This window comes from Sinorhizobium sp. CB7 (genome assembly GCF_041357635.1).
Taxonomy (GTDB): domain Bacteria; phylum Pseudomonadota; class Alphaproteobacteria; order Rhizobiales; family Rhizobiaceae; genus Rhizobium.
On record NZ_JAULLL010000023.1, the window covers coordinates 54627 to 106452 of the forward strand.

Annotated in this window: 61 protein-coding genes and 1 pseudogene (1 of these 62 running past the window's edge); 20 read left to right on the plus strand and 42 right to left on the minus strand. The window is 60.5% G+C overall.

The features are described 5' to 3' along the window. The 4 genes from AAE029_RS31145 to AAE029_RS31160 all read right to left on the minus strand — a co-directional run. Positions 1-12 carry the 5' portion of a hypothetical protein gene (locus tag AAE029_RS31145; protein ID WP_371076794.1) on the minus strand. Its footprint begins 303 nt before the window's first position, so the window shows 12 of its 315 coding nt (coding positions 1-12); it begins with the start codon at positions 10-12; its stop codon lies off the left edge, out of view. After that, the gene (locus tag AAE029_RS31150) at positions 5-1369 is read right to left on the minus strand and encodes a hypothetical protein (protein WP_371076795.1); all 1365 of its coding nucleotides are present in this window, start codon (positions 1367-1369) and stop codon (positions 5-7) included. Before AAE029_RS31150 ends, AAE029_RS31145 begins: the two co-directional genes overlap by 8 nt. An 84-nt stretch (positions 1370-1453) precedes the next feature. Continuing rightward, complete coding sequence (locus tag AAE029_RS31155; RefSeq protein WP_371076796.1) at positions 1454-1669, minus strand: hypothetical protein; 216 nt, start codon at positions 1667-1669, stop codon at positions 1454-1456. Further along, positions 1647-1793, minus strand: a complete 147-nt coding sequence (locus AAE029_RS31160) for a hypothetical protein (RefSeq protein ID WP_371076797.1) — start codon at positions 1791-1793, stop codon at positions 1647-1649. Before AAE029_RS31160 ends, AAE029_RS31155 begins: the two co-directional genes overlap by 23 nt. 240 nt (positions 1794-2033) lie before the next feature. On the opposite strand from AAE029_RS31160, the gene AAE029_RS31165 reads away from it, so the two are divergent. Next, positions 2034-2690 (plus strand): hypothetical protein, encoded by a 657-nt coding sequence (locus AAE029_RS31165; RefSeq protein ID WP_371076798.1) that lies wholly within the window; start codon positions 2034-2036, stop codon positions 2688-2690. On the opposite strand, the gene AAE029_RS31170 is transcribed toward AAE029_RS31165, so the two are convergent. The 17 genes from AAE029_RS31170 to AAE029_RS31250 form a co-directional block, all read right to left on the minus strand. Further along, on the minus strand, positions 2659-3678 hold the full coding sequence (locus tag AAE029_RS31170) for a hypothetical protein (protein WP_371076799.1): 1020 nt from the start codon (positions 3676-3678) through the stop codon (positions 2659-2661). The genes AAE029_RS31165 and AAE029_RS31170 overlap by 32 nt on opposite strands. A 20-nt stretch (positions 3679-3698) precedes the next feature. Beyond that, positions 3699-4634 (minus strand): hypothetical protein, encoded by a 936-nt coding sequence (locus AAE029_RS31175; protein WP_371076800.1) that lies wholly within the window; start codon positions 4632-4634, stop codon positions 3699-3701. Between the two features lie 13 nt (positions 4635-4647). Continuing rightward, positions 4648-5499 carry a DUF2612 domain-containing protein gene (locus AAE029_RS31180; RefSeq protein WP_371076801.1) on the minus strand — a complete coding sequence of 284 codons (852 nt, stop codon included), beginning with the start codon at positions 5497-5499 and terminating at the stop codon, positions 4648-4650. After that, on the minus strand, positions 5496-5867 hold the full coding sequence (locus AAE029_RS31185; protein WP_371076802.1) for a hypothetical protein: 372 nt from the start codon (positions 5865-5867) through the stop codon (positions 5496-5498). The genes AAE029_RS31180 and AAE029_RS31185 overlap by 4 nt, the downstream gene beginning before the upstream one ends. 12 nt (positions 5868-5879) lie before the next feature. After that, a complete protein-coding gene (locus tag AAE029_RS31190; protein ID WP_371076803.1) occupies positions 5880-6770 on the minus strand; it encodes a hypothetical protein in 891 nt (296 codons plus the stop codon). Further along, a complete protein-coding gene (locus tag AAE029_RS31195) occupies positions 6770-7135 on the minus strand; it encodes a hypothetical protein (protein ID WP_371076804.1) in 366 nt (121 codons plus the stop codon). Before AAE029_RS31195 ends, AAE029_RS31190 begins: the two co-directional genes overlap by 1 nt. Further along, positions 7132-7794 carry a Gp138 family membrane-puncturing spike protein gene (locus AAE029_RS31200; RefSeq protein WP_371076805.1) on the minus strand — a complete coding sequence of 221 codons (663 nt, stop codon included), beginning with the start codon at positions 7792-7794 and terminating at the stop codon, positions 7132-7134. Before AAE029_RS31200 ends, AAE029_RS31195 begins: the two co-directional genes overlap by 4 nt. Next, entirely contained in the window at positions 7794-8672 is an 879-nt protein-coding gene (locus AAE029_RS31205) for a hypothetical protein (protein WP_371076806.1), read from the minus strand. The genes AAE029_RS31200 and AAE029_RS31205 overlap by 1 nt, the downstream gene beginning before the upstream one ends. Further along, positions 8653-8976: a hypothetical protein gene (locus AAE029_RS31210; RefSeq protein ID WP_371076807.1), complete on the minus strand. Its 324-nt coding sequence runs from the start codon at positions 8974-8976 to the stop codon at positions 8653-8655. Before AAE029_RS31210 ends, AAE029_RS31205 begins: the two co-directional genes overlap by 20 nt. After that, positions 8973-9551, minus strand: a complete 579-nt coding sequence (locus tag AAE029_RS31215; RefSeq protein ID WP_371076808.1) for a phage baseplate protein — start codon at positions 9549-9551, stop codon at positions 8973-8975. The genes AAE029_RS31210 and AAE029_RS31215 overlap by 4 nt, the downstream gene beginning before the upstream one ends. After that, positions 9551-11125: a tape measure protein gene (locus tag AAE029_RS31220; RefSeq protein ID WP_371076809.1), complete on the minus strand. Its 1575-nt coding sequence runs from the start codon at positions 11123-11125 to the stop codon at positions 9551-9553. Before AAE029_RS31220 ends, AAE029_RS31215 begins: the two co-directional genes overlap by 1 nt. 53 nt (positions 11126-11178) lie before the next feature. After that, positions 11179-11325 (minus strand): hypothetical protein, encoded by a 147-nt coding sequence (locus AAE029_RS31225; RefSeq protein WP_371076810.1) that lies wholly within the window; start codon positions 11323-11325, stop codon positions 11179-11181. Positions 11326-11363: 38 nt separating this feature from the next. Next, positions 11364-11801, minus strand: coding sequence for a phage tail assembly chaperone (locus tag AAE029_RS31230; protein ID WP_371076811.1), 438 nt, complete (start codon positions 11799-11801; stop codon positions 11364-11366). Further along, positions 11794-12228 (minus strand): phage protein, encoded by a 435-nt coding sequence (locus AAE029_RS31235; RefSeq protein WP_371076812.1) that lies wholly within the window; start codon positions 12226-12228, stop codon positions 11794-11796. The genes AAE029_RS31230 and AAE029_RS31235 overlap by 8 nt, the downstream gene beginning before the upstream one ends. Before the next feature lie 11 nt (positions 12229-12239). Further along, positions 12240-13382 carry a DUF3383 family protein gene (locus tag AAE029_RS31240; RefSeq protein ID WP_371076813.1) on the minus strand — a complete coding sequence of 381 codons (1143 nt, stop codon included), beginning with the start codon at positions 13380-13382 and terminating at the stop codon, positions 12240-12242. Between the two features lie 48 nt (positions 13383-13430). Then, on the minus strand, positions 13431-13937 hold the full coding sequence (locus tag AAE029_RS31245; RefSeq protein ID WP_371076814.1) for a hypothetical protein: 507 nt from the start codon (positions 13935-13937) through the stop codon (positions 13431-13433). A 142-nt stretch (positions 13938-14079) separates the two neighbouring features. Next, positions 14080-14229, minus strand: a complete 150-nt coding sequence (locus tag AAE029_RS31250; protein ID WP_371076815.1) for a hypothetical protein — start codon at positions 14227-14229, stop codon at positions 14080-14082. A gap of 367 nt (positions 14230-14596) precedes the next feature. Here AAE029_RS31250 and aac(3) point away from each other — a divergent pair, with 367 nt between their 5' ends. Together aac(3) and AAE029_RS31260 are read left to right on the plus strand one after the other, a co-directional pair. Continuing rightward, positions 14597-15424, plus strand: a complete 828-nt coding sequence (gene aac(3) / locus AAE029_RS31255; protein WP_371076856.1) for an aminoglycoside 3-N-acetyltransferase — start codon at positions 14597-14599, stop codon at positions 15422-15424. A 227-nt stretch (positions 15425-15651) separates the two neighbouring features. Beyond that, a complete protein-coding gene (locus AAE029_RS31260; protein ID WP_371076816.1) occupies positions 15652-15855 on the plus strand; it encodes a BrnA antitoxin family protein in 204 nt (67 codons plus the stop codon). 310 nt (positions 15856-16165) lie between these two features. On the opposite strand, the gene AAE029_RS31265 is transcribed toward AAE029_RS31260, so the two are convergent. Beyond that, complete coding sequence (locus tag AAE029_RS31265) at positions 16166-16888, minus strand: hypothetical protein (protein ID WP_371076817.1); 723 nt, start codon at positions 16886-16888, stop codon at positions 16166-16168. A gap of 101 nt (positions 16889-16989) precedes the next feature. Between AAE029_RS31265 and AAE029_RS31270 the strand changes: the two genes are divergently transcribed. Next, positions 16990-17175, plus strand: coding sequence for a hypothetical protein (locus AAE029_RS31270; protein ID WP_371076818.1), 186 nt, complete (start codon positions 16990-16992; stop codon positions 17173-17175). A 193-nt stretch (positions 17176-17368) separates the two neighbouring features. On the opposite strand, the gene AAE029_RS31275 is transcribed toward AAE029_RS31270, so the two are convergent. Continuing rightward, positions 17369-17578 (minus strand): hypothetical protein, encoded by a 210-nt coding sequence (locus tag AAE029_RS31275; protein WP_371076819.1) that lies wholly within the window; start codon positions 17576-17578, stop codon positions 17369-17371. A gap of 216 nt (positions 17579-17794) precedes the next feature. On the opposite strand from AAE029_RS31275, the gene AAE029_RS31280 reads away from it, so the two are divergent. Then, positions 17795-18052 carry a GlsB/YeaQ/YmgE family stress response membrane protein gene (locus tag AAE029_RS31280; RefSeq protein WP_371076820.1) on the plus strand — a complete coding sequence of 86 codons (258 nt, stop codon included), beginning with the start codon at positions 17795-17797 and terminating at the stop codon, positions 18050-18052. Positions 18053-18443: 391 nt separating this feature from the next. On the opposite strand, the pseudogene AAE029_RS31285 reads toward AAE029_RS31280, so the two are convergent. Next, positions 18444-19058, minus strand: a pseudogene (locus AAE029_RS31285) (dienelactone hydrolase family protein); the annotation flags it as partial. 169 nt (positions 19059-19227) lie between these two features. Between AAE029_RS31285 and AAE029_RS31290 the strand changes: the two are divergent. Together AAE029_RS31290 and AAE029_RS31295 are read left to right on the plus strand one after the other, a co-directional pair. Beyond that, positions 19228-19815, plus strand: a complete 588-nt coding sequence (locus AAE029_RS31290; protein WP_371076821.1) for a DUF922 domain-containing Zn-dependent protease — start codon at positions 19228-19230, stop codon at positions 19813-19815. Between the two features lie 341 nt (positions 19816-20156). Then, complete coding sequence (locus tag AAE029_RS31295; protein WP_371076822.1) at positions 20157-21359, plus strand: MFS transporter; 1203 nt, start codon at positions 20157-20159, stop codon at positions 21357-21359. 293 nt (positions 21360-21652) lie between these two features. Here AAE029_RS31295 and AAE029_RS31300 read toward each other — a convergent pair whose 3' ends face one another. Then, entirely contained in the window at positions 21653-23101 is a 1449-nt protein-coding gene (locus tag AAE029_RS31300) for an ATP-binding protein (RefSeq protein ID WP_371076823.1), read from the minus strand. Then, positions 23098-23820: a response regulator gene (locus tag AAE029_RS31305; protein WP_371076824.1), complete on the minus strand. Its 723-nt coding sequence runs from the start codon at positions 23818-23820 to the stop codon at positions 23098-23100. The genes AAE029_RS31300 and AAE029_RS31305 overlap by 4 nt, the downstream gene beginning before the upstream one ends. 362 nt (positions 23821-24182) lie before the next feature. On the opposite strand from AAE029_RS31305, the gene AAE029_RS31310 reads away from it, so the two are divergent. The 5 genes from AAE029_RS31310 (at position 24183) to AAE029_RS31330 (ending at position 28051) form a co-directional block, all read left to right on the plus strand. After that, entirely contained in the window at positions 24183-24566 is a 384-nt protein-coding gene (locus AAE029_RS31310) for a cytochrome c family protein (protein WP_371076825.1), read from the plus strand. Between the two features lie 91 nt (positions 24567-24657). Continuing rightward, positions 24658-24828, plus strand: coding sequence for a hypothetical protein (locus AAE029_RS31315; protein ID WP_371076826.1), 171 nt, complete (start codon positions 24658-24660; stop codon positions 24826-24828). 96 nt (positions 24829-24924) lie between these two features. Continuing rightward, positions 24925-25395, plus strand: coding sequence for a (2Fe-2S)-binding protein (locus AAE029_RS31320; protein WP_371076827.1), 471 nt, complete (start codon positions 24925-24927; stop codon positions 25393-25395). A 10-nt stretch (positions 25396-25405) separates the two neighbouring features. After that, positions 25406-27580 carry a molybdopterin cofactor-binding domain-containing protein gene (locus AAE029_RS31325; protein WP_371076828.1) on the plus strand — a complete coding sequence of 725 codons (2175 nt, stop codon included), beginning with the start codon at positions 25406-25408 and terminating at the stop codon, positions 27578-27580. Positions 27581-27715: 135 nt separating this feature from the next. Continuing rightward, positions 27716-28051 (plus strand): hypothetical protein, encoded by a 336-nt coding sequence (locus AAE029_RS31330; protein WP_371076829.1) that lies wholly within the window; start codon positions 27716-27718, stop codon positions 28049-28051. 87 nt (positions 28052-28138) lie between these two features. On the opposite strand, the gene AAE029_RS31335 is transcribed toward AAE029_RS31330, so the two are convergent. Both AAE029_RS31335 and AAE029_RS31340 read right to left on the minus strand, forming a co-directional pair. Then, positions 28139-29068 carry a sugar ABC transporter substrate-binding protein gene (locus AAE029_RS31335; protein ID WP_371076830.1) on the minus strand — a complete coding sequence of 310 codons (930 nt, stop codon included), beginning with the start codon at positions 29066-29068 and terminating at the stop codon, positions 28139-28141. 179 nt (positions 29069-29247) lie between these two features. Beyond that, complete coding sequence (locus tag AAE029_RS31340; RefSeq protein WP_371076831.1) at positions 29248-30282, minus strand: sterol desaturase family protein; 1035 nt, start codon at positions 30280-30282, stop codon at positions 29248-29250. 146 nt (positions 30283-30428) lie between these two features. Here AAE029_RS31340 and AAE029_RS31345 point away from each other — a divergent pair, with 146 nt between their 5' ends. Continuing rightward, positions 30429-31439 (plus strand): LacI family DNA-binding transcriptional regulator, encoded by a 1011-nt coding sequence (locus tag AAE029_RS31345; RefSeq protein WP_371076832.1) that lies wholly within the window; start codon positions 30429-30431, stop codon positions 31437-31439. Between the two features lie 94 nt (positions 31440-31533). Here the strand turns inward: AAE029_RS31345 and AAE029_RS31350 are convergent, their stop codons facing one another. Together AAE029_RS31350 and AAE029_RS31355 are read right to left on the minus strand one after the other, a co-directional pair. After that, positions 31534-32757: an NAD(P)/FAD-dependent oxidoreductase gene (locus AAE029_RS31350; RefSeq protein WP_371076833.1), complete on the minus strand. Its 1224-nt coding sequence runs from the start codon at positions 32755-32757 to the stop codon at positions 31534-31536. 6 nt (positions 32758-32763) lie between these two features. After that, positions 32764-33078, minus strand: coding sequence for a MocE family 2Fe-2S type ferredoxin (locus tag AAE029_RS31355; RefSeq protein ID WP_371076834.1), 315 nt, complete (start codon positions 33076-33078; stop codon positions 32764-32766). Between the two features lie 231 nt (positions 33079-33309). Here AAE029_RS31355 and AAE029_RS31360 point away from each other — a divergent pair, with 231 nt between their 5' ends. Beyond that, positions 33310-34089 (plus strand): DUF1194 domain-containing protein, encoded by a 780-nt coding sequence (locus tag AAE029_RS31360; protein ID WP_371076835.1) that lies wholly within the window; start codon positions 33310-33312, stop codon positions 34087-34089. A 140-nt stretch (positions 34090-34229) separates the two neighbouring features. Next, positions 34230-35852: an ABC-F family ATP-binding cassette domain-containing protein gene (locus AAE029_RS31365; protein ID WP_371076836.1), complete on the plus strand. Its 1623-nt coding sequence runs from the start codon at positions 34230-34232 to the stop codon at positions 35850-35852. Positions 35853-36200: 348 nt separating this feature from the next. On the opposite strand, the gene AAE029_RS31370 is transcribed toward AAE029_RS31365, so the two are convergent. From AAE029_RS31370 to AAE029_RS31410, 9 genes are all read right to left on the minus strand, one after another. Further along, positions 36201-37826: a peptidoglycan-binding protein gene (locus AAE029_RS31370; protein WP_371076837.1), complete on the minus strand. Its 1626-nt coding sequence runs from the start codon at positions 37824-37826 to the stop codon at positions 36201-36203. A gap of 204 nt (positions 37827-38030) precedes the next feature. Continuing rightward, complete coding sequence (locus AAE029_RS31375) at positions 38031-38375, minus strand: GNAT family N-acetyltransferase (protein ID WP_371076857.1); 345 nt, start codon at positions 38373-38375, stop codon at positions 38031-38033. A 221-nt stretch (positions 38376-38596) separates the two neighbouring features. Next, on the minus strand, positions 38597-39400 hold the full coding sequence (locus AAE029_RS31380) for a transporter substrate-binding domain-containing protein (protein ID WP_371076838.1): 804 nt from the start codon (positions 39398-39400) through the stop codon (positions 38597-38599). A 28-nt stretch (positions 39401-39428) separates the two neighbouring features. Beyond that, positions 39429-40154 (minus strand): amino acid ABC transporter ATP-binding protein, encoded by a 726-nt coding sequence (locus AAE029_RS31385; RefSeq protein WP_371076839.1) that lies wholly within the window; start codon positions 40152-40154, stop codon positions 39429-39431. A gap of 19 nt (positions 40155-40173) precedes the next feature. After that, entirely contained in the window at positions 40174-40851 is a 678-nt protein-coding gene (locus AAE029_RS31390; RefSeq protein ID WP_371076840.1) for an amino acid ABC transporter permease, read from the minus strand. Between the two features lie 14 nt (positions 40852-40865). Further along, positions 40866-41543, minus strand: a complete 678-nt coding sequence (locus tag AAE029_RS31395) for an amino acid ABC transporter permease (protein ID WP_371076841.1) — start codon at positions 41541-41543, stop codon at positions 40866-40868. Then, on the minus strand, positions 41540-42463 hold the full coding sequence (locus AAE029_RS31400; protein WP_371076842.1) for an NAD(P)-dependent oxidoreductase: 924 nt from the start codon (positions 42461-42463) through the stop codon (positions 41540-41542). Before AAE029_RS31400 ends, AAE029_RS31395 begins: the two co-directional genes overlap by 4 nt. Positions 42464-42504: 41 nt before the next feature. Continuing rightward, entirely contained in the window at positions 42505-42951 is a 447-nt protein-coding gene (rpiB, locus tag AAE029_RS31405) for a ribose 5-phosphate isomerase B (protein ID WP_371076843.1), read from the minus strand. 30 nt (positions 42952-42981) lie between these two features. Next, positions 42982-43740: a FadR/GntR family transcriptional regulator gene (locus tag AAE029_RS31410; RefSeq protein WP_371076844.1), complete on the minus strand. Its 759-nt coding sequence runs from the start codon at positions 43738-43740 to the stop codon at positions 42982-42984. Positions 43741-44035: 295 nt separating this feature from the next. Here AAE029_RS31410 and AAE029_RS31415 point away from each other — a divergent pair, with 295 nt between their 5' ends. Further along, positions 44036-44446 carry a VOC family protein gene (locus tag AAE029_RS31415; protein WP_371076845.1) on the plus strand — a complete coding sequence of 137 codons (411 nt, stop codon included), beginning with the start codon at positions 44036-44038 and terminating at the stop codon, positions 44444-44446. Positions 44447-44672: 226 nt separating this feature from the next. On the opposite strand, the gene AAE029_RS31420 is transcribed toward AAE029_RS31415, so the two are convergent. Next, on the minus strand, positions 44673-44819 hold the full coding sequence (locus tag AAE029_RS31420; RefSeq protein WP_371076846.1) for a hypothetical protein: 147 nt from the start codon (positions 44817-44819) through the stop codon (positions 44673-44675). 289 nt (positions 44820-45108) lie between these two features. On the opposite strand from AAE029_RS31420, the gene AAE029_RS31425 reads away from it, so the two are divergent. Continuing rightward, a complete protein-coding gene (locus AAE029_RS31425) occupies positions 45109-45522 on the plus strand; it encodes an antitoxin Xre/MbcA/ParS toxin-binding domain-containing protein (protein ID WP_371076847.1) in 414 nt (137 codons plus the stop codon). Further along, positions 45516-46214, plus strand: a complete 699-nt coding sequence (locus AAE029_RS31430) for an RES family NAD+ phosphorylase (protein ID WP_371076848.1) — start codon at positions 45516-45518, stop codon at positions 46212-46214. Before AAE029_RS31425 ends, AAE029_RS31430 begins: the two co-directional genes overlap by 7 nt. A 23-nt stretch (positions 46215-46237) precedes the next feature. Here the strand turns inward: AAE029_RS31430 and AAE029_RS31435 are convergent, their stop codons facing one another. Continuing rightward, positions 46238-46849, minus strand: coding sequence for an O-methyltransferase (locus AAE029_RS31435; RefSeq protein ID WP_371076849.1), 612 nt, complete (start codon positions 46847-46849; stop codon positions 46238-46240). A 305-nt stretch (positions 46850-47154) separates the two neighbouring features. On the opposite strand from AAE029_RS31435, the gene AAE029_RS31440 reads away from it, so the two are divergent. Continuing rightward, positions 47155-47928 carry a siderophore-interacting protein gene (locus AAE029_RS31440; protein ID WP_371076850.1) on the plus strand — a complete coding sequence of 258 codons (774 nt, stop codon included), beginning with the start codon at positions 47155-47157 and terminating at the stop codon, positions 47926-47928. Positions 47929-48406: 478 nt separating this feature from the next. Here the strand turns inward: AAE029_RS31440 and AAE029_RS31445 are convergent, their stop codons facing one another. After that, positions 48407-49996: an ABC-F family ATP-binding cassette domain-containing protein gene (locus AAE029_RS31445; protein ID WP_371076851.1), complete on the minus strand. Its 1590-nt coding sequence runs from the start codon at positions 49994-49996 to the stop codon at positions 48407-48409. 506 nt (positions 49997-50502) lie between these two features. On the opposite strand from AAE029_RS31445, the gene ampC reads away from it, so the two are divergent. Further along, positions 50503-51663 (plus strand): class C beta-lactamase, encoded by a 1161-nt coding sequence (ampC, locus tag AAE029_RS31450; protein ID WP_371076852.1) that lies wholly within the window; start codon positions 50503-50505, stop codon positions 51661-51663. Positions 51664-51826: the final 163 nt, after the last annotated feature.

The window sequence follows — 51826 nt, forward strand, 5'->3', positions numbered from 1 at the left end:
GGCTTCACCCAATTCGCTTTGTGCAGCAGCTTCTGCCCCCCTCTTTGATCGCGCGATCGCTGCTCTTCGCGGTGTCAGCAAATATGCGCTCGTTTTCCAGTGTACGGAAAAGACGATCGGCCCTCTCTTCCCCAAAAACAGACGACAGCCGTGCACGATTCCAGTCGCCACCCTTGATCAACCGATTCAATTCGGCGATATCGTCTCCCTTAGTCCCGACTATCCGCTTTAATTCGTCAACCGTACCCTGCGACAGACGAAACGACGTGGTGCCTGGCCCGATTTGTCCGGCGTGAGGCAGGGCTCCCTCCTGAAGCTCCTTAGCCAGTTCTTGCGGTGTTGGTGCTGTGCGATCGCGATCGAGCACCGTCCGTCCTCGATCAAACGCCCTTTGCTCAGCCGCATTGAGCTCCGAACGGATCGGCGCGTTTCCGAAATTCTCGTCTATGGCTGCATTAATACGCCCGGTTGCCCCTGCCTGACGCTCGGCCAGCGCGGACTTGACAATCTGTTGAGGCCGACCGGCTATTGCCGCGAGGGCAGCTGTCTGCGCCCCCAGATTCTGTCCTAGGTCGGCGAATGTGGCGTGAGGGCCCATCTCGGCAAAGCCCTTTTCGATCAGTGCTGGATCGAGACCGTCATCCCGTACGGCACGGCGAAGGAGCGTAAAGGCCTGTGGTACCATCTCTGCGATTTTGGCCGCCTTGCTTGTCAACAACTTGTCCCCGACGTAACGGGCGATCGGTCCTGCCATCTTTCCCATTGTCGGTCCAAGTATGCCGCCAAAAGCGCCCGACCCAGCCCCATTCCAGGTAGCTGCCGGGTCGCCCCCTGATCTGACCGCCGAATCGGCTGCACCAATCAAGCCGCCGGCCGTCGATGCAATAAGGCTATCCGCCAAGAGCCCGAGGCCAGCGGCGCCAAAGGCCTCGGGAGCAAGCAGGATCGCTGGCGCTGTACCGACCACACCGCCAGCAATATTCAGTCCGGTATTTGTTCGGGGATGCTCTTTTTCAAACGCTCGATCCATTCCCTCCTGAATTGCCAGAGCGTGTCTGTATCGATCCGACCAATTTTCTTCCGGCAGGTCGCGATCCTTTTCCGGAAGGAACGGCTGGACGTAAGGCGTCAATGTTGCGTTCGTCGCAGCATCCATTTCGTTGAACAATCCGCCGATGATGGGGACGCCCGTACTCAGTGCCCGCACAACGTTATTCAGGCTTAGGCTGCCGTCAGGCATCAAAGGCTTGCCAGCCGGCACGAAACCTTGTGGCAGCGACGGAACCGTCCTGAATGGCTGTGGTGGCGGATCGATAGGATCGTCGGGACGCAACGGAAAGCTATTCATTTTTAAAATACCCTTTTTCAATTGGGTTCAAGTTTTCGCTCATCTGTGCGGCATAGTTTTCGCTCAGTGCAGAATGATCTCGAATTGATTTGGACCGATGGAAATTCAACTGCGCGCCCTCGTGTCCCTGAAGCGGTCGAACATTTGGTTGTTCGCCATGTCTATCGCTGCCGAAATGACTGGCATTGCCGTAGTCGGTTGCGGCGTCTGCGGAATGGTTGCGACTGGCACCTGCGGCGCATCGGACGTGGCAACAGCGGATACGCGGTTCGCTGCCTCCATGTTGGCACGCTCCGCCTCATCGGCTCCCCTCGCCATCATCCCCATAGGCCTCCGCCGCCTTCAGGATCGCATCCTTGAGCAGCGCGTTTGCCTTGCTCGAGGCACCTCTGGCACGCGTCCTGCCAGCGACGGGAGACGCAAATTCTACGAGCTTGCTGGTCATGGATCACCTCGGCAGATCTCGACTGACATAGGTCCAAAAAGCTTTCCGGCCGCTTAGACATGAGGGGCGGAAAAGCCTCTTCTTAAAGCTGAATCAGAACTTCCGTTTTGAGCCGCTATATGCTGGTTTTCATTGAAGAAATCTGCCGAAAATGCTAGTGTATGAGGCCTCTGGAACCTGCTTTCGAACCTTCGAATTCTTGGCTCCAAAAGGGGCGTTCAACAAGCTCAAGGACCCGATATGACGGCCCAGTCTCCCGAACGCATCATTCTCGGCGGATACCCGCACGCACTCTACGAAACACCGCTCTATCGCCTGCTTAAGTCTTTCCGCATCGAGCCCATCGACTACGTCGAAACCCTGTCCACCAGCTGCTGGCGGGGCTACTGCGGAACGTGGGAGATCATGGATGATCGGTTGTACCTCGTGCACCTCAACCTGCGGGATCGTTACGACAGCGAGAGGAAGAGCGACGAGTGGCCGATTCCCGAAGTGCTGAAGGCCCGGATCTTGCGCGCCGCCGCAAGCAGCAATTTCCCTATTTTCGCCCACTGGTTCAACGGACGTCTGCGCATCGCCATCGGGCGCGGTCTCGTCTACAGCCACCATGGCTGGTCAAGCTGGTTCGAACGCGAGCGCGTCATCCAGTTCCGGGGTGGAAAGGTCATCCGTGACCGGGAGGTGGATACGCGACGCATTCTCGAATGGTTTCTGAGACGCAATCCCGAAGTGAGCGACATCCTCAGCGGCGAAACGGATCAGGTGGACGTCGCTCCATTGGTCTGGTTCGATGAGACGGACGCCGATCCCCACGCGGATACCTGGTGGCCGCCGGATTATACCGCCTCATCCAACTCTCTCCCCATTATAAGCCCGCTGCGTCCAGGCGATTCTTGACGTCCTGGAGGGCGGCGAATACGTCAGCCATGACCTCCGGCGTGGATGGCTGCATGCTTTGATAGACGGGGGTACCACCCTCGTCCACCTGATCGGGCTGCCCTGTTACTGATTGGGGATAGTACGGCTGAAACTCGTGGGCGAAGAAACCAGCACCGTCGAGATCATCAACGATCCAGGTAAATGCCCTCGGAATGACAGACATTATCCGATCCCAAAATCCGACCAGGGGTCCACGATCGCGCTTCAACCTATGGTCGGAGGACGTGACGTAATTGGTCGCCGAGGCGTTCGGGTGAGTGATTGACCCTCGGTTGCTTGCATCGTCCGGTGTGCGGAAGAAAATCGCGTCATCAGCAACGGCATTCACATGGACGCGCAATGCCGGGCCGCCGACACGGGAAATCTTCTGTGTATCGCCAAAGACATTCTGGGCATTCAGCAGTGGGATGGTGGTGCCGGAAGTGCCCGTGTTCACGATTGCAGCCGTGCCGAGACCCAGCGTCGTCCTGGCCGCCGCCACGTCTGCCGCGGCAAGGAGCGTCGCAATGAACGAGGTGATCAGAACGTTGGCGTCCGGCATGGTAAGCGTGCGGGTCTGGCCAGCCGAAACGTTGGTAGCCTTGATCGCCACGCGCTTGCTTGGCGTCGCGGGATCGGCAAAGACGAAGGGATCATCGCGAACGGTGCGCAACGCACTGAACAGATTGTCGATCGCCGTTTGCTTGTCGGCCAGGTCATTGAGATTCTGCGTCTTCTCCAGCCGCGCCGATATCGCCGCAGTCAGTGTCGCCGCAAGATTGGCGTCGTCATTGAGAGCCACGGCAATTTCATTCAGCGTGTCGAGCGTTTCCGGCGCGCCGTCGACAAGAAGGTCGAGGATCTGGCCAACGGTGAGCTTCACCGTGATCCCATCTTTCATCGCAGGAACGACGTGTTCCCTGCTCGGCAGCACTGTCGCCTGCAGAGCCTCGATAGTTATGGCCATGCGATTTCCTTCTCTGAGCGTCAGGCGGACGCAGCGAAATTGACAGACAGAGTGACCGCGAAGTCCCACATGACGCGGGTCGAGATCTGGTACCGGTCATAATAGGGGCCCGGTGCGCCAAGTGTCGGATAGTTTACGGCTGGCCCAAAGAAACCATGATCGAAGTCTGTCCCGGGATCATTGTTCGTCATCAAAGCTATGTTATAGCCTAGCACACTGGGCTTCCTTGCCCAATTGAGGGTCTTCTGAACGGCGAATAGCGAGCCGTTCGTTCCACTCAATTCCACGTTGGTGCCGGCCACCACCTCTGTCTTATCCAGTCGGCTCTTGTTGATCAGATTGGTGATGGTTGGAACGTTGCTAGAGTTGGTAATCACGCGCGCTACGAGGATATCGTCATAAGTGCTATCGAAGCCGGAGTCGGTTTCCGCCAAGGTACCGGGATTATAGGTGCCCGAGGCGAGATCCTTGAGCTTGAATCCATCCGTCCTGTTCCAGCGCAAATGGTAGGTCTTGCTTGCGTCCGTCGGGAAATCAACCTGCGCCGTCACGTAGGGAGAGATGCCACGATGTAGGAATGACACGCCGGCCGGAAGGCGTATCTGGCCGGTTGACGGGCTGGTGACACCGAAATGACCTGTCGCAGACTGGACGTCTGGAAAGATCGGCAATCGAGCGCTCGCCTGACTGAGCAGCACGAACTGGCTCGGATCGCCGCCGCCGGTCGCCGCCGAAATCAAGGCCTGAATGGCCTGCAGGACCGTGGTGTCGTCGTTGTCGTTGCCTGCGATGCCGCCTGCATCCTGGATCGCTCTCAACTCCGCTTCGATGCGCCGGAACAGGCCGCCGAACAGCCGCCGATCGGCAGGGCCGCATGCAAATCCCTGCGCCTGTTCATCGCTAGTCGGCAGCCGGTTTTCGCCGTCCGTGGAGAACGGCGGGATGAATTTCGCCATGTCTGGATATCCTTCAGCAGGAGTAAGGTTTCAGGTCTATTTCACACATCCAGTCCGCGTGTCTGGTCAGCGGTCCGGTTATGATGAAGTCGTCATTTTCGGTCACCAACGCCACACCATCTTCAGTCGCAAGGTTGAGCCCGTCCGGTTCCCGTTTCTCACAGAAACCGCCCCACCCTTCTCCAAAGCCGAAGACGAGGAAGGTACCGAAGTGCCAACGGGTGACGATCCCCGGGGCAATGGGCAGGACGCGCGGCACGATCTGTAAAATCGCCGTCTCCGCCTCCGTCAGTTCACGAAGTGGCGCGAGGACCACCCGGCCGTGTCCGGCTTCAAGCACCGCAGCGGTGGGACCGAATATCGCTTGCAGCGCCGCCGTCAGGTCAGCAAGGCCGTAGCGCGACTGCATCTGATAGGATCGGGCTATGAGTAGCCTCCGATACATCTCATCATCGTTGATACAGATCTCGGAGGTGCCGTCCTCGCCGCAATCCTCCCACGAAGCATCCTCGCAAAAGCCGACGATCGGTCTCGTATTGCCGCCATCGCTGCAATCGAAGCCAAACACCGGCTGAACGTCACAGACGCAGTGACAGCGCGGGAAGCCCATGCGCTTGCCGACCAGCGTCAACTGGTCGCCCACGGCGCTGTTAAGGTCGAAATATCTGGGCAGATTGCCGATGGCTTCATAGACGCCGGCGATCTGCCTGAGATAGGTGTGGATCACGTGGAGCAGCTTGGGGCTTTCGCGATATTGCATGAGGACGCGATTTATGCCGCCCTCCGCAAATTCGTCTGCGAACGAGAGAGGAGCGACCTCCAATCTCGGCTCCGAAGCCAGGATGAGCCCTAAATTCCAGGTCATTTCCATGCCACAATGTTGGACGCACTCGTTCCGGTCGCTTTGATCCTGGTGGCTTCGATGGGCAGCGTCGTGCCGTCCGCCACGGTATAGGCTACGTCCTGGCCGTTTACCGTCACGACAACAGTACCGCCTGCTCCCACAAACAATCCGCGAACGCCTGTCATCCCGATATCGGTTTGGTCATCCGGATCGACCGCCATGTGTTGGGTTGCCGGTGCAACCTTTCCGATGGCGGCAATGAGATCGCTAATCAACGAGGCGGCCGCTTCGCTGAAGCCGTAGCGCGGGCTCCTTGTGCCATCCGTATTGTCCTCGGAGGCAATCCGCTGTGATGCCCCGTTGAAATCGCCTACTGTGATGAAAGACATGGGAAATCCTGCTCAGACGATGTTGATACTGACGCTGTCGGGCGAGATCCGTGCGCGCTCGATAAAAGCGATCTGGATCGGCTCGTTCTCGACCTGGGCGATGTCGTCACGGCTGCCATTGATCGAAACCACCTCCACGTTCGAGAACTGGCTCTCGATGAGCGAGCGCACCCGGTAATAGGTGACATCATCTCCGTTCAGAAGATGGACTGCATTCAGGAAGGTGGCCTTGATGGCGCTCGCCGCCGGCGGGGGGCAGCCCAACGCGTCCTTGAAGGCACGAACCGCAATCTCCAGCGTCACAGAAACGTCGATCGGTCGTAGGATCCGGAACGTACGGCAATAGCCGTCGATGACGCTCTCGATCGCGGTCGTTCCGAAGACGATCACGCCGGGCACGACATACCGACGCATCGCCTCGGCGATCTCCTCGTCGTCTCCGCCTGTCACGGCAATGCATATGGAGCCCGCCGGCATGCCGTTCTCGTCCACTGCGCCCGTATCGTTCACCCAGACATGGCTGTAAGTCACTCCGTCAATCATGGCGATCGCCCGGCTTATGTCTTGCAGGTCGATGCGCGCCTGACCCTCGTTGGTGATCGCGCGGCGGAAACTCTCCTCGGTGTCACCGGGAGCCCGGCGCATGAGGCGAAGGCTTGCCAGCGTATCGAGTCGCGTCCCCTCCGCCTGGTCCGGGTCGTAGGATTGGTAGACGTCCTCGGCATTCTCCCACTCTCTGGCCACGGCCTCCGCGAAGATACCGTTGATCTGCCCGAGTGGGCTCTGCGCCGTCTGAATGACGCCTGGGCCGAACTCGGTGATGAGCGCGGCCTCGATTTCAGCCAGGATGATCGTCAGCGGCTTTCGCACGAAGCCGGTCGGCTGAACGCCATAATTTGCCATCAGACCTGTACCTCTTCATCAAATATTGTGCCGACCTCGACGGAGCGGATGATCACCCCCCGCGTCTCGCGGTCGAAGGAAACGGAAAATGACGTGATCTCGGTCACGCCGTCGGTATCGAGGATTTCCGCCTTCACGACGGCCTCGGCCAGCGCCGGGTCGTGGGGCCTGCCGAGCATCCGGTCGAGCCACGGCACACCGGCCGTCGTATCGAGGAACCATTCGCCCTCGAAAGTCTGAAGCCGCTGGCGGACATGCTGCCCGACGGCGAGCGCGTCGCTCACCGTCGCCAGGCTGCCGTCGGCGGCAAGATAGAGATCGTTGCTCGCCTGATCGATAGCGAGGCCGAAACGAATGGAAGTCATAGTGCCATCGCCCTCACCTTGGTCGCGATCGCCATGAGGGCGTCGCGGTTGAAGAGTTGGTGTCCCGTGCCGGTGGACGAACCGTAGCGGATCAGCAGTTCGTCGCTCGCCACGAGTTCCATGAAGGTCGCGATCAGGTCGTAGAGGTTGCCCTCTGCGCCATCGATCCGGAACTTGCCGTCAGGGCTCCCCTTGATCCCGAAGGTTCCTTCGGTGTTGAAGCGGATATGCGTGTTGTCCGCATCGACGTTCGCAAGCGGCGATGAAACGCTGTCCCCGCCGACGATCGTTGCCCGCATATCCGAAAGATGGAAGCTCCGCCGGTCGGATGCCGATCCGTCGATACCGTGGTCGTAATTCTGCATGCTGCGCATCGTCGGCGCGAGCATGACCCTGGTGCCCGCCGGAATGGGAAAGGTGATCGCCGCATTCGCCGTCCGCGGCAGGTCGACCGGGACTTCGAAGAGCTGCGGCATGTCGATCGGCCGGCCATTATGAAGCGGCCGGTAGAGCGGCTGCACGGTCGCCGTCTGCGCGGCAGCGTCGAACGAGACGATCTCGCCCGGGATAGGCCCCCACATCTCCTCGCGCTCGCTCTGGGCCTGCTGGGCGACGATCTCGTTCGGCAGATTGGTGGTTTTACCGATATAGCCTGCCATTACTTCACCCCCTCGTCGACCTTGCCGCCCTTGATCGCTTCCCCGACGATGTCGGCCAGGAAATCGCCAGTCATGTTGTCGCCGTGGAACCGCACGCTGCTCACCCGATACATGCTGTCGGCCGCGTTCATCTCGAGCGTCTGGCTCTTGACCTGCATCCGGCGGTTGGGGCGGATCTCCGGATTGAGAAGTGCGGAGACCTTGACGCCGTTGTCGGTGATCGTCGGTGTCCCGACCAGACCCGTCTCGGGGGTCAGGACGACGGTTCCGCCGATAAACCCGTCGCCGGGAACGATCTCCATCGTCTCGTTCTGCAGGCTCCAATAGAATTTGTGGCCGCGCCCGAGCGTGTCGAGCTCGCGCCGGCAGGAACCGCAGACGGCATAGGGCCTGGTAAAGACCTGCGCCATGCCCTCGGGAAACTTCCATTCCCCCCGGGCAATGCCTTCCTTCGCCAGCGCGGCGAAAATATCCTCCACGACACCGACAATCGGCTGGCCCTTGGGATAGGATTTCGAGATCGTCGCGCGCCGCAGCGCCTTGTCGCCATCGCCACAGGTTATCTTCGTGATGATGTCGGAGTTCTGGCGCCGGTGCTCGACGTCGCGGATCGCGCCTTTGAAGATGATCCCGACATTTCCCCCGCCCTCCGGCGGCAGATAACCTGCCTTCAGTGTAACCGCGTCGAACTCGCGCCCCATCGAATTGCGATGGCTCTCGTTGAGGTTCCAGATTTCGATCGTGCCCGTGTTCGCCGTCCCGGAAATGGACTTGCTGATATCGAAGCCGATCTTGATCTGATGTGTGCTGATCCCGCCGGGATTGAGGGTCAGCCCGCCGGAGAATTCGGCCGTGACCTTACGCAGATATTGCCGCATCGAATTCCTCGTTGCTCGACTGGAACAGCCGCACCGTTCCCGCCGGCAGCGCCGCGCGGTTCGGGGTGGCGCCACGCGTCACGGCGGCAGCGAAGACCGCGCCGATGCCGAAGTCGAACGGCGCCAGAAGGTCGACGCCCGTCACGATGCGCCGGCCATGCAGGACCGGCAGGTCGTCGATCGAAAGATCGAAACTCCATCGATCCGTCGTCGGATTGTAGCGAAGCCGAAGCGTGATCCGCCGGCCATCGATGACGGTGCCGAATTGCTGATCGGCCTGGTCGGTGATGGAGAAGATGTTCAACGCGAGCCTCCCTTTGCGGATTTCACGGCTGCGGCGTCGGACGGAGATGCCGTCGTGACCCCGCTGTCGCCACGCTGGTTCGTGCCACTCACGCGATCGGCGGTAACGGAATCCTTCGCCCGTTCCGGCGCGGGTGCCGCTGCGCGCGTGCTGTTCTTTCCGCCGGCCGCACCCCGCTGTCCCATGGCATCTCCTTCCGGATCCGCGGCATAGGCGGTATCGACGATGATGGCTTCCGTGAGATCGACTTTGCAGCTGAGAATGTAGGCGTTCCCTGCCTTCCGATCGGTGGAGATGCTCTTGATCAGCATGTTACGGTAGATCGAAAGCCCCGTGACCAGCGTGAAGGGCACACGGCTTTCCTGAAATGCCACCAGTGCGGCGTAGGTTACGGCCGCTCCCCGGTCGGCTATGTCAAGCACAACGGACTTCGGTTGCACGACCGCATGATCGGTGATCTTGGCACCGCTCTCGATCGCAATCGAGGTGACCTCGAGAGTGGACATGTGATTTTCGGAAACCACACAATCGATCGGTATCGGACCGATCGCGCTTGAAAAGGCAATGACGGACATCAGAGCACAGGCTCCATTTCACCACGGGTTATTTGAGGAGCGCCGGCAGCAGCCTGGCCAACCGCATTTCCGACAGCCGCACCCACGGCTGGGCCTGCGTTCTCGACCCCGTTCACCGTTACGCCGCCGACATTGACTGTCGTTGACAGATTCCGGATATCCTGCCGGCTATCGTTGATGACCGCATTCCCGGGCGCGCTGCCGTTAATCCTGGCCAGATTGCCCTCGGCGTTCTGCATTTGGAACTTCCAGTCAAGTGCATCCTCCGTGAAGCCTTCCGTGCTGTTCACCGGCCCGGTCGGTCCCCCGCCGGTGTTCTGAGGAATAATGACGGATTCCGCAGGTCCTGGTTCACGAAGCCAGTTCAGCGGATTGAACTCCGAAAGCTTTTTCGTCGCGCTTGCGATGAAATCGTCGATGATCCCTCGGGCGGCTTCGAACGCCGCCTGGAAGGCACTCTTGATGCCCGTAACGATCTTGTCGGGTAAGCTCGCGACCCACTCGGTCAAGGCGTCGCGCATCTGGCCGAGCCAGCCGACGAAATCGCCTATAACGCTTTCGCCGCCGCGCAGATACTTCAGGAAATCGTCGATCGCCAGTCCGACGGCGATTAACAGAGCCTGAACTGGAAACAGGCCGATGACCAGGCCGAGCGCTATCGCCCCTACGATCTCCCAGGAACCGGCGTTCCGGTCCAGCATGTCCGTGATCTGCTGAATATCCTTGATCAGGCTGTCGGCGGCGGTTCCAACGAAACCACTGATGGTCGTCAGCGCCGAGGATATGCCCGAGGCCCACCGGTCGAGCGTTCCGCTTTCGGCCAACTGTCCGATGTAGTCGAGCAGGCGACCGAGCTGCTTCTCGGCTACATCGAAAAATCCGGCATCGCCCACTTTGACAAGGAAGCCAGTCCAGGCCTCTCCGAGATTGGAGACCATAGCGTTCCATGTCTGCGACTGTCGCGCCATCGCTCCGCTGTAACGGTCGCCGAGAAAGCCCTGCAGGAATCCGGCGATATCCGCGCTGTTCTTCTGGACCGTCCTCGAAAGCGTCTCGCCATTCTTCGTCCATGTGAAGGTCACTGCATCGCCGGCAGCCTCAGCGGTGATGCCGAAGTCCCTCAGCCGTTCCAAATGGCCGGCCGTTGCATCACCAACCGCTTCGACGCCCTGCATCAGAGTCTTTCCCGTGGCGCTCGTCGCATTGCCAATCGCTTCGAGGGATCCGCTTGCGGGATCGATGCCATAGTATCTAAGGCGGGCGAAAGCATCCGCCACCTCACCCACCTCATAGGGAGTCTTCTGGGCGAAAGCGGATACCCAGTCGAGCGCCTTGCGCGCCTTCTGTGCACTGCCTTCCGTTGCCTCCAACGCAATCTGGTATTTATCGAACTCCGCCGAGGCGCTGATCACGGACTTGCCGAAGTTCAGAACGCTAGTCGCGGTTTTGGCGGTCAGATCGGAGAAGCCGGCGATACGCTTGGCGATATCCTCGATCGATTGCCGAAATCGCTTAAGCTCGTCCTCGCCCCTGGTTTCATAGCCGAGGACGGCGATCAGTTCGTCAACGATCATAGATTGAAATCCTCACGCGGAAGAGCCACAATTCCGGGCACGGCGAGCGTTGATCACCCCTTGATCGCCACCTCCGCCATCGCCCCCTTCAGATCCAGCGCCTCATGCGCGTCCATCACGTCGGACAGTGTTACCCAGGTCCTTAGATCGGCCATCGTATAGAGCGGCGGATCGGCCAGGATCGGCCGCCAGAGCCACATGTTGAGGTTCGGCGCGATCCTGCCGATTTCCCGTGCGGTCAGGCCCTTGCCGCCGCCGCGCGGGCTCCATTGGCCAGGGCGCCGGAGAAAAAATCCCCGAACTGCTCCTTGAGAACGAACAGGACGACGGGGATGATGTCGCCGAGTCTGCCCGAGAAATCGCCGTCGAAATCGACGAAGTCGTAATGCCCAGAAGGACGCTTGATCTTCGCCAGCTCGCAAATGTCCTTCACTAGGGCTGCGAACTCCTCCGGCGCGACCGCGCCGAAGATGTCGGTGATGGCGGAAAGGGCCTCGGCGTCAGCTTTGGCCTTCTCTTCGATGGTGGCGTCCACCCGCCGCGAGGCCAGGATTCCCGGCAGCTTCGCCGCCAATGGACCGGCGGCGCGCATCAGACGGGCCTGCATGACGATCGCCCTGGTGGCGAGCATCGGCTCGACCCGGTATTCGATGCCGTTGATTTTCTTCTCAGCCATTCGGGATCTCCGGATTCCAGTCGGCGGTCCAGAGGACCCACACCCGCTCGGTTGCCGTCTTGCTTTTGCTGTCCTTCGGACGGGTCAGGATGAAGCACCGATCGGCAGAGCCACCCTCGCCTGAGCCGGCGTCGATGAGGGAGAACGGAAATCCCGCGGCAGTCGACCCGAGCGACTGCTGCCGCTTGAACTTCTGTGTCAGAAGACGGTGCGTCGGGCTCGTATGCATCAGCTTGATGGTAATCTTCGCGGACCGGTCGGCCGAAACGGAGAAGATGCCTGAGCCGTCGACCCCGATCGTGCCGCTACCCGCGTCGGCGCCCGGCTCGACGAGCAGAACGTCGTCGCCGTCCCACAGACCCTGAACCTGCTGACCGTCGACCGTGGCCGAGATACTGGTGAAACTATATGCCGAAGATGTAGCCATGGGTCAGCTCCTCAGAACGTCATGACGTAGTTGATCATGGTGTAGTGCACGGCGCCCGCGTAGCGGAAACGAACCGAGATGGCCGGTCCGATGCGCGCCTTGCGCTGACTCTCCGGCACGTCGAAGACGGAAGGGACGATAATCTCGACGGCAGGCGCGTATTCGCCCGTCGTTGGGTCCACATCCTGCGCCACCAGCCCGGCGCGCGTCGCCTGCTGCATCACCGTGCGGGCAGCCCCCGCCAGCATCTGCATGCCCTGATCGGTAAAGGGGATACGGGCATTGTTCAGCAGGATGCCGAGCGCTTCCTCTTCCGTGCGGGCGATGATCCAGTCCGTCGTATGGATCTCGTCGAGGAAGACATTGGCCGTCAACGTCGAGCCCTCGACCGTGAAATTCCGGCTGCCGATGTCGATATAGGTATTGGCCATGTGGCCGACGGTTTCGGACTGGCCGACGCCGGGCGTGAAGCCGGTCACTGCCGTGACGGCAGCCGAGCCGATATTGACCGTCTCGATGCCTTTCAGGTTCTTGAACTTGGCCGTGTAAGCCGTGTTGGCATCGTCGAAATTGCGCGTCGACATGTAGGCGGCAAGTGCGACCGCCGAGTACATCGTCGCATTCGGATGGTAGAAGACGCCGGTTCGCTCGAACTCGCCTTTATTGCGGGCCGCGATCGACGTGATGTCCTCGGGATCCTGCGTTTCGACGGCGTTGCTGTCGAGGATCGCAAGCTTCGGCTTGGCCTCGACCCAGGCAATGAGCCCATCTGTGTAGGCCTGGTCACGGAGCGCCGAGTCGATCGTCAGGAAATACCAATTCTGGTCGGCATCATAGAGCGCGTCCAGTTCGGCCTGAAGCTCGGTGGCCGTCGGCGTCCCGTCGATGGCAACAAAGCCGACCTTGATCTGCAGCGGGCGCGGGTTCTGCGAGAAGGCAGACAGGGCGGCCTTGTAGACGTCAGTCGTGGCCGCCCAGTCCTCGGCGACTTCCTCGATCGAGCCATAGAGCTTGGTGCGATGGGCCGCATCCACTTCGCCGGTCTTGGCGACCGTCGAGAGAATGAGCACCGTGCCGAAGCCGCGCCGGCTCGGGAAGGCATCGTTGCGGGACAAGGTCACGTTGACCACCCGATTATAGGGCAGAATTGCCATTCTGCGGTCCTTTCATGATGAAGCCCGAACCGGGCGTTGGTGATTGGGTTATTGAATTCGGACGATGTCGAAGTCGGCCTGATCGATGACGTCGATGATGAAGCCGTCCCTGGTCAGACCTCGCAGCTTCACATCCATCTGGGCCTGCGGCTTCCACTGGCCGTCGACCAGAGCGGTCGCGTCCTTGATCAGCGAGACCTCATGAACCACAAGGTTTGGAAACATCGGCTCCGTGATCTGCGAGAGTTTTGCCGCCGAGAAGATCGGCCGCAGCATATCGCTCGGCTGCGGCCCTTGCGCATTGAGTGAAAACTGCCATTCCTGCTCGATGACCGGCGCCGCGCTGATCCGGTTCTTGCCTTCCGAATTCGGCTCCCCGGTATCCGTGTATTCGATGGTCTGCGCCTGCTCGCGAACCGGCGCCATGCTGGTCAGGGTCACGGTGATGTAGGGCGGTACGGGAGCCGGGTCCGGCTGATAGGACTTGATCACCACAAACTTGGTCACGATCGCGACCCAGCTTACGACGGCGCTGTGGATTTCATCGTTTGTCATCTGGTCCTCCTGGCCGCCGCTATCGGGTTGCAGCCGCCGTTGCCGGCAGCGAAGTGAAAGAGGCGGATTTGGTTCTGGACATCGCAGGCGCCAGCGATGGAGGCGAACCACGCTTCGACCACGCTGCTGGGGCCGGATCGCCTTATCCCTTGCGCTTGTCGTCAAGCTTCGGCGGGTTCTTGAGGGTGTCGCGAATAACGGAGGGGACAGCTTTTACGATGGCCTTGATGCCACCATTCCTGCGCGCCTCGGCGATCATCTGCCGGCGCTTTTCACAAGGGCCACATGCCATGGGGTTGTCCGATGTAGTGTGTGGGCCGCGTCGGGCGCAGGAGGATCGAGCACCGCTATTCAGCCGCGCCTACCCGATCCTTCCGTTCGTTTCCTGACGTCGAAAACAGAAAACCCCGCACAACGGCGGGGCGAACAGTGGCGATATAAGTTCTTTGCCATCTACGCAAATCACCACATTAATCTCTATATACCTCCCCACTTACAGGAAGAAAAGAGCCCATTTTGTCCAAAAACCAGTGCTCTTCACAGCCGCTAATTTCTATGCCTATCGCCTGTAGGGGTTGTCGTAAAAAGCCTGTATCGCGATATTGCACAATTGCAGCGATCGAAGTTCGAGACCTTGGAAGCATCGAACCATGACGAACATGGGTTTTCCCCGTCGGACACGAGCCTCCCTGCGGCAGGATCTATGCCGTCTGGGAGTGCGCGCCGGCGATGCGGTTATGGTTCACGCGGCCATGAGCAAGGTCGGACCTCTGCTGAATGGTCCCGATGCCTTGATCGGCGCACTACTCGATGTGTTAAGCCCTGAGGGCACGATCCTTGCTTACACCGACTGGGACGCGGCCTATGACGAGCTGCTGGACTCCAATGGTCGCGTGCCGGAGGAATGGCGCGCACATATACCGCCCTTCGACCCCCGCGCCTCTCGTGCGACCCGGGATAACGGCATACTTGCCGAATTCATCCGCACGACGCCAGGCGCCAGGCGAAGCGGCAATCCCGGCGCATCCATGGCGGCAATCGGCGCGCTTTCCAGTTGGTTCACGGACGATCACCCGCTCGACTACGGCTATGGCGAGGGCTCGCCGCTCGCCAAGCTGGTCGAGGCTGGCGGCAAGGTCCTGATGATCGGAGCGCCCCTTGATACCATGACGCTTCTCCATCACGCCGAGCACCTGGCCCGCATTCCGAACAAGCGCCTGCGGCGCTACGAGGTGCCGTTTGCCACGGAGAATGGGACGATCTGGCGGATGATCGAGGAATTCGACACATCAGATCCTGTGGTCGGCGGGCTTGCCTATGACTATTTCGCCGACATCGTTCGCGCCTTCATTGCCGAAGGTTCCGCAGCGCAAGGGCCGGTCGGCAAGGCTCCCTCATTGCTGGTCGACGCCACGTCGATCTGTGCCTTCGCGGTGGAGTGGATCGAATGGAATGCTGGTGTAAATGGATCCTCGACCCATCCTTGATCGGCCACATCATCGACCGCTTGGCGGGTTAGACCATATCCTGCTTTCGAGTGAATTCGCTTCGGTGAAGAAAGATGCTATGGAATTAAAGAGTTAGAGAATCGTGCTGGCTGCGGTTTTGCAATCGCAGCGCAACGCGGACCATTTTTGGTAATTACCCAATTGGGTAATTGACGCATCCTGACGTTGCATACCTAATCGTCACGCCAATCTGAGGGAGGGAGCAGATGGATTCGGCAAGCAAAAAATGCGCGTCGATGACCAAGACCATCAAGCACAAGCGGCGTTATAGAAGTCCCACAGGCGAGCCAAAGACGATGATTTCCATCAGGCTCGATAATGACATCGTCGAAGCCTTCAGGGCGAAGGGTTACGGATGGCAATCGGCGATCAACAATATTCTGCGCAAGGCATCCGGCCTCTCGTCCTGAGGCCAGCCTGCTGTATCTTCGCATAGTCCTGAGCGCAAGCCGGCATCGGCTTGCGCTCCTCCGCAAACCCGAAATGAAAAAACCGCCCGATGGCGGCTTGGATTTCAGGCTAAAGCGTTGACCTGCGTCTCGCGCAAATCGCCACATTAACTTTTGTATACCCTGGCTCTTACAGGAAGGCAATGGGCGGTTTCTGGTGGTTTTTCATAGGGTTCGGTTCGAAAAACGCCGCCTTCATTAGCTCCGCGCTTCCAATCCGAATGGGTTAATTGCGACCTCGCCGGGTCGGCAATACCATCACCGGGGAATGTCAGCCTCTTACTTGATTCGCGCTATTGTCCCGATGAAAGAAAACGCAACCTTCCTTGCCGGCCTGCTCGTCCCGATCGCCCTGATTTTCGCGTTCGTCGATCTGGCGACTGACAGCAGTGTGCGTGTCGTGATGATAGCGGCGCTCGTCGGCTTCGTGCTCTTTTGGCTCAGTCGCCACCGCCGCGAATTTGTCAAAGCCACCGGCCTTGTGGCGGCTGCCTGTCTCTTTGGTTCCATCCTCCTCATCCTGCAGGGCAGCGATCATTTCGCAGCCGCGATCGTGCTTCTTCTTCCAGGCCTGGCGCTGGCCATTCTCGGACGAAAAGCCAAGCTTGTCGGCAGCTTGAAGCCTGCGGCTGAGGAAGGATTGCCGATTGCAGTTTCCAACCCGCCGGCAAGAACGCCGCTTCAATATGATCTCTGTCCCGAATGCCACGGTGTAAAGACGGTAACGCGGCTTGCGACCAAACGATGTGAGGCCTGTGGCGGCACGGGTCTCGTCGGGCCCGATCGCTGCCCACGCGATTGCGACAGCGGCAAAAGCTGGGAGTGGGAGACCGTCGAGTGCCCCACCTGCCTCGGACATGGAAGAGTGCTGGGCTAGAGCAATTCCAGAAAAAGCGCGAAGCGGTTTTCTTTTCGGAATTTCATAAAACAAAGGGTTAGAGCGGTTCTGCGATTCCATGAAAAACTGAACGGCTTGGTTCCGTTGCGAAAGCAAATGGCGATCCTCCCGGCACGGAACCGGCCTGCGATGAAATCGACACGGATCGCTGGAACATTTCGCAGCAGCAAAAGTTGGCCTTCGAAAGGAGGCCCATCATGATCGCAGATTATCTATGGCTCTTCGCACTCACGGGAGGCGTCCTCGTACTCGGCTGCGCGATCGCGCTTGCGATCCTTACCAGCCGCAAATTGACGCCGATCGAGAAGAAAATGCAGAAGGACGCGATCGATCGCGAATACCACAGGACCAACGGCAGCAAGGGGCATGGACGGGCACCATGACAATGCTGGCGTCCCGTTCGTTCGGGCGAAGCCGGCGCGGTATTTAAGGCTCCGCGATAGGTAATACGGACCCCTTCCGGTGATCGCTCCCGGACATGCAGAAACCGCGTGGCGAATGGGGCACCGTCCTCATTGAGCCATTCGCGAGCACGAAGATGCATTGGCGCCAAGTCTGGCGTTGAGCAACAGTAACTCAGACGCGCTTTACTTGTCTATCGAAAGATAAAGCGCGTTTTTTCATCTCGCATTCAATGAATTCCAGGTATTTTGGCCCGATGCCTTTGATTAAAGCTGCCCTACTTCTGTTTATCTGCGCCAGCTGCGTGTATGTCCTGAATCCCGCCTGTACCAAAATAGAGGTAAGACGATACGGAACGTCGCTTTCATCAATTAAGTCGTTCATGCTTGTCTCCCCAACCTTAGAGAAGACTAACATACAAAGGCATCTTACTACATGACCAATTTGGGTAGTTTTATGAGTACTCCTACCCCTCTTGCTGATCTTCTCATCCTCGCGTTGATCGACCGCGCATTGAAATGCCGATCCGCAACGCTAGATGTCAAATCTTTCCGGGCATCGCATTTGCATGCTGCCGAATATCAAAATGGGAGGACTCAAATGGAAAGTGCAGGCGTCGGCTGGATTGCAGCAATCATTATCGGCGGTATAGCGGGCTGGCTCGCCGAGATGTTCATGAAGAGCAACATGGGCGTGATCATGAACATCCTCCTCGGCATCGTCGGCGCCATTGTCGCCAACGCTATTCTTTCGGTCTTCGGCGTTGTTCTCACCGGATGGCTCGGCTATCTGATCGCCGGCTTTATCGGCGCCTGCATCCTGATTGCGATTGGCAGGATGTTCCGTCGCGGGGCCTAATGCATGTCGCGCAAAAGTGTGCAGCGATTTTGCGGCAATGACATGCATGAAAACATGCGGGACATCGCCCGAACGAAGTAAACCGAGCGCAATAAAAAAGGCCGGGCAAAACCCGACCTTCTCAATGTCGCCTCGATAACCAGTGCCGGTACATCCGTGGTCAAAAGCCAGAGGCGACAGGACCAATCTTGCGAGCCACGCGAACAAGCGCTGAAAGGCGATCAGCAAAATCGATCGCAGCTTATGTAGGGACCCATTGTGTTCAAAACAAGAGGACGACTGAAAGCAGGAATCTGATGCCGACAAAATCGTTTGGAGCTTTGAGCATTCACGTCCGTCAAGGAGAAGTGCCCTTTGAGAATTGACGGAAACGGGCAGAGAGACGGACCTTTTAGAATAAAACCTCAGGTTGCATTCGAAGCGCATCGAGAAAATCGATGACGCGCTTCCAGGTGAGCTCGGCGGCGGCTGCATCGTAGTCGGGCAGCGTCGGGTCCGTATAGAGATGGCCCACCCCAGGATAGGTGAACATCTCCAGGTCTATCTCCGCCTGTACGGCTACGGATCGCCATGCGGCAACCTCATCCGCTGGCTCGAAAACGTCAGGGTCGGCAAGATGTACCTGCACATGCAGGCCTTTGCGCGCGTTCTCCGGAATTTCGGCGACGCTGTGAAGCAGCAGCATCCCGGCCGTTTGCGGTCGCTTCGGCCAAAGACTGGCTGCAACGCCGGCGCCCATGGAAAATCCGCCAAGAACCGCAGATGGCGGCAGGTCCGCAACCGCCTGTTCGGCGCGTTCGCAAAGGACAGGCCAGCCGATCTCCTTCCTTATTTCGAAGCCGTGATCGATCGAACTGGCAACCTGCCCCCCGTAGAGATCGGGAATGAACACATCATGCCCCGCCGCTCGCAGGCGCTCCGCCGCTTCCCGCTCGAGAGAATGCAGCCCGTAAACGGAATGAAACAGAACCACTGTGCCCATCGATACCCCCTGCATTTTGGCCGTTGCAAGATAACCGACTTGAAACGCCGTGGCGAGCGCGCATCAAACGAAGCTCCGAGCAAACTCTTACTCCATGCCATCTCCCTGCACCAAGGTGATACCCGTCGAACGCGAGATGCTCTACTGTCGCGCCGGACAGCATCGTCCAAAAAGGATTCGCGTGAAGACAGACTTGCGATTTTCTCTCCTGGCGGCGGTTTTCGTCTCCGTGCCGATCGCCGCTCGGGCGGAGTGGCAGGCCGTCGAAAAGGTGCAGCCTTACTCCATCACAGGCAGATCCGGAGCCGAGCTCTATGCATCGATCGGGGAGCGTGGGCCAAAGGTCAACGGCAACGGACGCGCGATTGCGCACACGACGTTCAAACTGACCTGGACGCGGAAATATGTGCCGCAAGGCAATGGCTGTATTCTCGCGTCAGCCGTGCCCAAACTGATCATCACCTATACCGTACCAAAGCCGGCAGCCGAGCTTCCGCCCGCCATCCGCAGCCATTGGGACACCTTCATCGCCGGCGTCCAGGCCCACGAGCGGGTGCACGGCGAATTCATCAAGGATATGGTGCGGGAAATCGAGACCGTAAGCGTCGGCCTTACCGTTGCCGATGACCCTGATTGCCGCAGGATCAGGACCGAACTGACGAGGCGCCTCGGCGAGATCTCCGACAGGCAGCGCCAGCGCGGCCGTGATTTCGATCGGACCGAAATGAGCAACGGCGGCAACATCCACCAGCTTATCCTCGGCCTGGTGAACGGCCACTGAGCGGAACTACCAAGGGCGACCTAAACGAGATGGTCGACCGCAACGCTGCCCATCCGCTATTATCGGTGCTCCCTTCTCAATGGTGGTTGTCTGGCGGGGTGCCTCCCCGCACTCCCTCTTTCCTGTGCTTGTCACAGGAATCCAGCCGCCGTGCGTCGGCACGGCGAAAGGACTCTTCCTCGGCAAGGACCCGTTGCATTAACGCTTCTTTCGACTGCTCGCCCCACCTGCCGAAATCAGCTTCGACTCTAGAAAAAATTCCACTTCCCCTTGTCGATTTCGCGCCACCCCAATCGTCTTAGATGGACGACCCTTTCATGGAGCATGGGAGACAATTGGAGATGAGCCATTCCTATCGTTGGGTTATCGTCGCAGCCGGTGCGCTGCTGACCTGCGTCGCCCTCGGCGCGATGTTCTCGCTGGCGATCTTCCTGGAACCGATTGCCACCGCCACCCATTGGTCGCGCGCCAGCATATCGAGCGCGATGACGCTCAATTTTATCGTCATGGGTCTCGGCGGCTTCGCATGGGGTGCGGCGACGGACCGTTTTGGCCCTCGCATCGTCGTGTTGATCGGGGCGGTACTCCTGGGTCTTGCTCTCGTCCTGGCAAGCCGGGTGGAGTCGCTCCTCCTATTTCAATTGACCTATGGCGTTCTCGTTGGTTTTGCCGCCAGCGCCTTCTTCGCGCCCATGATTGCGACCACGACGGCCTGGTTCGACCGCAACCGCAGCCTTGCCGTTTCGCTGGTCTCCGCCGGCATGGGTGTCGCGCCGATGACGGTTTCGCCCTTCGCGCGCTGGCTGATCTCGGCCTATGACTGGCGAATGGCGATGTTCGTCATCGGTATGGGCGCCTGGGCATTGATGGTACCGGCCGCTCTGCTGGTCCGCCGGCCACCCGCCCCTGCCTCGGGTGGCCCCGCCCCGGATCTTGCCCGCGCGGACTCCGGCATGTCCGTAGCAGAGGCTTTTCGCTCACCGCAACTCCTTGTTCTCGGGCTGACCTTCTTTGCCTGCTGCGCAGCGCATTCGGGACCAATCTTTCATATGGTAAGCTACGCCATGGCCTGCGGCGTGGCGCCAATGGCCGCCGTCAGCATCTACAGCGTGGAGGGCCTTGCGGGGCTCGGCGGTCGGCTGCTGCTCGGGGTTGCCGCCGACAGGCTCGGCGTCAAGCCGGTCCTGATCGCGGGGCTGATGGTTCAGGCGGTCGCGATCGCAGGTTATCTCCTTGTCAGCCGGCTTGCCGAATTCTACATGCTCGCCGTCATCTTCGGCGGCGCCTATGGCGGCGTGATGCCGCTCTATGCGGTGCTTGCTAGGGAATATTTCGGACCACGCATCATCGGCACGGTATTCGGCGCCGTCACCATGCTCTCGAGCATCGGCATGGCCTTCGGCCCGCTTGCAGGCGGCTGGGTCTTCGACACCTTTGGCGAATATTCCTGGCTTTTCGCAGGCTCTGCCATCGTCGGGCTCGGCGCGGTAGCAATAGCACTCGCCTTCCCGCCGCTGCCGCGTGCGCGGCTGCAGCCGACGTAGGATACATGGTGCGCTCGTCAGCATGTGTCCGAACCGGATAGATGGGTAACAGAACGGACCGATTACGGAGGTGACAGTCTCACGTAATCCGAAGCGTTTGTTTTCGCGGAGAGTTCCGCCCCTCACCCTAGCCCTCTCCCCGCATGCGGGGAGAGGGAACGATCGCGCAAGCTTGCCCCCAATTACGCTTCGCTGAATAGCTCCCGGCAGGAGCAAGAAAGCTCATCCTCGCTCTGTCGTCCCCTCTCCCCGCGCGCGGGGAGAGGGCTAGGGTGAGGGGCAGCCCCCGGTACTCAACCCGACATCACCTTAGGCAGCGAAACAGCCGCCCGCAGCCCCGGCCGCTTGTGCGCCGGCCGGCTCTGCGAAAGAACAATGTCTCCCCCATGGTGGCGAACGATCGCACGGGCAATCGAAAGCCCTAGTCCGACGCCGCCAGTCTCGCGGCTGCGGGACTGCTCGAGCCGGAAGAAGGGCGCGAACACCTGTTCGGTTGCGCTTTCGGGAATGCCGGGGCCGTCATCCTCGACGACGATATCGATCGTCGTCGGCGTATGAAAGAGATGGACCCTGGCTTCACCGCCGTAACGGATCGCGTTTTCGACCAGGTTGCGGATGGCCCGGCGCAGGCCCTCGGGTCGGCAGCGATAGTTTATTTTCGCGCCCTCGGAAAATTCCACACTCTGCCCCAGCTCCGCGAGATCGTCGCAAAGACTTCCGACGAGCGCATTGAGCTCGATGGTCCGGGTCTCCTCGACGGTCGCCTCCCCCCGCGCGAAGGCAAGCGTCGCCTCCGTCATCGTCTGGATCTCATCGATCGTCGCCAGCATCCGCTGCTGAACGTCGGGATCCGAAACGAATTCGGCGCGCAGCCGTAGGGATGTCAGCGGCGTGCGCAGGTCATGGCTGATGGCGGCAAGCATGCGCATCCGATCCTCGACGAAGCGGTGCAGCCGCGACTGCATCCGGTTGAACGCCTCCGCCGTCTGGCGGATGTCGTCGGGTCCGGACTCCGGCAGCTTTTCCACGGTCTCGCCGCGTCCGAGGGCTTCTGCGGCCGAGGCAAGCCGCCGCAACGGCCGTGTGATGCGATTGGCCGTGAAGACGCCGATGATCGAAAGGACAACGGCCGTGATGCCGAGCGAGAACAGCGACTGCGTGTTCCAGAGCGTGCTCGGCATCACCTTGTGATAGGCGGAATTCAGCCAGGTGCCGTCGCTGAGCCGGACGGCGAGCCCCATTCCGTTCGATTGGTCGAAATAAAGGAATTTTGCCGGATGCGGCAGGGGCCATGGTCCAGACGCTAGCGTGGTCCAGTTATCGGAAGCGTTTGCAGTCGTGACGAGACCGGGGACATAGCCGAGCTTCGCCGGCAGGTCCTTCGGCTGCACCTGCCAGTTTCGATGCGGGTCCGGCAGGTTCGGCAATGGTTTTGCAAGTTGCGCTACGGCCTCCGTCCGCCACTGGTCGGCATCGGCGGGATCTCCGGCGGAAATCCAGAAACGCGAGTAGCCCGTTCCGCTCGCAAGCAGCACGTCCTGACGAAGGGCAACCGGCAAGGATTCGAGCAGCCTCGCAAGCGATGCCGTGCGGCTGAAGAACTCGCCCTTGGCGGCCGCCCGCAGGGCCTTGTCGCGCTCGTCCCAGGAAATGAGGAATGCAAGCGCCTGCGATATGACAAGCGCAAGCAGCATGAAGCCGATGAACTGGGCAGCGAGGCTCTTCTTCCACCAGCGCATCATCCGGATGCCACCTCCGCCGAGAAACTGTAGCCGCCACCCCAATGGGTCTTGATGATGGCCGGATTCTTGGGATCGAATTCGATTTTCTTGCGCAGCCGGCTGACCTGGTTGTCGATGCTGCGATCGAAAAAGTCGGCTGTCCGGCCGACAGTCAGATCGAGAAGCTGGTCGCGGCTGAGAACAAGGCCCGGATGTTCCAGGAAGGCCTTGAGCAGGCGAAACTCGGCGGTGCTGAGCGCGATGCCGACGCCGTCCTCGCCGATCAGTTCCCGGCGCCCGACATCGAGCCGCCACTGATCGAAGGTCACGGTTTTTGCCTTGATCGTCTCGCGCTGCTGCGGCGGCAGGCTGTTGACCCTGCGCAGCACCGCCCTGATGCGCGCCAGAAGCTCGCGCGGGTTGAAAGGTTTGGTGAGATAATCATCGGCGCCGAGCTCCAGCCCGATGATGCGGTCGGTATCATCAGCCATCGCCGTCAGGAATATGATGGGTATCTCCATCGTGCCGCGCAGCTGGCGACAGACCGACAGACCATCCTCACCCGGCATCATGATGTCGAGAACGATCAGGTCCGGTGCGCCGCGCTCGAGGATGCGCCGCAGTGCTGTGCCGCTTTCGGCGACGCTGATGCGATAGCCCTGCTGGGAAAGATACTTGCCGACAAGGTCACGGATGTCCCGGTGATCGTCTACGACGACGATATGGGGTGCCGACTGCATGGAGCGCCTCGCGCATGGAATGAAGACATGAGCGCAATATAAAATGACCGAAAAATCCCGGCATCCCAAAAAGTGTATCAAAGTTTGCCGAAACCGGCGACACGGGAACGAACGAAAATGCCCCTCAGTGGGGAGAGCGACCTGATTTAACGTCCCCTGCCGCCTTCGGTTCGGCCTTGAGCCCCTTTGTGAGCAGGCCGGAACGGCTTGTGACATTTCGCGACAATTCCCCTGCCCGGCTGGCACATCTCTGCGACAAACCGCCCTTAGCCTGCAAGCGTCGAAACGATCTGCCGGAATGCAGCCGTTCATCTGCAACCATGCAGCCAACGACGCAAAACGCAACGACACAAGGACGCACAATGAAACGCATCGGTCTCAGCTCAATGCTGGTGCTCTCGCTCGCGGCCGCTGGTCAGGGTCTCGCGCAGGAGCCGGTCAATCCGGAAGGCGAAAAGCTTTTCCGCACCCGCTGCGGCACCTGCCACAGCGTGAACGGTGGCGAAAACCGCATGGGGCCGCATCTTTCCGGCCTTCTCGGTCGGTCGGCAGGAACGATTGAAGGCGCTCGCTATTCGAAAGCACTCGGTGCGTCCGGCATCGTCTGGGACGAGGAAAGGCTGCAGGCCTTTCTCGCCAATCCCCGGCAGGTGGTCCCCGGCACGACCATGACCGTCAGCATTCGTGACGAGGCGCAGCGCTCGGCAATCATCGCCTATCTGCGAAGCCTTTCCGCCGCGAACTAGGCGGAAAAATGGAGCTGAAGCTCCGATAGCAGCCCGGGATCGGATCGTCCGTTCTCAGGCAATTTCTACCCCAACAGGAAGTGAGGCATTCATGAAAAGTTTTCTCATCACATTCGCAGCCTCCGTCAGCCTTCTTGTGGCCGCTGGCACTGCCTTGGCCCAAGGGTCCGGTTGCACGCGGCTCCAGTCCGCGAGCTCGCAATCGCAGCCGGTTCCTCCGGCCGACCAGTCCGGCTCGGAAGCGCAGCGCAACGCCGGCTGATCAGGTCGCCACCCCTGCATCCTGATCGAGCGGCATGCGATGGCGGGCAACCCCGCCATCGCATCTGGGACTTCTTTCAAGAGATTGGAGCATGTCATGGTTCAACTCACCATCAACGGCGCGGCCCACGATATCGATGTGGATCCGGAGACGCCACTTTTATGGGTTTTGCGTGAACAGGCCGGCCTGACCGGCACCAAGTTCGGCTGTGGCATAGCGCAATGCGGCGCATGCACGGTGCTTATCGATGGCGTCGCCACCCGCTCCTGCGCCATGCCGGTCAGCGCGGTCAACGCGACCCAGCAGATCGTCACGATCGAGGGGCTTTCGCCGGATGGCTCCCATCCGGTGCAGCAGGCATGGCTCGCGCTCGACGTGCCGCAATGCGGCTACTGTCAGGCCGGCATGATCATGGCGGCCACCGCCCTGCTGAATGCGACCCCGAACCCGACGGATGACGATATCAACGCGGAAATCACCAATATCTGCCGCTGCGGCACCTATAACCGGGTGCGGGCGGCGATCAAGCTCGCCGCTGCAAACAGCAGTGCCGTGCAGAAAGGCTGAGGGTAGGACGATGAATGTGGTCACGCTATCACGCCGCAAGTTTCTCATCGGTACGGCCGCGGCGGCCGGCGGATTTTCACTCGGCTTTCAGATCCCGCTGTCGGCAAATGCCGAAGAGGCGGCATCGGACATATTGCCGGAAGTCAATGCCTGGGTTCTGATCCATCCGGACGACACCGTCGTCGTCCGCATCGCCCGCTCGGAAATGGGACAGGGCACGCTCACGGGATTGGCGCAGCTCGTCGTCGAAGAACTCGAATGTGACTGGTCAAAGGTTACCACCGAATATCCGACCCCCGGCGAGAGCCTTCGACGCGAGCGCGTCTGGGGCAGTTTCTCGACCGGGGGCAGCCAGGGAATCCGTGGCTCGCACGAATATGTCAGGCGAGGCGGAGCCGCCGCGCGCGAAATGCTCATCGCAGCCGCCGCCAGCACCTGGAGCGTGCCGCGTTCCGAATGCACGGTTCAGAACGGCATCATCACCCATCCCGCTTCCGGACGTACGACGCGTTATGGCGCCGTGGCAACGCTCGCCGCGCAGATGCCGGTTCCAGGCACGATCACGCTCAAGGACCCCAAGGACTGGAAGATCGCCGGCAAGCCGCTGCCGCGGCTCGATACCCCCGACAAGCTCACCGGCAGACAGATCTACGGCGCCGATGTGCAGCTGCCGGGAATGCTGAACGCCGCGGTCAAGGCCTGCCCGGTGTTCGGGGGCAAGATTGCAAGCTTCGATGCCACCGCCGTCTCGACAATGCCGGGCGTGCGCAAGATCGTGCAGGTCGATGAGGCGGCGGTGGCCGTGGTGGCCGAGACCTGGTGGCAGGCGCAATCGGCGCTCACCGCGCTGCCGATCGTCTGGGATGAGGGTCCGAATACTGCTGTCACCAGCGCCTCGATCGCCGCGATGCTCGCTGAAGGCCTCGATGCCGACGACGCTTTCGTCGGCACTTCGGTCGGCGATGCGCCCGCAGCGGTTCAAGCAGCGGCAAGGGTCGTCACGGCGACCTATTCCTATCCCTATCAGGCCCATGCCACGATGGAGCCGATGAATGCGACGGCGCGATATACGCCGGACAAGTGCGAAGTGTGGGTGCCGACGCAAAACGGCGAAAGCAGCCTTGCCAACGTGGCGGAAGCCTCCGGCCTGCCGATCGGGCAATGCGAGGTCTATAAACTGCATCTCGGCGGCGGCTTCGGCCGGCGCGGTTCCAACGAATCTTATGTCCGCCAGGTCGTAACAATCGCCAAGGAATTTCCTGGCACGCCGGTCAAGCTGATCTGGTCGCGCGAGGAGGATATGCTGCATGGCTCCTATCACCCGACGACGCAGTGCAGGATGCGGGCGTCGCTCGATGCCGACGGCAATCTGACGGCGCTCCACATGCGTATCAGCGGCCAATCCATTCTCTCCTCCCTCCGCCCCCAGGTCGTTCGCGAAAACGGTCACGATCCGGTGGTCTTCCAGGGGCTGAATGCAAGCGGCAGCGAGGGCGTCTTCGGCTATACCGTCGCCAACCTCCTCATCGACCATGCCATGCGCAATCCTCCGGTTCCGCCCGGCTTCTGGCGTGGCGTGAACCTCAACCAGAATGCCTTCTATGTCGAAAGCTTCATGGATGAGCTTGCCCATGAGGCCGGGATCGATCCGCTCGATTTCCGCCGGAAGCTGATGGCCGACCATCCGAAACATCTGGCGGTTCTCGAAGCCGTCGCCGAACGCATCGGCTGGGAAAGGCCGGCGCCGCAGGGCATCTACCGAGGCCTCGCGCACATCATGGGCTTTGCCAGCTACGTCGCGGCCGCCGCCGAAATCTCCATCACCGACGGCCAGCTGAAGATCCACCGCATCGTCGCGGCGACCGATCCCGGGCATGTCGTCAACCCGGCCCAGGTCGAGCGCCAGGTCGAGGGATCCTTCGTCTACGGCCTTTCCGCCTGCCTTTACGGCGAATGCACGATCAATGGCGGTCGCGTCGAGCAGGAGAATTTCGACACCTACGAGGTGATGCGGATGGAACAGATGCCGGCGGTCGAGACGATCATCATGCCATCAGGCGGATTCTGGGGCGGTGTCGGCGAGCCGACCATCGCTGTTGCCGGGCCGGCGGTTCTGAACGCCATTTTCGCCGCCACCGGCAAGCGGATCCGGCAACTGCCGCTCAAGAATAATAGTCTTTCATAACTGATCTAGGGAGATGCAGCCTTTTTAGAGCCCTGAAACGCTGAGCCGCTCTAGAGGCAGAAAAGGGTTCCGCAATGAATGCCGGGAGGCCTCGTTGCGGAACCCAGATATCTGAACCAACGAAGCGAGTTTGTCATGCGCAACGAAGACAGAGATCTGGAACCGGACTATTTGGAAGAGCATCTGGTCCGCCGTCGCCATGCGATATCCGACCACGCCGTCGGCCTCTCACTTTTCGCCGTCGCCATCCTGGCGATGACGATAGGGCTGGACTCCGTGCCGGCACAGACAGCCTCGATCGCCGCCCGGCCGCTGTCGACATTCTTTGCAAGACTGGCAACTCCTTGCATTCCAGAAAAGATTCCCTCGGGAGGAGGCGCGGAGGCAATGCGGCTCTACGCTCCCGAGCGCAGCGGTGCCACGGAATTTGCCCTTCGGGAATTGTCGTCGAGATCAGTCACAATCCGCTGAGGGCAATGCAAGAGTACCCAATGCCGACAGGTCACGACGCTGTTCCTGCGTCGTGACCATCGCGACAGGCCTATGAGCATGCCCGCTTCAGTTGAGATGTTCGAAGTCCGCCATGTTCTGCGGGGTTACGAGGCGGAACGGGATCCAGACCTCCCGCTCCAGTTTCTCACCCCGTATGGCCTTCAGCGCAGCGTCGATCGATCCCTTGCCTTGTCCCTTTGCATCCTGAAATACCGTGACCTTGAGATCGCCGGCCTTCATCGCCTGCAGCGCCTCCGGCGTGGCGTCGATGCCGGCGACGATGATCTTGTCGGTCGAAGCGCCGCTGTTTTTCAGCGCGGCGATAGCGCCCAGAGCCATCTCGTCATTGTTGGCGAGAACGGCGTCGAATTCGAGTCCGGACGTCAACCAGTTCGAAACGAGGTCGGCGCCGTTGACGCGGCTCCAATTGCCAACCTGTTCCTGAACGACCTTCAGACCACTGCATTCGGGCGTCTGGACGACATCATGGACATCCTGCGTCCGCTGGCGTGCCGCCTGGCTGGTCAGGTCGCCGATCATAATAACAATGTTCCCCTTGCCGCCAAGCATTCGACAGACTTCCTTCATTTGAAGCGTGCCCGATTCACTCTCGTTGGAGCCGACGAAGGCCTGCTGCTTGCCAAGGGTCGACAGGTCCGTGGGCTGTACGTTCACGTAGATCAGCGGGATGCCTGCGTCTTCGGCAACCTTGCTGAGAGCCGGCGTTCCGTCGGAGTCGACCGGGTCGACGATGATCGCCGAGACGCCGCCTGCCGCGAAGTTACGAACCTGATCGAGCTGTTTGTTGACGTCGGTCGTCGCGTCCTCGACTTGGAGCTCCACGCCGATCGACTTTGCGTAGTCCTGCATGCCGTTCACGATCAGGGTCTGAAAGTTGTTGGTCAGCGTACCCATCGAAACACCAATGCGGTCGGCGGCATGCGCCTGCGAGGCAAGCACCAGCGCAACGGCGCTGGTAGTCAGAAATTTCAGCATCTTCTCCTCCCAGAGATAGCACGGCACTCGGCGGCCGCAGGCAAAGGTTAGCCACGACAAAGGAGGCGGTCCGCCGAAATATTGATGAAAAACCCTCAATCGGGGGCAGTTTTCCGGCATGATGGCAAACAAAAAGGTCCGGCATGAACCGGACCCTTTCCCATCGCGATGCCAGATATTCAGCCTGCCTGCTGCTGCCGGCGCGCCTTCTTTGCTTCGCGGCGACGGGCCTGCTCCATGAACCTCCTGTCCATCCGCTCCTGCCCCTCGGCGGAGCCGTCATGAAAGGTGCCGAACCACTTGTCGAGCGGAATCACGCCATCGGCATAGTTGCACTCGAAATACTTGTGATGGAGGTAATGGTCATAGGCGTGCGTGTCGATGGCACTGTCCTCCCCGAGTACGATCTTGTCGAAGCCGACATGGCCGGGGGCTGGAGCAAGACCCGCATGCGCCAGATGGAAGATGGCATGGACCGGATTGGAGGGCACGATCCAGTGAATGAGGACACCGGAGAAGTACAGGAGATGCTCGACCGGGTGCATCGCCAGGCCGGACCAGGGACCGGGATTGACGTTGTTATGATGCAGCTTGTGAACCGTATGGTAGAGCGGCGGCCAGTGGATCAGGCGATGTATGAGATAGAAATGCAGGTCCCGGAAGGTCGGTATCAGCAGCATGACGATCGCGCAGTAGACGGGATGGTCCGCGAACGAAACATAGGGGATGATGCTGTTGGCGAAGGCCCAGAGTGTTGCCGCCTCGAACGCCGTCCAGAGCGGCACGGCACTCGCGAAGGTCCAGATCAGGTTGTCGACGGTCTGGTTTTTGAACAGGAAGGCGTCGTTACCGACCGAGGGCCATTTCGCATTGTACTTGAAACTCGTGCCCTGCTTGCGCTGTATGTAGAGGCGCATGTGGAACATGCCGAAGAAGGCAAGCACCAGGGCCGCGTTGCGCGCCAAGAGATAGGCGATCCAGCCGATCGAGAAGGTCTTCATCGTCTCGAAAGACGGCGTGGCATAGAGCCAGAGCAGCGTACCGATCACCGCATAGAAAACGTTCCAAGGCATCAGATAGCCCGGATAGCCGAAGAACCACTTCAGGAACCGGAGCGGCTGAAGCGGCCACACGAAAACTGGCGGATATTCCAAAAGCTTGAAAGGGGCCCAGTCGCCGCGTTTGTTGCGCTTACCGTAAAGTGTATCGTCCATGGAAGGTCCTCCCAACTCGCATGAACTCAGGCTAGCGCAGAGCCTTGTCCGGTCACATCGATGTTTTGATGCGTTTTCATCATCAGCGACATTTCCCGAAACGCGCTGTAATGCTTGTGTGTTGCGGGGAAATTTGGGAGGCGCTGATGAAAAAGACGACATTGCAGGATGTCGCCCGCGAAGCGAAGCTCGGCATCGCGACAGTCGAGCGCGTCATCAACAGTCGCGGCGGCGTCACCGAGAAAACCGCTGAGAAGGTGATCAGGGCAGCCAAGAAGCTTGGATATGGCGAGCGGTCGACGGAAATCTATCGCGGCACGATCCGCATCGAGGTCATTCTGGTCCGGCCTGAAACGAGTTTCTTTGCCCGCCTGAACCAGGCCTTCGAGCGGATCGCCGCCTCGCTGGACCGCTCCGTCATTCTCCATCGGACCTTTATCAAGGAGAGCGACCCGATCGGCATGGCGCACCATATCGCCAATCCGAATTTCCGCCGCTCCGGCCTCATTATTTGTTCGCAGGACCATCCGACCGTTATTGAAAGCCTTCGGCGGGTACGCGCCTCGGGCGTCGAAGTCGTGCAGGTCGTTACCCGTTGCGATCATCCGGACGTTCCCTATGTCGGCATCGATAATTATGCCGCCGGCCGCAGCGCCGCCTATTACATGTCGGGAATGCTGGCAGCACGAGGCGGCTCGCTGGTCGCCATATGCCATAGCGGCACCTATATGAACCACCGCGAGCGCATACAGGGTTTTTCGGATTACATCGCCGAAAAAGGCGCCTCGGACCATTTCCTGTCGCTGGTGATGCTGGGGCAGGATGACGATCTTCAATCGGCCGAACTGCTGGCCGAAGCACTTCGCCGCGACCCCGACATCATCGGTGTTTATTCGGCAGGCGGCGGCGATGAAGGCGTCGCAATCGTCCTGCAGCAATGGGCAAGGCAAAGAAACATATTCTGGGTCGGTCACGAGCTGACGGAAAAGAAGAAGCGCTATCTCGAATCGGGCCTGATGGACATCTGTCTCGATCAGGCGCCCGAAGTACAGGCGCGTCGATCGGTCGATATGATCCTGCGCAAGCTCGACGTCATCCGCACCGAGATCATCACCGATCCCGTCCGCTTCATGACGGTCAGCGCGCAAAACCTCTAATGCATGTTGCGCAAAAGTGTGCAGCGGCTTTGCGGCAACGACATGCAGCGACAGCCTAAGCCCATCGCGTGAATCTCTTTTCACGCGACACGCCTTAAGGTCGCGACAGCAGAGATTTCAAGCTCACGGCAGGCGAAGCGAGTTCCCCGGCAGACGGTCTGGCGCGCTGCGCAATCAGCATCTCGCCGACCCGGATATCCCGGGCAACCCGGTTGCCGCGCCCCCATCCGCTTGCTGCCAGAAGGCGCCGATCCTCGGCAAGGTGGAACAGGATCAGCGTCTCGTCGTCGATCTGACGGCTCACTGTGGTTGCCGCGCCGTCGGAAAGGCCTGCGATCTGAAGTGTGAAGTCGTACTGATCCGACCAGAACCAGGGAACGGCTTCATAAGGCTTGCCCGCCCCGAGCATGTTCGCCGCCGCATGCGCGCCCTGATCCTGCGCATTGCGCCAGGCCTCCAGCCGGATTCGCCTGCCGTCATAGGGAAAGGAACAGCAGTCTCCCGCCGCAAAGATCGACGGATCCGCTGTTTGCAGCATAGCGTCGACGGTAACACCGTTTTCGATCGAAAGTCCGGCCTGCTCGGCGAGATCACAACGGGGCTGCGCTCCAATTCCGACCACCAGAGTGCCGGCACTTAGAACCTCGCCCCCACTGAGCGTTACGGTAACGCCGTCCGGATGGCTGGCGATCCGGTCGATACCGACACCGCAGATGATGCGCACTCCATGCCCTTGGTGAAATGCATGGACATATGCTGCAATCGCGGCAGGAACCCCGCGCATCAGGATGCGCGACTGCGCCTCGATGACCGTCACCTCCAGGCCTCGTAGCCTCGCCGCCGCCGCAAGTTCGAGACCGATGAAACCTGCACCGATAATTGCCAGATGCCCTCCGGCGGAAAGCCGGCTTGAAAGGACCTGCGCATCGTCATGCGTGCGCAGATAGAAGACGTGGTCCATACCTTCAACCGAAGCAAGCCTCCGCGGTGAAGAGCCGGTTGCAAGCAACAATCTATGGTAGGAAAGGCTGCGTCCGCTCGCCAGCTGAACCACGCGACTTTCCCGGTCAAGACCGATAGCCGCATCGCCGGTCACCACCCCGATCGACCGCTCTGCAAGGACCGAACCGCTGGTGATCAAAGGAGGCTCGGCGCCCGCGGCGGATGCCAGGTGCTGCTTGGACAAGGGCGGGCGTTCGTAGGGAAGATGCCGCTCCTCGCCGATCAGCGTGATCCGGCCATCAAAGCCTTGGGCGCGCAAGGCGAGAGCCGCGTTTGCCCCGCACTGCCCTCCCCCGACAATGACGAATTCTTCCATGATGCATCACTCCAGGCCAAGGTAGACGCTGCCGTCTTCCACCTTCGTCGGATAGGTCTTGAGGTTGCTGCAGACCGGGGCTCCCCTCGCCTCGCCGGTACGGTAGTCGAACCTGCCATTGTGCTTCGGACACTCGATGATGTTGTCCATCACCAATCCATCGGCGAGATGCACCTTCTCGTGCGTACACATGCCGTCGGTGGCGTAATAATTGTCGTCAGGGCTCCGATAGACGGCGAAAGTCTTGCCTTCGTGGTCGACGCGGATGACGTCCTCGCTGTCAATGTCGTCAATCCTGCAGGCCTTGATCCAAATGTTCATTCGATCCTCCCGAACTCATCATTTCGAAATCAGAACGTAGGCGAGAAGCCGCTTTCTGGCGGCATCAATCTTGATGAAAACACATCATTCCAGACCGGCATCCGAGCGCGCCCCAGGTCTGCGGAATAGAACATCACTGAAAGTTGAAGGCAGGTACGCCGCAGCGCGTCGCCCTCGCACAAAGCTGTGTTACAGTTTAGCGACTTCGATGACTGAGTGATCGGATCGCCAATGTTGACAGCGCTCGCCGTGCTCATGAGCCTTTCCGCCGCCTCCCCCACGGTAGCGCAGACCGGAGGAGGCGACGTCGACGTGGAACTGGTTCTTGCGGTCGATACGTCCCGCTCCATGGACTTTGAGGAAATCCGCATCCAGCGCGAGGGTTATGTCGAAGCGCTCAGGCACAGGGAATTCATCAACGCGGTCAAAGATGGTCTTACCGGTCGCATCGCGATCAGCTATTTCGAATGGGCAGGTTACGTGGTGCCCGATTCCGTCATCGACTGGCAGCTGATCGAGACGGAGCAGGATGCGATCGATTTTGCCGGAAAGCTCGAAGCGCGGCCGATCGGCACGCAGCGCCGCACGTCGATCTCCACCGCGATCGCCCAGGGCGCCGCCATGCTCGTCTCCAGTCCCTATCATGGCACGCGGCAGGTGATCGATATTTCGGGCGACGGCACCAACAATGCCGGCAATCCGGTCGCCCCGACCCGCGACAAGGCAATCGACGCAGGCTTCGTGATCAACGGACTTGCGCTCATGCTCAGGCCCTCCGGGGCGCCTGGCGGGCTCGATAAATATTATGCGGATTGCGTAATCGGCGGCCCCGGTTCCTTCGTGCTGCCGGTCCACAAGATCGAGGATTTCGCCGTTGCCGTCCGCCGCAAGCTGGTCCTGGAAATCAGCGGCCTTGGTCCTCCGGCGACGATGGAGAAAATTGCGGGCGACCAACCCGCCACCGACTGCATGATCGGCGAGAGGCTGTGGCAAGACCTGCTGGACCGCTGATTTTCCCTGCCTGACCTTGATTGGCCCGAACTTATCCTCGGAAGTCCGCAATATTCCTCAGATCATAATGCCGAAAATCTGCGACAGAGCCTGCGTCCCGTGGCATAAGCGCGCCGCAGTTCTCAGGGCCTCGATCGCACATGATTCGTATTGAAAATATCGGCAAGCAGCTCAGCCACCGGATCCTCTTCATCGAGGCTTCTGCGGCGCTGAACAGGGGCGAGAAGATCGGCCTCGTCGGTCCCAACGGAGCCGGCAAGACGACGCTCTTTCGCATGATCACGGGACAGGAGCACCCCGACGAAGGACAGGTCTCCGTCGATAAGGGCGTCACCATCGGCTACTTCAACCAGGATGTCGGTGAGATGGAAGGCCGCAGCGCCGTATCCGAGGTGATGAACGGCGCGGGTCCGGTCAGCACCGTTGCCGCCGAACTGCGCGAGCTGGAGGCCGCCATGGTGGATCCCGACCGGGCCGGCGACATGGACAGCATCATCGAGCGCTACGGTGAAGTGCAGGCGCGCTACGAGGAGTTGGACGGCTATGCGCTGGAGGGTCGGGCACGCGAGGTACTCGCGGGTTTGAGCTTCAGCCAGCAGATGATGGATGGCGACGTCGGCGCGCTCTCGGGCGGCTGGAAGATGCGCGTGGCGCTCGCCCGCATTCTTCTCATGCGCCCCGACGTCATGCTTCTCGACGAACCGAGCAACCACCTGGATCTGGAAAGCCTCATCTGGCTGGAGGAGTTCCTGAAGGGTTATGACGGCGCGTTGCTGATGACCTCCCACGACCGCGAGTTCATGAACCGCATCGTCACCAAGGTGATCGAGATCGACGGCGGCGCACTGACCGCCTATTCGGGCGACTACGCCTTCTACGAACAGCAGCGGGCGCAGAACGAGAAGCAGCAGCAGGCCCAGTTCGAGCGCCAGCAGGCGATGCTTGCCAAGGAAATCAAGTTCATCGAACGCTTCAAGGCGCGCGCCTCGCATGCCGCGCAGGTCCAAAGCCGTGTCAAAAAACTGGAGAAGATCGACCGGGTGGAGCCACCCCGGCGCCGCCAGCTGGTCTCATTTGAGTTCCAGCCGGCGCCGCGCTCGGGCGAGGACGTGGTAAGCCTCAAGAACGTGCACAAGGGCTATGGCGATCGCAGCATCTATGCCGGGCTGGATTTCCAGGTGCGCCGCCGCGAGCGCTGGTGCATCATGGGCATTAACGGCGCCGGCAAGTCCACTTTGCTGAAGCTTGTGGCGGGCGCCGCGGAGCCGGACGAGGGCAGCGTCGCCCTCGGCGCCAGCGTGAAGATGGGCTATTTCGCGCAGCATGCCATGGACCTCCTCGACGGCGAACGCACCGTGTTCCAGTCACTGGAAGATGCCTTCCCGCAGGCGGGACAAGGGTCGCTGCGTGCGCTCGCCGGCTGCTTCGGATTCTCCGGCGACGACGTTGAAAAGAAGTGCCGGGTGCTGTCGGGTGGTGAAAAGGCCCGCCTCGTCATGGCGATGATGCTCTTCGACCCGCCGAACCTCCTGGTGCTCGACGAGCCGACCAACCACCTGGATCTCGACACGAAGGACATGCTCATCAAGGCGCTCTCCGAATACGAGGGCACCATGCTCTTCGTCTCACACGACCGCTACTTCCTGGCGGCACTATCCAACCGGGTGCTCGAACTGACCCACGACGGCATCCACAAATATGGCGGCGGCTACACGGAATACGTCGCCCGCACCGGCCAGGAGGCTCCCGGCCTGCGCGGTTGATACGTGGGCGATGTGTCTGATGATGGCGGCAAATGGCCTCCGCGCACCGGATAGTCGTCCCCTCGCCCACCACTTGCTCCCCCTTCTCCCCAGCGGGGAGAAGTGCCGAGCAGCGCGAGGCGATGAGGGGGGCGAGGAGCAAAAGCGACGAGCGTCCGGAGCGCAAGCGAAGGACAGTGCCGTGCGGCGAAACCCCCTCATCCGACCCTTCGGGCCACCTTCTCCCCGCTGGGGAGAAGGGAAGTCGCACCCTCCGTCGTCCCTCACGGCCACCAGGGTACTGTCCCCTATGTAGCCGGTCCGTTCTGTTACCCATCTATCCGGTTCGGACAGTGAAGAACCCCCCAACTACAGCCGCGCACCTATAAACATCAATTGCCGCAGGCTTTCCGGGTTGATCCCCTGCTGAATCCATGAGGCCATAGGCCTGCGTCCATCACGCAGAGGCGCATTCAGGTCTGCCCCCTTCTCCGCGAGCATCTTGATCATCGCGACGTCCTCCTCGGCATTGATGTCGATGTTCCATGATTTGGAATCTATGACATCTGCCAGGGTGGTCGCTGGCACGGACGACACTCTGGCCAGCATTTCCGCCATGATCCTGAAGTTCGCCTTGCCGGAAGCTGCATTGATCTGCCTCAGAGCATAGGTCCACACCGGCACGAGCTCGTTATTCGTCTTATAGGATTCCATCAGCGCCGCGTTCGGCCCGTTGTCGACGCATCCATACTCGGTTGGCAGCCCCGACTGACTTGCGCCCCCGGCAACAAGACCGGGACCGTCGGTTACAAAAGGTACGGGCATGTTGGGATCCGCCCCATTGTCGAGAAGCCATTTGAGAAAGCCGAAGTTCCCCATGTTCGACGCATAGAACAGCGGCGTGAATCCCAGGCAATCCCGCTTGTTGATCGCAGCGGGAGCAAGGCTCGCGAATGCGGAATCATCTCTGAAATAGGTCTGGTCGCTCGTCCCGAAGCTCATCATCATCACCATCTGCGGATAGGTTCCCGTCACCAGAAACCGGATTGAGCTCGTCGGCTTCAGCGGAACATGTCCGAACGGCAGATCCTTGGGGTCGCCATGCAGGTATCCCGGCAAATCCATCCAGTACGGTATGCTGATATCTTTTCCGGCAAGGGAGAGGAGGAACTTCCTCGGTGTCTCGCCAGCGGTCATGCACATCCTGATTGAGGCATCGACTGCGGCAATGGCTGCATTCTTGTCGAGTATTCCAGCATCTATGACGGTCTCCACGGATTGCAGCGCACTCTCGTCATTTCTGCAGACCGCTTCCCTGATCGTCGTGTTCATCACAGCATTGGCTTGCGATCCTGTTGCGGCTGCCGACTGCGCTCCGGCCTCGGCTTGCTCCGCCGGGAGTTCTTGCCGGCCGATCGTGCCTTCCGCAGACTGTTCCGTCGCGATCGCGGCGACTTCGTTCGTTGGCAAGCCGATGGTTCCCGTCACCTTCGCGTCCGTTGCTGCGGCAGCCCCGTCCCTTGCGCTAGCGGCGGCGTTGAGGACGGTGCCCGCCAGCGGCGTCCGGCTTTCGGAAGAATTGACCTTGGGGCTGGCCGGGGCCGCTCCATCGCGCCCGTTCGTGCGCTCGTAGAGAGTGACGATCTGCGCCACCGTGATCTTTCCCGTTGCCGCTTGTCCGATGCTTCGTTGATATGCCGCTATCGCCTGTCGCGACCTTGAATCGAACATACCGTCGGGATCTCCGGCATCGAAGCCAAGGGCGTTCAGTCGTTTCTGGATCTCCGCGCGATAGGCACGGAGCGCGGCATCCTCTTCCTCGCCCGCCTTAGGACTGTTCTGCCGCTGTGCCGCGTCCGCCTGTTTTGGCATCACCTGCTGCAATCCGGCTGAAACCGGGCGGGCCATGCTCACTTCAAGGTCGTCGTTGGCTTTAGTGCATGAAGCCACGATACAGGTCGGCAGCAATGCTGCCAGGACCAGTCGTCTATGCATGATCAACCCCTCGATCAAGTGAAATGCGACCCTGGAGATGGAGGTATTTTTCCATCGGCCAGCGTGAGGTCGCGACAACCTCTGCAGCAACATTTTACCAAAAACAATACAACCGCGCCTTGAGTTAGCAATTGTAAATCTGGATGCAGTTACTTTCAAAATTAGTACTTATGGGCAGGTGGCGATTTCTTTGTTGGGATCGCCCTATTTAAGCTTGATCAAACCCGCATCAGTCGGCCGAAAGCCGCAGGCCTGATAGAACGCACGAAGATTTTCCTCAAAGTCGACATGCAGCCAACGCGCCCCCCGCTCGCGCGCAACCCTCTCGGCCTCCTTCACCAGACGTGTCGCAATCCCCTGCCTTCGCAATTCGGGATGAACACAGGTATCGAGAATGAATGCGTGGATGCCTCCATCCCACGCTACGTTCACAAAGCCGATAAGCCGATCCCCGTCATAGGCGCGGACGTGGGCGAGGCTGCGGGACAGAATGCCGGAGAAATCCCTGGGCGTCGCCTCATTCCAAGCAGCGGCCCAAAGCACATTCATCTCGTCATTCGACGGAAACGGATCGATACGAAGCGTCGTCGTCAAGCCGGTCTCCTTTGGATGATCAGCATCTGGTAAAACAAAAAATTAGAGCGGCTCGCTTCCATGAAAGCTGAACCGCTCTGCTGAATGACTCCTAAATTCGGAACCAATTCAAGGATGAAACCATACCGTTCTAATTTTTTGATTGAGAGACGGATGGCGCTCTAACTTGCACAAAACTATTGCACCTCGACGATTTCCTTCGGTAGCGGGCTTCCGTGGTATTTCTGATAGATATCGTTCAGCTTGCCGTTCTTCAGGTTCGTCTTGATCCAGTCATCGAGCTTGGCGAGCAGTTCCGGCTCGTTCTTGCGCACGCCGATCGCGAGATTGAGAACGCGGATCGTAATCTTTGGCTCGAATGCCTTTTCCTTGTTCTTGTCGTGAATCTGCTTCACGAGCGTCGCGGACGTCGCGATGATGGCAGCCTGGCCGGAAACGGCCGCGGTCACCATCGTGGCGTCGTCGTCATAGCGGGTGACGTTGAAGCCACGTTCGGCTGCGAGCTTGGTCAGTTCCGTATCCTGCGTGGTACCGCGGGTCACGGTCACCGTCTTGCCCTTCAGGTCAGCCCAGTCCTTGATCGGAGAGTCGGCAGGTGCAGCAATCACCGACAGAAGGCCCGCGTAGGGCGTGGAGAAATCGATGACTTGCTGGCGCTCGGGGGTCACGGAGAGGGTCGATATGACGATGTCCGCCTTGTTGGTCTGCAGGTTCGGAATGCGGGTGGCGCCGGTCGTCTGAATGAATTCCAGCTGAAGTCCCCAGTCCTTCGCAAGAAGTTCGGCGGTCTCCACGTCGGAGCCGACCGGCTTCAGGTTCGCGTCGAGCATTCCCGAAGGCGGAATGGCGAGGTCGGTCGAAATGCGGATCTTGCCCGCCGCCGTGATATCCTTAAGAGCGTCAGCCGACGCGGCAACGGTCTGGAACACGATGAGGGCTCCGGCCATGCTCAAGAGAGCCAAGGTCTTTCCAAATTTCATGTTTTCTCCTCCTGTTTGATTTTTTCTGTCAAAGATCGTGACTGAGAAACTCCCTCAACTCGGGCGTTGCCGGTTCGTTGAGGATTGCGGCAGTGCCTTGTTCGTGCACACGGCCGCGATGCATGAAGACGACCTGGTTAGCGACCTTGCGAGCGAAGTTCATCTCGTGAGTCACCATGATCATCGTCATTCCGCTGGTGGCGAGCTGCTCAATAACGCGCAGCACTTCGCCTGTCAGTTTCGGGTCGAGTGCCGACGTCACCTCGTCGAACAGCATCACCTTCGGCTCCATGGCGAGCGATCTCGCGATCGCAGCCCGCTGCTGTTGCCCGCCCGAGAGCTGCTCCGGGTAGTTCTCAATCTTGTCGCCGAGGCCGACGCGCTTCAGCGCCTGATGCGCAAGCTCCCGGGCCTCGCGCCGCGCGATCTTCTTGACCGAGCGTGGGGCGAGCATCACGTTCTCTTCGATCGTCAGATGCGGAAAGAGGTTGTAGCTCTGGAAGACGATGCCCACGTCGAGCCTGAGCTTGCGCAGGTCGAGCTTGGGATCATGAACCCGGTGGTCCGCGACCATGATCTCGCCGCTGTCGATGACTTCCAGCCTGTCGATGCATCTGAGCGCGGTGCTCTTGCCGGAACCGCTTGCACCGATGAGGGCGGCGACCGCGCCCTTGTTGACCGAAAACGTCACCCCCTGCAGCACGGTCACTGCGCCGAAGCTTTTCTTGACTTCTTTAAGCTTGATCATTGGCATGATGTGCCTTTCGAAACTCTCAGCTCTGGGTGGCTGGTTTGATGCTGGCCCGCATTCTCGGACCTCTCACTTCCAGGCGGCGGCTGAAGGCCGAGAGCGGAAAGCAGAGGCAGAAGTAGAGGCCTGCAACGATCAGGTAGATGAGGAACGGCTCGAAGATCGAGTTGTTGATGAGCTGGCCGGCCCGGGTGAGCTCGACAAAGCCGACGACCGAGGCAAGCGATGTATTCTTCACGATCTGCACGCTGAAACCGACCGTCGGCGGCGTGGCGATGCGGATTGCCTGCGGCAGGATGACCTTGAAGAGTCGCTGCGGCTTTGAGAGCGCCAGGCATTCGGCCGCTTCCCACTGGGCTTTCGGAACGGATTCCAGGCAGCCCCGCCATATCTCCCCCAGATAGGCGCTTACGTAGATTGTGAGCGAAAGACCAGCGGCAAAGAGCGGCGTTATCGAAAAGCCGAGCGTCGGCAGGCCGAAATAGACGATGAACATGATGACCAGCAGCGGCGTGCCCTGGACGAGTTGGACATAGCCGGAGGTCGCGATGCGGACGGCGCGCGCGGGTGCGATGCGCCCCAATGCCACGAGAAATCCGACCGCGCCGCCGCCGATGAACGCCATCGCCGTGAGCACGATCGTCCACCAGGCGCCGACCAGAAGGAACTCGAAGTGGTTGATGTTGAAGGCTGTCGTCATGGATCACGTCCCGTTCAAAGGGGCGTTCCGAGCCGCCGCCGGCGGGGGAACAGCGCCAGCCCCAGCGCCCAGAAACCCGCCCGCATGACAAGCGACAGGCCGAGATAGAGCAGAGCGACCACGATGTAGGTTTCGAACGGCCGATAGGTGTCGGACTGGATGAAGTTGCCGGCAGCGGTGAGCTCCTCGGCGGAAATCTGCGATGTCACGGACGAGGCCAGCATCAACAGGATGAATTGGCTGGTGAGCGCCGGATAGACCCGCTCCATGGCCGGTCGCAGACCGACATGCCAATAGAGCTGGACCGGCGAGAGCCCAAGGCATTCGCCGGCCTCCCATTGGCCTTTCTGAATGGAGTCGAAGCCGGCGCGCATGATCTCCGCGGTATAGGCCCCGACATTGATCGTCAGCGCGATCACGGCCACGACGATCGCCGAGAAGGAAAAGCCGAGGCTCGATAACCCGAAATAGATGACGAAGATCTGAACCAGGAACGGCGTGTTGCGGATGCTTTCCACATAGGTCGCCGCCACGCCGCGAAGAGCCGGTCCTCCCGATCGGCGCGCGATCGCAAAGGCCGTGCCGATTGCGAAGCCCGTGAGCGTGGTGATGAGCGCGAGCTTGGCCGTGAGGCCAAGTCCGTGGAGCAGCATGTCCCAGCGCAGAAGGACAACGGAGAAGTCGAAGGTCATGGACGGTCTTCCGCCGCGGTTGCGCGCTGGCTGTCCTGCCCCGTCATGCGGTCGTAGACGCGGAAGAGCGCCTGATTGCCGTTTGCGCCTTCGCCATGCGCTCGCGCCTCGACATACTGCGATGTGACAAGCGCGGTTGCAGGCAGGGGAACGTCCTTCTGCCCGGCCATCTCGAGTACGAGGCGAAGGTCCTTCAGCATCAGATCGATACGGAAACCCGCGCCTGCGTCGCCGGCGATCATCGCCGGCCCCAGCTTGTCGAGCATCCAGGACGAGGCCGATCCGCCGAGCAGAACGTCGCGCATCTGCGACAGGTCGACGCCGCTCGCCCGGCCTAGGGCAAGAGCCTCGCAGACCGCCTGGATGTTGACGGCGCAGACCAGCTGGTTGCACAGCTTCACCGTCTGGCCGGCCCCGGATTCGCCGACATGCGTGATCGTTGCTCCCATGGTCTTCAGAACCGGCTGGGCACGGTCGAAGGCTTCCCGTTCTCCGCCGGCCATGATCGACAACTCCGCGTTTTTTGCTCCGATCGGGCCGCCCGAAACCGGCGCGTCCAGCATGGAGATCCCGCGGCCAGCAAGATCGCGCGCCATCTTGCGCGTCGCCTCAGGCGAGATCGTGCTCATGTCGATGAAGACGCTGCCGGCTTTCATGTTGGCGAGGATGCCGTCGGCGTAGACGATCTCCTCGACCTGCGGTGTGTTCGGCAGCATGGATATGACGAAGTCGGCGTTGCGGACGGCGACTGCGACGGATGCGCAAGGCTCTGCGCCCAACTGCGCCAGCGCTTCGCAGGCGCTCTCGGAAATATCGAATGCCTTGACCGGAAAGCCGGCTTTCACGAGATGGCCCGCCATTTCGCGTCCCATCACGCCAAGTCCGATAAATGCCACCTCCGGCAGCCGTTCCTGCGCCATCCTGTCATTCCTCCCTGTTTGACTGCTATTCCGTCGCCTTGTCACTCGCCCTTTTCGAGTGCGGCAAGCTTTTCGACGCGGCGCACGAAATCCTCGTTGCGGTCGAATTCCGCGCCGAGATAGGCCGCCACGAGGTCACGGGCGAGCCATGGGCCGACGATCTGGGCGCCGATGCACATGACATTGACGTCATCGTGCTCGACGCTCTGGTGAGCGGAATGGACGTCGTGGCAGACAGCCGCGCGAATACCGTTGATCTTGTTGGCGGCGATGGCGGCGCCGACACCCGTGCCGCAGACGAGGATGCCGCGTTCAGCAGCGCCGCTGCGGACCTTGTCGCAGAGCAGGCGCGCAATATCCGGAAAATCCACGGGATCAGGCGTGAAGCTGCCGATGTCTTCGATCTTGTGGCCGCCCTCTTCCAGGAACGCGACGACGTTCGCCTTGAGTGGAAAGCCGGCGTGATCGCTGCCGATGACAATGTTCATTTTATGCTCGCTTCTTTGGGATGGAACCGATTATCTGGTTGGATCGGCAGCGGCCGAACCGATGACGCGAAGGCTTGCCCTGCGGCGAAAATCCGCGCCGATTTCGAAGTGCTTATCCAGAAGTTCGTCTGCCTTGATCCGATCTCTCGCCACGAGAGCGTCGAGGATCAGCCTGTGGTGATCGACGAGGAATTCCTCGATCCCCTCGACCTGGATGATTTTCTCGCGGCGATCGAGATGCGAACGCATCATCAGCTGCGCGATCGAGGCATAGATCGTCACAAGCGTCGGCGAATGAGACGCCTGGACGATGGCCTCGTGGAAACGGAAGTCGGCGAGACCGCCGGCCTGCGGATCATGGATCGTCTCGATGATCTCGCCGAGCGCGTCGGTCAGCCGCGAGAAATCCTGTTCCGTGGCCCGCTGGCAAGCGAGCCGCACGGCATGGTGCTCTATTGCCTTTCGCGCCTCCATGATGTCGCCGATCACATCGGATTGATGCGCGAGCATGAAGCTGAAGACATCTCCGAGCGCCGTGACGTCCGGACGCTTCACGACCGTGCCGACGCCATGACGGATCTCGACCGCGCCGACCATGGCGAGCGCTCTCAGCGCCTCCCTCAGCACGGGACGGCTGACATTGAGCTGCGCCGCCAGCTCTCGTTCGGGAAGCAGGAGATCGCCGGCCTTCAACTCACCCGAGAGCAACTGGTCGCGCAGAAATGCCACGACGCGGCCGTGCGCACTTGCTTCTTGTGATGCCCTGCGAATTGAGTTACCGGTCGTCATGTATCTTTCCTACCGTGGTATGACCTCTTGTATATCCACGGTCATTAATGTGTCAAGCGCATCTGTGTAAAACAAGAAGGCGCTATAAAAATCAGTAGATTAGAGGTGAAACGCTCAATTTACTGCCGGACAGACGAAACAAGCGTGTCGATCCGTGATAGACCGATAGTCAGGCTATTCGTTCGAAATTTCATCGATCCGACCGAGGGGTTCCACCTTCATCCCGACGACACAATCATGCGGGAGCTTGTGTGAGGCGGAAGATATCCTTCGAAACCGAAAAGGGAGAACAGCAATGCCAAAAATGATCTTTGTGAACCTGCCGGTAAAAGACCTTGCCGCCGCCACCCGCTTCTACGAGGCGATCGGCTGCACGAAGAACGAGCAATTCAGCGACGACAGAGCCTCTTCGATGAACTGGTCCGACACCATCACATTCCAGCTTTTGGCAACCGACTTTTTCTCGAGTTTTACGCCCAAGGAGATCGCCGATACGAGCAAGACCACCGAGGTGCTGATCGCTCTCACGTTCGATAACCGCGAGGACGTCGACGTCATCACCGACGCTGCCGCGGCCGCCGGCGGCAAGCCCGACATCCGGGAGCGCATGGACATGGGCTGGATGTATAACCGCGCCTTCGAGGACACGGACGGCCATATCTTCGAAGCGGTCTGGATGGATATGCAGGCAGCCGCGGGCGCGTAACAAAGGGAGCTCGTTGGTGGCTACTGCATGTTTCCTTAAATCGGAACCGATTTAAGGATAAAAACATGCAGCAATTCAAAGTGCTACAGCGACCTTTGTGCGTCTGATAAGACGCACGGCGCTGTAGGCAAGATATGCCGCATATAAGTGACCCGTTCCGAAGAGCGGGCCGGGATCTCCAACACATTCACCATCGCTGCGTGAACTTGGGTGCGCATCGATTTGATCAGCTCGGCCAGATGGCCCACATGATCGTGCCGAACACGAGAATGAAGACCGCAACTGCGCCTAAAAACCGGCCCATACCTACATTCGAGCCATTCTGGCCGACAAGCTTCATGAACCAATCTTCGGCGTGATCATCGCGTGCCATGTGAGCCTCACTATCGCGGTTGGCAAGGGACGACGGAGGGCGCGACTCCACCTTCGCCCCGCCTGCGGGGAGAAGGTGCCCGGAGGGCGGATGAGGGGCCTGCACCGCAGCCCGACACCACACCATCCCGTCACACGTTCTCTCCTCATAGTTTCACCAAAAGCGGCGTGCACGTCAACGCCATCGCGCCGGCATGATCAAGACGCCAGAGTCCTCTCTGCCCTTCACCTGTCGCCCATTGCCAATTGGCAAATACATGCTATATCTTTGCCAGAAAGGGAGGCGTGAAATGCAGCTTCGACCCATCATTGCCACGCCCGCGGCAGCCGAAACACCTGTCATTACCGATGAGGAAGCCGGCGCGCTGGCACGGACCACGGTCAATCTTTTCAAGGTCTGGGATCTGACCGATGCCGAGGCTTGCATCCTTCTCGGCGGCATGTCCCCGCGCACATGGGCGCGCTGGAAGGAAGGGAGCATCGGCAGGATCGACCGTGACCTTCGGATGCGGATGGCGCATCTGATGGGCATCCACAAGGGTCTGCGCTACCTGTTCAAGGAGCCCGCCCGCGGCTATGCCTGGATCCGCAAGCCCAACACCGCGTTCGGCGGCCAGTCGGCACTCGACCTGATGCTCCGTGGAGAAATGTCCGATCTTTCCGCCATGCGCGAATGGATCGATGCGGAGCGTGGTGCATGGTAAGTGGGCTTGCGGTCCGCGGCCGCATTCGCTGGCAGCAGACCTATCGCATCATCCGCTCCATTCATCCGCCGGTCGATCTCTTCGAGGACATCGCCGACCCCCGTGACTGGGAGGCCCTTGTCGCGATCGAGGAGAAGACAAATCCGCGCATCCGGTTCGAGGTCGGCGACCTCGGCAAGGTTCCCGCCGCGCGGCGAGTTTCCGGCCCCGGCGCGAGCCTCATCATGGCTCCTTTCGTCCATTGCTCGATCTTGCGGCCCAGCCGGTTCTCGGATGGCAGCTACGGGGTCTACTATGCCGGCGAGAGTGAGGAGGTCGCGCTTGCCGAGACCATTTATCACCATGAGAAATTCATGCGCGCCACGAGCGAGGATCCCGGCTGGACGTCGGACTTTCGTGTCCTGATCGGCAGTGTCGATCGCAACCTCGATGACGTCAACGCAGTGCCCGACGTGCTGCACCCGGACGATTACACTGTCTCGCAAGCCGAAGGGCGCGCCCTCAGGGCGGACGGAAGCGATGGTCTCCTGTGGAACAGCGTCCGCATGCCGGGCGGGCGCTGTATCGGCATCTTCTGGCCGGATGCCATCACGATCCCGCTCCAGGGACGCCACTACAGCTACCATTGGAATGGGAATCGCGTGGATTTCGTGCGCCAGCACGACACCGGAGCCGTGCTGGCGGTCACCTGATCGCACCGCCGACGCGCAGCCTCCTACTTGAACCGGCTGACCTCGAGCCCGTTGCCGACCGGCAGCAGCACGCTGGTGATGCCGGACTTGGCGCGAACGACCTGCCCATATTGCCTGACATTGTCGTCGCCCCCGCGGAGCATATTGTCGGCGACGATGATCGCGCCGGGGTTGAGCTTCGGGTAGAAGGCCTCGAGGCAGGGCACATACAGATCCTTCCAGAGGTCCACGAGCACGAAGTCGATCCCTGGGGAAAGCTCTCCGATCATCGCGACGGCATCGCCGATCTTGAACTCGATATGCTCAGCAAGCCCTGCCCTCTCCGCCATCTCCTTGGCATGGGCGGATTTGTAGTCGTGCAGTTCCATGGTGATCAGCCGGCCGCCGGACCTTCGTGCCGCCTCCGCCAGCCAGATCCCCGAATAGCCGAAGGACGTACCAAGTTCGAGGATCGTCGGCGCAGGCAGGCTTGCCGCCAGGATATTGATGAACTGGCCGGCCTCGGGGCCGACGGCGCGCAGCCTACGGTCCTGGCCGCCGTCGCGACCGCCGGGAGGAGTCTCGCGTGGGCTGTTCTGCTCCGCCCGGATCATCTCGTGGTAGATGTCGAGTACCTCTTGGATCTTGCTGTCCATGATCATGCCTCCCTTCTCTGCCTATGGCGACTGCGGCACGGGCTGCCAGTGCGGTCAATGTCGTTCACCGAGAACTGTGCCCGACAGCCGCCGGGCCTAAAAGTTAAACTTAAGCAACGTTAGAAATTTGCGTACCCTTGGCGGTTGCATATGTCGCCGGCCTTGGCTAAGAAACAGCGTCACTGGTCGAGCTCGCTCGGCCACGTAAGCGTTAACGTCACTCAACGCGTATGATCGAACGGTTCTGCGGCTTCGATCTGCGCGACTGTGTCCTGCGGATCGAGGCGGAAGCCTCGGAAGGACACATGGATAATAATCGCTCCCCATTTCAGGTACTACCCGGCCCAAAGATCGAGCGGGTGCGTCACGAGCTTAAAAGGCGCTCCCTGACTGTTGTCAGCATCGTGGACGTGACCCCCGCCATGCGGCGTATCACCCTGACCGGCGATGCGCTCGAGGATTTCACCAGCCTGGCGCCAGACGATCACATCAAGATCATCGTGCCGGCCGGCGATGGCGCCGAAGAGCGCCGCGATTACACGCCCCGTCGATATGACAGGACCGCACGAACGCTCACCATCGATTTTGCCCTGCACGATGCCGGACCGGTGACGCAATGGGCAATCGCCGCCAATCCGGGCGACAGCCTTGAGATCGGCGGGCCTCGCGGTTCCGCGGTCGTCTCCGACAGCGTGAAGCGATGGCTGCTCATCGGCGACGAAACCGCGCTGCCGGCAATCGGCCGCCGATTAGAGGAGGCCGGTGTCGAAACCACGATCACCGTCGTTGCGGCAGTTGCAGGTCCCCTGGAGCAGCAGACCTTCGACACACAGGCGGCATTGACCTGCGACTGGGTCCATAGGCCTCTTTCCGATGCGACCGATGTCACAGGGCTTCTCGACAGTCTTGCCCGCGTGGACATCCATCCGGAAACCTTCATCTGGATCGCGGCAGAAGCATCCGTCGCCCGCGCCGTCCGCGAGTACCTGACAAAGCAGAGGGATTACCCGCTGAGCTGGATCAAGGCCTCCGGCTACTGGGTGCAGGGCAAGGCCGATGCCACGGAGAAATTCGACTAGTGCATGTCGCGCAAAAGTGTGCAGCGGTTTGCGACAACGACATGCATGAAAACAATAGCCTAAAGCCTGTCGCGTGAATCTCTTTTCACGCGACAGGCTTTAGGACGGCAGCGCGGCAACAATGGACGGGCGCCCGAACGCGCCTCGCCCTTGCTTCCTGCGCGCTCCATGGCGTCCGCAAATGTTCGACACCGGCCTCCGGCAACTCAGAGGCAGTTGTCTGGCACAGGGCTTCCCCACACTCCCCTCTTTCCTGTGCTTGTCACAGGAATCCAGCCGCCGTGCGTCCGCACGGCGAAAGGACTCCTGTCAGCCAATCGACGTTCCCGGAGGTCCGCAGTGGTGGAAACAGAACAAAGACGTGTCCCACCATTCACCATCGACGGAAAAAGACGAGTCTCCTGCGCCGTGGACACGGCGCTGCTGGATTCTTGCGACAAGCGCAGGAGAGCGGAGTTTCGCCCAGCCCAATTCCGGCCTACACCCGCTCCCCGAGCTCGAGCCGGCGCGACACCCCGACCCCCTCCAGGAACACCTCGTCATGGCTGACGACTAGGAGCGCGCCGTCATAGGCACGCAAGCCCGCCTCGACAGCGGCGATCGAGTCGATGTCGAGATGGTTCGTCGGCTCGTCGAGGATCAGCAGGCAAGGCGGCTTCGGCCCGCCGAGCACGCAGGCAAGCCCTGCCCGCAGGAGCTGCCCGCCGCTCAGCGTCGAGACGATCTGCAGCGCCGCATCGGCCCTGAACATGAAACGAGCAAGGGCCGCCCGGCAGGCATTCTCGTCGGCTTCCGGGTTTATCCGCCGGAAGTTGTCGCGGATCGAGATCGAAGGATCGAGCAGGCTCACCCGCTGGTCGAGCATGGCAAACGCAGTCATCACCGAGACGGTCCCTGCCCAAGGCTCAAGCTCTCCGGTAATGAGCGAAAGCAGGGTCGTCTTGCCCGAGCCGTTCGGCCCTGTCACGGCAACGCGCTCCGGTCCGGTGATCTGGAACAACAGGTCGCGAAGAACCGGTTGCTCCGCGAGATAGCCGGCAGTCACACCGTCGATCTTCAACACGACCTTATTGGCCGGCAATCCCGTCGGCGGCAACTTCACGGAAAGCGGCTGCAGGATTTCGATGCGCTTGCGGGCCGCCGCCGCATCCTCCAGTGCCTGCGCCCGCCGCCGTTCGGCAAGCCGCGCCTTCTCAGCGCTGGTCTCCTGACTGCGCCGCTTCAATCCGCCGGCAACGATACGCGGCATGTCACCCCTCGCCGCCTTCTTTCTGCCGACGCTGTCCCTCCGCGCCTGCCGCTCGACGGTCGCCTGCGCGCTACGCGCCACGTCCGCGACACGCTTCTCTGCATCGGCGAGATCGCTCTCGGCGGCCGCGAGTTCGAGCGCCTTGCGCTCGCGATACTGGCTCCAGTTGCCACCATAGCGCGCGGCACCAAGCGATGTCAGCTCCACGATCGCATCCACGGTTTCGAGCAGTTCCCGGTCATGGCTGACGATGATGGCCCCCGCCCTCCAGTCCGCCAGCAGCTCAATCACCGCCTCTCGGCCCTCGCGATCGAGATTATTGGTCGGCTCGTCCAGGATCAGGAAATCCGGCTCGCCGAAGATCAGCGCCGCAAGCCCCGCCCGCGTCCGCTGCCCGCCCGAGAGCGCCGCAAGCCGCGTTTCCGGAGAGGCATCGAGCCCGGCCCGATCGAGCGCCGAAGCAAGCCGCGCCTCCAGCGTCCAGTCCGCCGAGCCAATCTCCTCCGCCGTCCCCTCACCCGCCTCGGCCCGCCGCAGGATCGCAAGCGCCTCGCTCGCCCCGAAGAGATCCGCGACAGTCTCCTCCGGCCCGACCTGAACGGCCTGCGAAAGCACGCCAAGGCTGCCGCCGAAGGAAACGGCGCCTGCCTGCGGCCGGATTTCACCGGAAACGAGCTTCAGCAGCGTCGTCTTGCCGACGCCGTTGCGCCCGACAAGCCCCGTGCGCTCCGGCCCGAAACTTAAGTCAAGATTTGAAAAAAGCGGCCGCCCGTCAGGCGTGGACCACGAAAGATTGGCAAGGGTAATGGCTGCAGGCATGGATAGACAGACTCCCGGTGGCAAGGCGATTTGGCGTTGCGATCGGGTTGGTATCCATTGCTGCACACTTCCTGTTGAAATGACGGATGCTGGAGATTTAAGGGAGAAATCGGCGCGATTCAAGGCGCGGTGGCGTCGAAGCCGCTGGCGAAGGCACTCGTTTGCGGATCATCGCCTGCCAATCTCCCCCGCACATTGTCCCTCAATGCTCAAATTTTTCTCATGGCTAAGCCCAAAATTGATCATTTGCCTGGGGCAAGCGTCCCCGGCATAGTCCGCTTCGAGAAGCGCCGGCGAGCCCGGCGATCAGCGGTAGGCGGTGGCCTTCGCCTCTCGTCAACCAAACCTGAAGTGGAACACGGAATGACGATCCTATTGTCACGCTGGCAGGCTTTTGCGTCACTGACATGAAATCGCCAACCGCCCTGCCGTGCCTCGCCTGCATTCACCGCATGCCCTAGTCAGCCGCGGCGGCCTATCATGACCATGAGGATACTGTATTTGCCATGAGAAATATTTCTATTCCGAAGCTAGGAATTATCACCACCGCCTCTCTTCTCTTCGCGGCCAACGCCTACGCCGATAAGGATGACCAGAACCGGCTCGAAAGCGCCGTCGGCGACGCAATCCGGCCCGTCATGCAGGAAAACGACGTTCCCGGAATAGCCGTCGGGGTCACGATCAACGGCAAGCGCCATTTCTTCAGCTATGGCATCGCCTCGAAAGAGAGCGGGCAGAAGGTCACCGAGAATACGCTTTTCGAGATCGGTTCGATCAGCAAGACCTTCACGGCAACACTTGGTGCATACGCTGAGGTGCGTGGAGCCCTGTCCCTCTCCGACATGGCGAGCAAGCATGAGCCGGCGCTCGCCGGAAGCAGCTTCGACAGGGTCAGCCTTCTCGATCTCGGAACCTATACGGCGGGCGGCCTGCCCCTGCAGTTTCCGGACGACGTCACCGATCATAAGAAGACGATCGCCTTTTACAGGAGCTGGCGACCGACCTATCCGACCGGCACCCGGCTCTACTCCAACCCGAGCATCGGCCTGTTCGGCTATCTCGCCGCCAGAAGCATGGGCAAGCCCTTCGACGACCTGATGCAACAGAAGATCTTCCCGGCATTCGGCCTGACGCACACCTATATCAGGGTTCCGCGCGACCAGATGGAGAGCTATACCTATGGCTATTCGAAGAGCGGCAAGCCAATCCGCGTGACACCGGGCGCTCTCGACTCGGAGGCCTATGGCGTAAAGACCACCGCAGTCGACATGATCAAATTCGTCGAAGCCAATATCGACAGCTCGAAGCTGGACGAACCGCTCAGGCGCGCGATCGCCGCGACACACACCGGCTATTACAAGGTCGGCGACATGACGCAGGGGCTCGGCTGGGAAATGTACGCCTATCCGACCGATCTCGACCGGCTGCTTGCCGGCAACTCCGCCGACATGGCCCTCAAGCCCCATGAGGCAGAGAGGCTCGATCCGCCGCAAGCGCCGCGCGAAGATATGCTCATCAACAAAACCGGCTCCACGAACGGTTTCGGCGCCTATGTCGCCTTCGTTCCGGCGAGAAAAATCGGCATCGTGATATTGGCGAACAAAGCCTATCCCAATCCGGTGCGCGTGAAGGCCGCCTATCAGATCCTGACGGCGCTGGACCGTTGAAAGACAACTCGAACGATGGCCCTTCGTCCCCTCTCCCCGCTTGCGGGGAGAGGGCTAGGGTGAGGGGCAAAACTCTCAGCGAATCTGATAGTTGCGGATCAAAACTGCAGTGCCGCAAAAGCCCCTCATCCGACCCTTCGGGCCACCTTCTCCCCGCAGGCGG

Excerpts from the sequence above, each read along its gene's own strand:
- AAE029_RS31155 (WP_371076796.1), bottom strand. The coding sequence starts at position 1,669 with ATGATGGCGAGGGGAGCCGATGAGGCGGAGCGTGCCAACATGGAGGCA.
- AAE029_RS31160 (WP_371076797.1), bottom strand. The coding sequence starts at position 1,793 with ATGACCAGCAAGCTCGTAGAATTTGCGTCTCCCGTCGCTGGCAGGACG.
- AAE029_RS31165 (WP_371076798.1), top strand. The coding sequence starts at position 2,034 with ATGACGGCCCAGTCTCCCGAACGCATCATTCTCGGCGGATACCCGCAC.
- AAE029_RS31170 (WP_371076799.1), bottom strand. The coding sequence starts at position 3,678 with ATGGCCATAACTATCGAGGCTCTGCAGGCGACAGTGCTGCCGAGCAGG.
- AAE029_RS31175 (WP_371076800.1), bottom strand. The coding sequence starts at position 4,634 with ATGGCGAAATTCATCCCGCCGTTCTCCACGGACGGCGAAAACCGGCTG.
- AAE029_RS31180 (WP_371076801.1), bottom strand. The coding sequence starts at position 5,499 with ATGACCTGGAATTTAGGGCTCATCCTGGCTTCGGAGCCGAGATTGGAG.
- AAE029_RS31185 (WP_371076802.1), bottom strand. The coding sequence starts at position 5,867 with ATGTCTTTCATCACAGTAGGCGATTTCAACGGGGCATCACAGCGGATT.
- AAE029_RS31190 (WP_371076803.1), bottom strand. The coding sequence starts at position 6,770 with ATGGCAAATTATGGCGTTCAGCCGACCGGCTTCGTGCGAAAGCCGCTG.
- AAE029_RS31195 (WP_371076804.1), bottom strand. The coding sequence starts at position 7,135 with ATGACTTCCATTCGTTTCGGCCTCGCTATCGATCAGGCGAGCAACGAT.
- AAE029_RS31200 (WP_371076805.1), bottom strand. The coding sequence starts at position 7,794 with ATGGCAGGCTATATCGGTAAAACCACCAATCTGCCGAACGAGATCGTC.
- AAE029_RS31205 (WP_371076806.1), bottom strand. The coding sequence starts at position 8,672 with ATGCGGCAATATCTGCGTAAGGTCACGGCCGAATTCTCCGGCGGGCTG.
- AAE029_RS31215 (WP_371076808.1), bottom strand. The coding sequence starts at position 9,551 with ATGTCCGTCATTGCCTTTTCAAGCGCGATCGGTCCGATACCGATCGAT.
- AAE029_RS31220 (WP_371076809.1), bottom strand. The coding sequence starts at position 11,125 with ATGATCGTTGACGAACTGATCGCCGTCCTCGGCTATGAAACCAGGGGC.
- AAE029_RS31225 (WP_371076810.1), bottom strand. The coding sequence starts at position 11,325 with ATGTGGCTCTGGCGGCCGATCCTGGCCGATCCGCCGCTCTATACGATG.
- AAE029_RS31230 (WP_371076811.1), bottom strand. The coding sequence starts at position 11,801 with ATGGCTGAGAAGAAAATCAACGGCATCGAATACCGGGTCGAGCCGATG.
- AAE029_RS31235 (WP_371076812.1), bottom strand. The coding sequence starts at position 12,228 with ATGGCTACATCTTCGGCATATAGTTTCACCAGTATCTCGGCCACGGTC.
- AAE029_RS31240 (WP_371076813.1), bottom strand. The coding sequence starts at position 13,382 with ATGGCAATTCTGCCCTATAATCGGGTGGTCAACGTGACCTTGTCCCGC.
- AAE029_RS31245 (WP_371076814.1), bottom strand. The coding sequence starts at position 13,937 with ATGACAAACGATGAAATCCACAGCGCCGTCGTAAGCTGGGTCGCGATC.
- AAE029_RS31250 (WP_371076815.1), bottom strand. The coding sequence starts at position 14,229 with ATGGCATGTGGCCCTTGTGAAAAGCGCCGGCAGATGATCGCCGAGGCG.
- AAE029_RS31260 (WP_371076816.1), top strand. The coding sequence starts at position 15,652 with ATGGATTCGGCAAGCAAAAAATGCGCGTCGATGACCAAGACCATCAAG.
- AAE029_RS31270 (WP_371076818.1), top strand. The coding sequence starts at position 16,990 with ATGATCGCAGATTATCTATGGCTCTTCGCACTCACGGGAGGCGTCCTC.
- AAE029_RS31275 (WP_371076819.1), bottom strand. The coding sequence starts at position 17,578 with ATGAACGACTTAATTGATGAAAGCGACGTTCCGTATCGTCTTACCTCT.
- AAE029_RS31280 (WP_371076820.1), top strand. The coding sequence starts at position 17,795 with ATGGAAAGTGCAGGCGTCGGCTGGATTGCAGCAATCATTATCGGCGGT.
- AAE029_RS31295 (WP_371076822.1), top strand. The coding sequence starts at position 20,157 with ATGAGCCATTCCTATCGTTGGGTTATCGTCGCAGCCGGTGCGCTGCTG.
- AAE029_RS31300 (WP_371076823.1), bottom strand. The coding sequence starts at position 23,101 with ATGATGCGCTGGTGGAAGAAGAGCCTCGCTGCCCAGTTCATCGGCTTC.
- AAE029_RS31305 (WP_371076824.1), bottom strand. The coding sequence starts at position 23,820 with ATGCAGTCGGCACCCCATATCGTCGTCGTAGACGATCACCGGGACATC.
- AAE029_RS31310 (WP_371076825.1), top strand. The coding sequence starts at position 24,183 with ATGAAACGCATCGGTCTCAGCTCAATGCTGGTGCTCTCGCTCGCGGCC.
- AAE029_RS31315 (WP_371076826.1), top strand. The coding sequence starts at position 24,658 with ATGAAAAGTTTTCTCATCACATTCGCAGCCTCCGTCAGCCTTCTTGTG.
- AAE029_RS31320 (WP_371076827.1), top strand. The coding sequence starts at position 24,925 with ATGGTTCAACTCACCATCAACGGCGCGGCCCACGATATCGATGTGGAT.
- AAE029_RS31325 (WP_371076828.1), top strand. The coding sequence starts at position 25,406 with ATGAATGTGGTCACGCTATCACGCCGCAAGTTTCTCATCGGTACGGCC.
- AAE029_RS31330 (WP_371076829.1), top strand. The coding sequence starts at position 27,716 with ATGCGCAACGAAGACAGAGATCTGGAACCGGACTATTTGGAAGAGCAT.
- AAE029_RS31335 (WP_371076830.1), bottom strand. The coding sequence starts at position 29,068 with ATGCTGAAATTTCTGACTACCAGCGCCGTTGCGCTGGTGCTTGCCTCG.
- AAE029_RS31340 (WP_371076831.1), bottom strand. The coding sequence starts at position 30,282 with ATGGACGATACACTTTACGGTAAGCGCAACAAACGCGGCGACTGGGCC.
- AAE029_RS31345 (WP_371076832.1), top strand. The coding sequence starts at position 30,429 with ATGAAAAAGACGACATTGCAGGATGTCGCCCGCGAAGCGAAGCTCGGC.
- AAE029_RS31350 (WP_371076833.1), bottom strand. The coding sequence starts at position 32,757 with ATGGAAGAATTCGTCATTGTCGGGGGAGGGCAGTGCGGGGCAAACGCG.
- AAE029_RS31355 (WP_371076834.1), bottom strand. The coding sequence starts at position 33,078 with ATGAACATTTGGATCAAGGCCTGCAGGATTGACGACATTGACAGCGAG.
- AAE029_RS31360 (WP_371076835.1), top strand. The coding sequence starts at position 33,310 with ATGTTGACAGCGCTCGCCGTGCTCATGAGCCTTTCCGCCGCCTCCCCC.
- AAE029_RS31365 (WP_371076836.1), top strand. The coding sequence starts at position 34,230 with ATGATTCGTATTGAAAATATCGGCAAGCAGCTCAGCCACCGGATCCTC.
- AAE029_RS31370 (WP_371076837.1), bottom strand. The coding sequence starts at position 37,826 with ATGCATAGACGACTGGTCCTGGCAGCATTGCTGCCGACCTGTATCGTG.
- AAE029_RS31375 (WP_371076857.1), bottom strand. The coding sequence starts at position 38,375 with ATGAATGTGCTTTGGGCCGCTGCTTGGAATGAGGCGACGCCCAGGGAT.
- AAE029_RS31380 (WP_371076838.1), bottom strand. The coding sequence starts at position 39,400 with ATGAAATTTGGAAAGACCTTGGCTCTCTTGAGCATGGCCGGAGCCCTC.
- AAE029_RS31385 (WP_371076839.1), bottom strand. The coding sequence starts at position 40,154 with ATGCCAATGATCAAGCTTAAAGAAGTCAAGAAAAGCTTCGGCGCAGTG.
- AAE029_RS31390 (WP_371076840.1), bottom strand. The coding sequence starts at position 40,851 with ATGACGACAGCCTTCAACATCAACCACTTCGAGTTCCTTCTGGTCGGC.
- AAE029_RS31395 (WP_371076841.1), bottom strand. The coding sequence starts at position 41,543 with ATGACCTTCGACTTCTCCGTTGTCCTTCTGCGCTGGGACATGCTGCTC.
- AAE029_RS31400 (WP_371076842.1), bottom strand. The coding sequence starts at position 42,463 with ATGGCGCAGGAACGGCTGCCGGAGGTGGCATTTATCGGACTTGGCGTG.
- rpiB (WP_371076843.1), bottom strand. The coding sequence starts at position 42,951 with ATGAACATTGTCATCGGCAGCGATCACGCCGGCTTTCCACTCAAGGCG.
- AAE029_RS31410 (WP_371076844.1), bottom strand. The coding sequence starts at position 43,740 with ATGACGACCGGTAACTCAATTCGCAGGGCATCACAAGAAGCAAGTGCG.
- AAE029_RS31415 (WP_371076845.1), top strand. The coding sequence starts at position 44,036 with ATGCCAAAAATGATCTTTGTGAACCTGCCGGTAAAAGACCTTGCCGCC.
- AAE029_RS31420 (WP_371076846.1), bottom strand. The coding sequence starts at position 44,819 with ATGGCACGCGATGATCACGCCGAAGATTGGTTCATGAAGCTTGTCGGC.
- AAE029_RS31425 (WP_371076847.1), top strand. The coding sequence starts at position 45,109 with ATGCAGCTTCGACCCATCATTGCCACGCCCGCGGCAGCCGAAACACCT.
- AAE029_RS31430 (WP_371076848.1), top strand. The coding sequence starts at position 45,516 with ATGGTAAGTGGGCTTGCGGTCCGCGGCCGCATTCGCTGGCAGCAGACC.
- AAE029_RS31435 (WP_371076849.1), bottom strand. The coding sequence starts at position 46,849 with ATGGACAGCAAGATCCAAGAGGTACTCGACATCTACCACGAGATGATC.
- AAE029_RS31440 (WP_371076850.1), top strand. The coding sequence starts at position 47,155 with ATGGATAATAATCGCTCCCCATTTCAGGTACTACCCGGCCCAAAGATC.
- AAE029_RS31445 (WP_371076851.1), bottom strand. The coding sequence starts at position 49,996 with ATGCCTGCAGCCATTACCCTTGCCAATCTTTCGTGGTCCACGCCTGAC.
- ampC (WP_371076852.1), top strand. The coding sequence starts at position 50,503 with ATGAGAAATATTTCTATTCCGAAGCTAGGAATTATCACCACCGCCTCT.